Raw genomic sequence first — 56,616 nt, 5'->3', positions numbered from 1 at the left:
GAACAGATCATCGACGCCCAGCCGATACTGACCGGCATCCCCGTCCTGGCCAACATCGACGTCGGCCATACCAACCCCTTGGCCACTTTTCCGGTCGGCGGCCAGGCCCAGCTCACCGTCGCCGATGGCCAGACAAACCTGACGCTCCTACGCCACTGACCGGGGGCTGGTCGCCCTCGACGGGGTTCAGTTCGGGCGCGTAGGCGGGTAACTGGACGATGCGCGTGCTCGGCGGCGAAAACCCCCGGCGCCGGCGACATCGTGCACTTCAACAACGCCGGCTGCGGCCTGCTGGCCACGCCCGTGCTGGCCGCGATGGGTCGACCACCTGCGGCTGGAAGCGCACCTCGGCGGCTACGAGGCCTCGGCCGCCCGCGCCGAGCAGGTGCGCGAGTTCTACACCGAGACCGCCGCCCTGATCAACTGCACTCCCGAGAACATCGCCTTCGCCGGTAGCGCAACCCATGCGTTCTCCACCGCCTTGTCGGCGATCCCGTTCAAGGCCGACGATGTCATCCTGACCACCCGCAACGACTTCATCTCCAACCAAGGTCGGGCGCCTGCCAGTCGGTCGGCCAGTACCCGGTCGACGTGGCCGAGATCGGCTGCGGCCGGGGACCCGCCGGTCCGCGAGCTGATCGCTGAGCCTGGCCCCGCGTTCATGCTCACCGCCACCTGCCGCAAGTTCCTGCGTGGACCTCGCGGTTCGGGCTTCCTGTACGTCTCCGACCGCGTGCTGCGCGCCGGCTATGAGCCGCTCTTCATCGACATGTACGGCGCGCGCTGGGTGGAGCCCGGCCGTTACGAACCCGTCGAGACGGCAGCCAGGTTCGAGGACTGGGAGTTCCCCTACGCCCTCGTGCTCGGCTGCGCGGCCGCCGCACGCTACGCCCGCGAGGTCGGCATGGACGCCACGCCCGCCGTACCCCCGCACTGGCCGCCAGCCTGCGCGACAGGCTCGCCGACCTGCCCGGAGTCCGCGTTCGACCACGGCCGGCAGCTGGGCGCCCTGGTCACCTTCGCCATCGACGGCTGGCAGCCGGGTACGTGGCCCCGCGACGGCGATACTGACCGCAGGGGCCGCGCTGGGCGGGCCTGCTCGTGGTGGCGATCACATGACCGCTGTCAGGCGGTGGTCGATGCGATCTGCCGGTTGTACGTATTGACGATGGCGTCCAGGAGACCAGGAAAGCGGTTCTCGAGATCCCCCAAGCGGAGTGTGGTCCAGCGACGGTTGCCGTCCTCGCGCTGGTGGATGATGCCGGCCTCTCGGAGTACCCGGAAGTGGTGCGTGAGCGTGGAGGGCGCGACGTCGACCGGGAAGGTGCCGCATGCTCGCTCGGGATCGACGCGCAGGGTTCGTACGATGGTCATGCGGGTCGGGTCGGCGAGCGCATGCAGCACGTCCAGCACGTCGAACTGGTCGGTGTCCGGGTGGGTCAATGTTGCTCGGCGGCCGTGTGACCGGGGCATCCCGCACCTCCTTTTACAGACATCGTACAAGCATGATACTACTTTCGTCGTACGACGAACGTCGAAATAGGAGCCCGTTATGCGTGCTTTGCTGATGGCCGCACCGTCACAGGGATCGGACCGCACTCAGGTCCAGGAGATCGACGAGCCACGTCCGGGCCCGGGAGAGGTGACCATCGATGTCGCCTACGCCGGGGTGAACTTCATGGACGTGATGGCGCGCCGCGGCGACCCCGGATACGCATCTGCCTGGCCGTACGTGCCCGGCCTGGAAGTTGCCGGGACCGTGCGCGAGGTGGGTGCGGACGTCGGCGACCTCGCCGTGGGGCAGCGGGTGGCCGCGTTCACTTCTGGGGGCGGCCTGGCCGAGGTCGCACGCGCTCGTGCGGCGCTCACTGTTGCAATACCGGACCAGGTCTCGTTGCTCTCGGCGGCGGGCGCTCCGATGGTGTTCACGACCGCCCTGCTCCTGCTGACCGACGCCGCCCGGCTCGGCTCTACCGACAGCGTGCTGGTGCACTCGGCCAGCGGTGGCGTGGGCAGCGCTCTCGCGCAGGTGGCGCCCACGGTAGGGGGCGGACTGCTCATCGGCACCGTCGGCCGCCCTAACAAGGTCGACTCGGCGCGCAAGAGCGGCTATGACATCGCCATCGCCCGTGGGGACGATCTGGTCGAGGCGGTACGTGCGGCCACCGGAGGCAAAGGCGTCGACGTCGTACTGGATCCTCTTGGCACCAGCATGCTCGACGTCGATCTGGCGGTCACGGCGCCCGGCGGGCGGATCGTGCTGTTCGGCAACGCCGGCGGCGCGCAACCCGCCCCGCTCCCGCCCGCAGGCAGGCTCATCGGCGGCAACGTCGCGATCGGTGGGTTCAGCATCACCGGCCTGAGCGCTTCCGCTCCCGAGCGCGTCGCCGCAGCCCTGCGCCGCGTCCTGGACATGCTCGCCACCGGCCGGCTCGACGTTGCCGCCACCGAGGTCGACTCACTCGCCGGCGTACCCGCCGTGCACCAGCTGCTCGCAGACGGGCGCGGCAACGGCAAGTACGTGGCACGAGTGACCGCCGGCGAATAGCACTCCCATGCCAACATCAACATCGATTGCCCCGTCCACGCGGCCTGGACTACAGGATCCTCTCGTGTTTCGCGGTTTTCCTTGATCATTATGCATGCGGGAGGGGGATGTTTCCGCGTGCCTTCGCTGGTCTGCGGGGCGGATATGGAGATATCAGAGGAGCATCGGCGGTGTCTGCAACACCCTGCTAGAAGGTGAATCCGCCGATGCTCTACCCGTTCTTGGCGCCATCCATACTTCTGATCCCAACGCCGACGGCCCCACAACCGCCGTACGTGCTCGAACCGCGTGCCGCGCCCGCTGGGCGAGTGGCACCTTGATCGCCATGACTGCTGTGCCCCGGCCTGGGTCGACGACCTGTTCCCTTTTCCCACGCCGCCCGCGCTCGCCAAACTGGTCGACATCGCCTGGCCGCACGCCTTCATCGACGAGGAGCTGTACGACGACGGACTCCTGACAACGCACTACGACTTCATGTTCGACCTGGAATCCGTTCCCCGCGCTCCCGACGGCTGGGAAGAGGCCTATCCAGGTCCGGCGTGGCGAGGTGACCACGTGCCGTTGTTCGCCACACCGGAGTATCTGCAGTTCGGCCATCTGGGCAACGGCACCTACGTCGGCTGGGTGGTGCCCGCGCCGGAACTGGGCGGAACCGACCACCCTGTCGCCCTCTTCGGCCAGGAACCCGGAGGACGCGTCATCGCCAGGGACACCCGGGCCGGCCTGGAGTGGATGCTCTCGTTCGGCCTCCGCAAGGAGAACCTCAGCGACGACGACCGCTCCCTCATCGCCCGCGTCGCCGCCGAGCTCGACCTCGACCCCGCCTCTGAACGCGCCGTCACCCCGGACGGTTTCGACGTGGTGGTGCCCCTTGAGCTCGCGGTCCCGTCCGGATGGAGACACGAGCCCGGTGCGTACGGAATCGGCCCCGGGGTTCTGGCCCCGGCGGACGCGTTCGCCCCGGACGGCCCCATGGACTCCTACCGGCTGGATGACGTCCTCGCCGACGCCGCCCAACTGCTGGGCGCGGGGTTCCCGGCAACCGCCCTGCACGGAATCATGGACGCGTTCCACCGTGACATCGCCCACTTCACCAGCCTGCTCCCCCTCTGGGTGCGCGCCTACCAGGACCTGGGCCGACCGCAATTCACGACCCGGCTCGATCACATCCTGCCGATGTACGAAGGCCTGCAGCCGCTTTCGTGATTCGCGGTACTTCGCGACAGCCGGATTCATTTTCTGGACAGCACGAGCCCTTGGGGGAAGGTGGTCATGGGCACGAGCAGAACCAACTGCTCCCCCTGACGAACAAGGTGAGCGCCTAATCCCACTAAGTCTTCAAAACTGACAAAATTCCAAGAGAAGCGCATTACGACTACTCTTGACTTCTTCGGGAACTCCACTTTGACCTCCCAGGCTGGCGCGTCCCGATATGTGCGCATATCGTAAGTGGCATGGCAGAACATAATGGTCCTGTTCTGTGGCGGGCAATGCGGCCGGTCATGCCGTAACTGACGAAGAAGGCCCTCGATGACATCGAACAAGCCGGATTTCATTACACTCGTGCTCGTAGGGGCATTCTCCCTCGCCCTGGCCGCCTGCGATGCCCATGGCCAGATGGCCATTCGCGGGAGCACATCCGCATCCCCATCGAAGGCAGCCGTCAACGCACCATCGCCATCCCCGTCCGTTTTTGCCACCGGGCTATCGACGACTGGGGCTACACCAGATCCGAACAACGACTCCCCTGTGCTGAACATGATCCAGGAGCGCGGAGGCGGCAGCCTTGCCGCCCCGAGGGGAGCCATGGCCTACAGCGACAATCCCAGGAATACTACGGTTGTAGTACCCCAACAAGAAGGTTCCGAGTACTGGGGGACGGACTGGTGTCATTACTTCTACCGCCAGGCTCGCTGGTACGGGGATCTTTGCTTGCGACAGGCGCTCGCCGGTAATGGCCAAGCATTGACCAACATATACAATTTTTATCTCTACCAACCTGGCACGCTCGGCCAGTTGGTCCTGCAGGCTGATTTCAACGATCCACGCTGGAGAGTTATCAGCAGCCCGCTATTTCCGATGTCCAATGTGGTTCATTGGTTGGCGTGGCCAACTGCTGGCGAGGCGACGGCAAACACGCTGTGGCTTAACATGACAGACTACCAACAGAACCAGAATATCTGGCTTCCCTACCAGAAAGTGGCTGCTGAGATTCGAGCCGGAAACGGTTCCCGATTCGGCATTCAGGCAAACCAGCCACCACAAGACCTGTCCGCATGGGCTTGGGGGGTCTCCACTTTTACCAGCATGACCAACGCCATCGGCACACAATGGACTGCGCCGCAATGCGCCGCCAGCTATAACGGCTGCGGAACAGGTTGAATTCGTAGAGTGAACGCCACCTGGGCCTTCCATGCGCCTTCTTCCGCCTGCACCTCGACACCTGACAGCATCTGAGCATCGACCGTGAACCCGGCATCGCGCAGCCAGGCTGCCACCTGGGCGGGCTGACGGTGGTGAACGTGGACCTTCATGGGATGGCCGCCATAACCTTGCGTCTTCAATCGTGACCCGTCACGACATGGAAGCCGACCAACACGAGTCCGCCGGGCCGCAGCACCCTCTGGAAGTGGCCGAAGACAGCGGGGATCTCAATATCTGGGACGTGAATCACCGACCAGAAGGCGAGCAGCTCGGCGTCTCAGGCCTCCTGGCCGAACTGACCGGGACCGGGGTGTGCGGCGTCCTCCGCTTCGCGGTCGCCACCGGCGGCCCGGAGTCCTGATCCGGTGACGAGGGCGTCGCCGAGCTCCGAGCGTAGATAGAGGACCGAGCGGCCGTGGCGGGCGCTGGCGAGGAGGCCGGCGGCGCGGAGGGTGCGGAGGTGCTGGTTGACGGCCGATGGGGTGACGCCCAGGCGGCCGGAGAGTTCGGTCGATGAGGCGGGGGTCTCGAGCATGGTGAGCAGCCCTGCCCGGGTGGCGCCCAGAAGGTCGGTGAGCACCCCTGGGGAGTGACGGGGCTCCGGTTGCCACAGCGTGCCGACGCCCCGAGTGCCGTACATGATCAAAGGGGGCTCGGACGGGGAGATGGGGACGGTGGAGGCCCGGGTGAAGAGGGTCGGGACCAGGGTGATGCCCTCGCCGCTGGTGGAGCGCCGGTAGCGGGTGTCGCTGATCAGCCTCATGCGTACGACGCCGTCCTTCAGCTGAACACGCTCGCTGAGGTCGGCGAACATCGTGGCCAGGCCGCGGGCCGAGATGACCTGGCCGCGGTGGACCACGTCGGCCTGCAGGACCGCGCGCATCCTGGGCCACCAGGGCGCGAAGCAGGTACGCCAGTAGTCCCGCAGCGCGTCCAGGATGCGGGACGACGGGTCGCCGCGCAGCGGCTCGGGGAGCCGGGGGTGGATGACGCGCAGGTCATCGAGCACCCGGTCCACCGGGACGCGGGCGACTGTGGCGAGTTCGTCGTCGATGCGGGTAAGCGGGGCGTGGGGGCGGGGCGACAGGTAGTCCGGTGTCCACATGTCGTCGTTGGTGAGCGCTTTCAGCAGGGGCACGTCCAGCGTGGATCGGGCCTGCTCCGTGCGGCGCAGCCAGGGCAGGTGCACGGGATAGCGTCCGGGGTCGCGGAACGTGCGCAACGACAACGTGAGCTCGTTGAGCGGCGAGATGGCGAAGCGGACGTCGGCCACATCCATCCCCGCGAGCTCGTACTCGACCAGCCCGGCCATGAAGCCATACGCTACATCAATTGGCGACAAAGGCCCTATTGCGAGATAAAAGCCCCCGTGATCCAGACCTTCTTCCCTCAGGACCGCGTCGCCCGCTCACTGACCGTCAGCACGATGGCGTTCGCGCTCTCCAGCGGCGTCTTCTACACCGTCAGCACGCTGTACTTCACGCTCGTCATCGGGCTCAGCGCGACGACGGTGGGTCTCGGGCTGGGCATCGCGGGCGGCACCGGGGTGATGGCCTCGTACGCGGGAGGGTGGCTGGCTGACCGGGTCGGCGCGCACCGCGTCCAGACGGTGGCGACGGGGCTCAACGGGGTTGCGCTGCTCGCCTACACGTTCGCCTCCGACGCCGTCGTGTTCGCCCTGATCGCCTGCTTGGCCGTGATCATGCGTTCGGTGTGCTCCTCGTCGAAGCAGGCGATGCTGGCGCGGTGGTACACCGGCCCGGAGCGAGTCGAGGTACGGGCCCGGATGCGCGTGGTCACGAACGTCTTCATCGGCCTGGGCACGGTGGCCGCTGCGGCGGCGCTCCTGATCGGCACCGCTTCGGCGTACCGTGTGGCGATGATCGTCGCCGGCGTCTTGCTGCTGGCGGCCACCGTGCCGCTGGCCGGGCTCGGGCGTCAGGTGCCGGAGCTCGCCGCCAGGATGACCGCCGTCAGGGAGCGCACCGCGTCCACCGGGCCTTCGCCGCTCCGGGACCGTACGTACATCGCGAGCGTGGCGTGCAACGCCGTGGTGGCCACGCACTTCGGCCTGCTGACCGTCGGCATGCCGCTCTGGGTGGCCACCATCGACGCGCCCACCGCCATCGTCTCGGTGCTCCTCGTCCTCAACACCGTGGTCGTGGCCGCACTCCAGGTGCGCGCCTCGCGCGGCACCGACGACGTGCGCAAGGCCGGGCGCACGGTCAGGCGCGCGTCGTGGCTGCTCGCGATGGCATGCGGTCTGTACGCCCTGGCCGGCTACGGAAACATGATCGTCGCCTGCGTCCTGTTCGTCCTGGCCGCGTTCGCCCACACCATGGGTGAGATCCTGGGCGAGGCGGGTGGCTGGGGCATGGCCTTCGAACTGGCCGACCAGCGCAGCGCCGGTGCTTACCAAGGCCTCAGTCAGACCGGCTACGCGATCGCCGCCATGTTCTCCCCGATCCTCGCCACCACCGCCGTCGAACACGGCACCGCGGGCTGGGTCGGCCTGGCCGCCCTCTTCGTCCTGGCCGGCACGGGCGCCGCCGCGGTGGCCCGGCACGCGGCCACGATGATCCCCGCCGCCTAGCGAAGAGACGGAGCTGCGACGAGTCCACGTCCAGATGGTCCCGCTCCCGACCACACCAGGCACACCGTCGAGGCCGCTCACCGCGTGGATGGTATGGCCGGAGAAGCAGTGGAACATCCGAAGATCATTCATGCGCGAGACCGCATCCCCGCTAGTGGGCGGTGTGGCGCGGGAGTGCCGGTACACCGTCCAGGTGTTCAGGTCCCGCTAGTCATGGATCGGAGGGCGTCGGTGACGTGCCCGCGGGCGAGCCTGACGCCGCGCGGATGGTTCCAGCCGATCGCCGCGGTGGGGACGCCGTCCACTTCGGCCAGGGCGGCGAACCGGCCGCTGCCCGGCTCGCCGTCGAGTGGGCGCAGGCGGGCGCCGGGTGGGATGTGGCCGTGGATCTGGAGCTTGACGTCGTACTGGTCGGTCCAGAAGTACGGGATCGGGGTGTACGGCGCGCCGTCGCCCATGATGTCGGCGGCTACGGCCATGGCTTGCTGGGTGGCGTTGGTGCGGTTCTCCAGGCGGATGCTCGTACCCAGAAGCTCGTGGTGCCAGCGGGCCACGTCGCCGACGGCGTACACGCCCGGTGCGGCCCGGCAGTGGGAGTCGCACTCGACGCCGTCGGTGAGCGACAGGCCGCTTCCGGCCAGCCAGCCGGTGGCCGGGACGGACCCGACGGCGATCACCACCACGTCGGCGGGGACACTCTCGCCGCTGGTCAACTCGACGGCACCGACCCGCTCGGCCGGACCACCCCCGCCCAGACGATCCGCACCCGGGCCGTCCCTGCCCGAACCATCCCCGGCAGCCGCTCCTGTCAGGCCGGCCACGCCCACCCCGGTGCGTACCCGGACTCCATGGCTTTCGTGGAGTGCCCCCACCAGGCTGCCGAGCTCGTCGCCCAGCTGGCGGACCATCACGGTCGGCAGGGGGTCGACGAGCGTGACCTCGGCGCCCAGGGTGCGGGAGGTGGCGGCGATCTCGCAGCCGAGTACGCCCGCACCGATGACCGCGACCCGCCGCGCCCCGCGCAGCCGCTCGCGCAGGGCCAGGGCATCGTCGAGAGTGCGCAACGTATGCACCCCGCCGAGGTCATCAGCGCCCAACGTGTGCGCGCCGGCAAGGTCCCGCAGGAACGGCGGTCGGCGCGGGCTCAGCCCGGTGGCGATGACGAGCGTGTCATAGGACAGCGTCCGCCCGTCGTCGAGATCCACCGTACGGGCGGTGGTGTCGAGCCGTTCGGCGCGGCGGCCGAGGATGAACTCGGCGCCGAGCGCGTCGAGCCGCGCGGGGTCGCGCAGGAAGACGCGTTCGGCGGGCCAGGCTCCGGCCAGCACCTCCTTCGACAGCGGTGGCCGGTCATAGGGCAGATGCGGCTCCTGCCCGACCAGCCGGATCTGCCCGGCGTACCCCTTGGCCCGCAACATCTCCGCCACGGTGAGCCCCCCGGCCGAGGCGCCGACGATGAGCACGCCGCTCACGGCTCCTCCGTCAAAGCGATGGCCGTGGCCGGGCACAGCAGCGCGGCCTCGCGGACGGCCGCGTGGAGTTCGGGCGGCGGCGCGGGGTCGAGCAGGACCACTACGCCGTCGTCGGGGTGCTGGTCGAAGACTTCAGGAGCGCTGAGCACGCACATGCCCGCGGCGCAGCAGCGTTCCGGGTCCACGTCGATGCGCATCACACCACGTCCCAGGTGACCGGGAGCCGGTGCACGCCGTAGATCATCATGTCGGTGCGCAGCGGCACCTCCTCCGCCGGTACGTCCAGGCGCAGCGTCGGGAACCGCTCGAACAGCGCGGGCAGGCCGACCTGCAGCTCGACGCGGGCCAGCTGCTGGCCCAGGCACTGGTGGACGCCATGGCCGAAGGCCACGTGCCCGGTGGCCGGGCTGCCCAGGTCGAGTACGTCGGGGTCGGCGAACTGGTGCGGGTCGTGGTTGGCCGCCGGGATCGACACGGTGACGGTCTGACCGGCCTTGATCAGCTGCCCGCCGAGCTCGATGTCCTCCAATGCGGCCCGGTGCAGGCCGGGGACGATGCTCAGGCGACGCAGCAGTTCCTCGACGGCCCTGCCGGCGTCGGCGCGCAGGAGCGCGAGCTGGTCGGGGTGGCTCATCAGGACGAAGGCGCTCAGGGCGAGCATGTTCGCGGTGGTGTCGAACCCGGCGCCCATGAGGATGCCGCCGATGACGGACAGCTCGTCGTCGGTCAGGTCGCTGTCGTTGGCCAGGCCGCTGAACAGGTCGTCGGTGGGCTGGACGCGCTTGGCCGCCGCCAGGTCGCGCATGAACCCCTGCACCGCGGCGAAGGCGGCGACCTTGTCCTCCGGAGATATGCCCATGCCCCCGAGCACGGCCATGTGGTGCTGGAACTCGGCCCGGTCGGCGGTCGGCACGCCCAGCAGTTCGCAGATCATCAGGGCCGGGAGCGGCAGCGCGAACGCCTCCACCAGGTCCACCGGCGGGCCGTGCCGCTCCATCGCGTCCAGGTGTTCGGCGGTGATCTGCTCGATCCGGCCCGTGAGCTGACGCATCCGGCGGACGGTGAACTGGCCGGTGAGCAGCTGGCGGTAGCGGGTGTGCTCGGGCGGGTCCATCGAGGGAAAGGCGCCGGGCGGCGCGGGCCGGGGCTTCGCGCTGAGAGTCGCCCCGGGGAACGGGCTGTGGGTGAGCTCGGCCCGGTGGCTGAATCGCTTGTCGGCCAGGACCGCGCGGACCAGGTCGTGCCTGGTCACCAGCCAGCCGATATGGCCGTCGGGATAGGCCATCGGGGCCACGGGATGTTCGGAGCGCAGGTGCCCGAGCTCTTCGGGCGGGTCGAAGGGACAGCCTGGGCGACGCGTCATCGGAATCGGGATCGGGCTCGGGTACGAGGGTGCGGACATCTCATTCCTCTCTGGTCTGGAGGTGACGCGGCTCCACCTAACACCACTAAGAGCAAAAATACAACTAGTGTAAAAACAGTCGTGATGTAAGCTCGTCCCCGTGGAGGAGACACGGCGTGAGCGCAAGAAGCGCCAGACCAAGCAGCTGCTCGTCAGCACCGCGTACCGGCTGTTCAGCGAGCAGGGCTACGAGCGGACCACCGTCGCGCAGATCACCTCCGAAGCGGATGTGGCCACGAAGACGTTCTTCAACTACTTCCCGAGCAAGGAGGACGTGCTGTTCTCCGACGCCGAGCACTACTACGAGGCGGCGCTGGAGGTCCTCGCCGAGCGGGCACCGGATGAAGGGGTCCCGGAGCTGCTGCTGCGGACCTACGACCGGGTCATCGCCCGCTATCTCGCCGACGGTCCGCTGGCCGGCGACCGCGAGCGGATGGAGGTCTACGGCAACCTGATCATGACCGTCCCGGCCGTACAGGCGAAGGCCCTGCACGTGCTGTTCGACCTGCAGAGCAGGATCGCGGGCGCGTTCGTGAAGGCCTTCCCGGACGAGCTGGACCCGATCAGCGCGGCGGCCGCGCTCGGCTCCCTGCTGGGCGCCGTCCAGGCGGCCACGCGCGCCTGCGGGGAACTGCACGGCCATTCGGAGGAGGAGTACTTGAAGGCGGGCCGCCGAGCCGTCGAGATCGCCATGCGCGGACTGGGGACATTGTGACCGGGCTCTTCTCGTACGAAATGCCGATGAACCCCGCCATGCCTAGTCCGCGACCATGAACGCTGGTCCATCACCGCCCCAAACCCCAGGAACCCGACCCCTCCCTTTCAGAGGCATGAGCCACGCAGCGCCGCTCATGAAACACGTCCTACATACCGTCTCCCACAAGGCCAGTTAACCGGCGCCTTCAGACGCCACCAACGTCGCCAGAGCATCGAGGATCGGCGACGAGGTGATAGCAACATGATATCATCCAGCTATCAGGCAGCACTGAGGCTCGTTGACTGCTGGACTCATCATGAGCGCGAACACGGGCAAGGACATGTCCGCACGTCGAATCGGTCGACGGCGGCGGTCGCAGGCGTCAATCGCACGGCGGCCGAGCGTGAGATCTTCGGCCCGCGCGGCGAACGGTCCTCGCCGACCGGATCCGTCGAGCGGCGTCGAGCCGGCCGCCACCTCTTCCGGCTGGTCCTGCGCTACGGCGATCGCGAACGCCCTACCGATACGACCGGTGGTGATCACGACCGATGGTTGACGGCGTGGATGTGACGAGGTCGCCGGCGGGTTCCCGATCGTGGGCGGTGCCGTGGCCGGTGTGGCTGGTGGCCGGGCTGATGGTCGCCGGGTTGCTCAGCCTTTCGGGGGCGTACGGCTTCCATGGTGACGAGATGTACTTCGCGGTGGCGGGGCGGCATCCGGCGTTCGGGTACGTGGATCAGCCACCGCTGACGCCGTTGCTGTCGGCGGCCTCGGTCGCGATCCTGGGGGCCTCGCCGACGGCGGTGCGGATCCTGCCGGCGCTGGAGATGGCCTCGGTCGTGATGATCGTGGGGTTCATCGCCCGCGATCTGGGTGGCTCGCGCCGGGCGCAGATACTGGCCGCGGTGACGGCCGGCCTCTCCGGGTATCTCGGCGCGGGGCATCTGGACACCACCACCGAGCTGGACCTGCTGGTCTGGGCGGTGGTGATGTGGTTACTGGTGCGGCTGCTCGCCGGCGGGGATCGGCGGCTGTGGGTGGCGGTGGGGCTGAGCGCGGGCATCGGGCTGGAGAACAAGGACACGCTGCTGTTCCTCGCCGCGGGGCTCGCCATCGGGGTGCTGCTGTGCCGGCGCTGGGAAGTCGTCCGCTCACCGTGGGCGGGGGCTGCGGCCGTGATCGCGGCCATGATGTGGGCCCCGAACCTGGCATGGCAGGCCGTGAACGGCTGGCCGCAGCTGACGATGGCCTCGCAGATCGCCGGGTACGCGGCGACGAACCGCGCCCAGGCCCTGCCGTTGCTGTGGCTGTTCACCGGTCCCTTGCTGTTCCCGGTCTGCGTCATGGGCCTGGTCTGGGTGCTGGGGTCGCGGACGGCCGCGCCTTGGCGACCGCTGGGGGTCGCCGCCCTCGTGGCCATGGTCTTGGCCCTGCTCAGCGGCGGCAAGGCGTACTACGCGATCGGCAACGCCGCGCTGTTCATGGCGGCCGGCGGGATCGTCCTGGACAAGTGGATCGCCCGGGGCCATCGACGGCTCAAGATCGCGGGGTTCGGCGCGGCGGGCGTCGCCTCCGGTGGGCTGATCGCGCTGCTGACCCTGCCGGTCCTGCCGGTCGGTGCTTACGCCAAGACCACCCTGCCGGCCACGGTGCCCGACGTGGCCAACCAGATCGGCTGGCCACAGTTCGTTGGGACCGTGGAACAGGTCGTGGCCGGGCTGCCCCCGGCGCAACGCGCCCACGCGGTGATCCTGGCCAACAGCTACAGCGAGGCCAGCCCTCTCATCCTCCTCGGCAAGAGCCTGCCGCCGATCCACTCTGGCCACAATTCCTACTGGACCTGGGGACCCCCGCCCGCCGAGCGCACCGTCGTCGTCCACGTCGGGGACTGGCGACCGGCCAACTGGGCCCAGTACTTCACCGGCTGCCGGGACGCGGCCCGTATCGACAATCGGCTCGGGATCGACAACGGCGAACAGGGCAAGCCGGTCACGGTGTGCACCGGCATCCGCGCCCCGTGGACAACGATATGGCCCGCCCTCCGCACCATCAGCTGACCCAGCAAGCCCGCCTTGACCAGCAGCGCCGCAGCCCACGTCGCCGCCGTGAACCTCGGTATCCCGACATTCCGCGACATCGCCAGCGAACGATCATCGGGAACGAACGCTCAGGGCATTGACCCGGCTCAGCCGGGTTCCGGTGGGGTCTGCTCAGGACACCGATCGCGTGTCACGCGTACGGCCGCCCCGTGAGCCGCCTCTTAGCTTGACGTTTAACCTGCGATCTACACATTTGCCGTGATGGGTCGCATGGGTGACGTCTGCTGCTGTAACGGATTGTGGCGATCTGGGTACGGGCAGGCGCTATGCGTAGGGCGGCCATCGCCTCATCGTCGAGTTGAGAAGACCACGGGGAGAGGCGGTGGCCGTGACCTCCATTTTGGCGTGCGCGACGGCGAGCGTCCCAGCACCGGTCGGGGAAGGCTCGCGTACCCAGGCGCTGGATGACCTGTCGGAGTTCCGAGCCGAACTCTACGACCCCGCGTGTTCGGCCGGCCACCAGCAGTCCTTGCGCTCGATCCCGGACAGCAGCCCGGACAGATGGGCGCGGGCGGTACGGCGCGGTTCCACCCGGCAGAACCGGTCCGCGACCCGGCCCATCAGTTCCTCGAAGGTGACCGGCCAGTCTTCAGGCCCTACGCTGTCGCCCGCGGCCACGTCACGAGCGTCTCGAGTTCGAGCAGGCGCTCGAACTCACTGATGATCACGCGGTGGCCGTACTCATGTGGCCTCAACAGCGAGATCGCGAAGTGTCGCTGGGGCCCTCCCCTGGAGTGCTAGGAGACAGCGCATGCCCACGAAGCCGTCCCTGCCCGAGGTGGTCGCAGCGCTGCTACGCCGGGACCCGGTCGTGCTGTGTACCCGACTGGCGCTCACACACGAAGGAGTTGCCCGGCTGCCGATCCCGGGGCGCCGGAAGTTTTGGGTAGTGAGCGATCCCGACTGCCTTCATCGAATCCTGGTCACCGACGCGACACAGTTCGACAAGGGCGGGCCCATCTATCGGATCATCGCCGATGCCCTGGGCGAGGATGGACTATTCACGGTGAACGATGAGGCGACCTGGCGCCTGCTGCGCCAGATCATGAATCCCGCCTTTCGCCGAGCCGAACTGCGCACCGTAATGGAGTTGACGGCCGATGCTTGGCGGAGCCGAATGGACGCATGGGATCTGCGCGGTCCGATAGACATCTTCAGCGAGCTGAAGCTGCTGAGTGTCGAGGTGTTGATGCGGCATGCGCTGGGGAACGCAGTCGATACGGCCGAGCTCACGCAGCTCGCCCTGCCGGTCTTCGACGGCATGGCGGGGCGAATCTTCCTCCCGCACTGGGCACCTGGGGCGAGCGGCTATCGAAAGGCCATCGCGGCGCTGGATGACAGAGTTAGGTCAATCATCTCCTCGCGCCGGGATCAGGGCACCGAGGCCGGGGACCTGCTCGGGCAGCTGATGACCGCCACCGATCCGCAGACCGGTCACCGCCTAAGCGACCGGCAGGTACGAGACCAGGTCTTCACGCTGTTGATGGCGGGATTCGACTCCACGGCAACCGTGCTGTCGTGGGCGTGCGTCCTGATGGCCGAGCGAGGGGATCAGCTGGACCGGCTACGGACCGAGGTGGTCAATGTCTGCGCGGACCGCACCCCTACACTGGAGGACCTTCCGCGGCTCGTCACCGTGCAGGCTCTGCTGCAGGAGTCGCTGCGCCTGCATCCCGCGTTCCCCATGTTTTTCCGCAACGTCAAGGCGGAGACTCAACTTGGTAAGCACCGGCTCGCCGTGGGCGACCAGATCATCATCGCCCCCTATGCGACGCACCGCGATCCAGCCCGATGGCCCGGCCCGGCGGGCTTCGACTCCGGCCGATTCGCCGGCAGGCTCGACCACGAGCAACGGGCGGCTTATCTGCCGTTCGGCGAGGGAAAGCGGAAATGTATCGGTGAGGACATGGCCACCATGACCGGGCTCCTCATCCTGGCTATGTTGGCGCAGCGGTTTACCGCTTTTCGCCGCCCGGATGGCCATAGCGGCCAGGCGGCTCGATACGCGATGACCCGTCCATCAAGGGACAACGCCCGCTTGATCCTCACGCCGATCGGTGAGTAGGCCGACCTGGTGCGGCAGCCTCCATTTGTTTAAGCTGAGCTGCTTGTATGCGGTGGCCAGGCAGATTTGTTGGTGGAACCAGCGGGCGCGGGCTTGGTGCTGGCGTCGCCAGGCTGACCAATGGGCGGTGTGTTCCAATTCGTCGCGGGCGGAAATTTCGGCAAGATATGCGCGCACTACCATGTCGGCGGTCGCGTTAGCTTTTGGCAGGGCAGTGTTTCAGCGCGTTTGGTGGTCTTGCCAACGTCGTGGTGATGGGCAGGAGCCCGGTTCTTCGAGCCCGGGGTCTGCCGGGGCCGGGCCGGGTAGGTTTCGGTGCGCCGGCAGGTAGAGGCAGGCGCGGGGCGCAGGTGCCGAAACCCTCGGCGGACGCGAGCGGGGGTTAGTCGTTCAGGTGGAGCGGGACGTTCCCACGGGCGGCGCAGGTCGGGTGCAAGCAGGCGGGCGAGCCGGAGCTGGGCGTAGACGATGATGATCAGCCAGGTCCAGCGATCGGCGGCGTGCGGGTCGCGGATCTTCGGGGCGGTCCAGCCCAGGGTCTGCTTCCACATGCGGAAGGTGTGCTCAAGCAACGTCAAGCTAAGAGCAACTAACAAAATGACCCATCGGACGGCTGCCGATCGAGAGCATGACGGAGTGTGTAGTCCGCAGTGGCGTAGACGCCGCCCTGAAGCGGGTCACCGGTGAAGTACTGGGTCGCTCCAGGGATCCGGTCCGCATAGACCTCCGCGTCATCTTGAGGGCGATACCCGAGTTGGTCGTCGAGCTCCCAGAACCGGCGGGTATTGGCCGATACCGCGTACGCGGCGGTGAAGGTGATGTCGGGCCGGGTCAGGGCGGACCAGATGAACCCGGCGCAGTCGCGCGGGCTCAGCCAGGTGGCCAGGTGCCGGGGCTCGCTCGGCTCGTGTTCGAGGCTCCCGATGCGCAGGCACACTACCTCCATGCCGAACTTGTCGGCGTACAGCCGCCCCAAAGCTTCCACGGCGACCTTGCTGACGCCGTACAGGCCGTCGGGGCGAGGCGGCAGGTGCGGCGAGACCGTTTGCGCGGCCGGGTAGCAGCCGGTCAGGCGGTTGCTGCTGGCCAGTACCACGCGCTTGGTCCCCGTCCGCCGCGCCGCCTCCAGAACATGGTGGGTGCCCAGGACGTTGCCCTCCAGGACGTCGGCGAGCGGCGCTTCATCTGGCACTCCGGCCAGGTGCACGACCGCATCGGCACCCCTGATGACCGACATCACGTCCTCGATGCCGGTCAACGAAGTTTGGCGGACTTCCTCGTTCGGCCCTTGAACGGTCAACGGCGCCCGGTCGACGGAGATCAGCCGGCTGAGTCGCCGCCGCAGCGGCTCACGCAACACACTTCCGACCCGTCCAGCGGCACCAGTAAGAACAACCGTCTCCATCGTCATGAACGGCAGTATGTCAACGCCGTCCGACGCTCCTGATCGCAGGAGGTCCCGCATTGATCTTCTCGCGACCGATATCCATGGGTGGGGCGCAGCGGGGATCGTTTTGTTTCGGCTACGTCGCAGCACCCCAGCACCTTCAGGCGAAGAGCAGGGTCAGGCCGCCGATCGTGTAGCAGATCATCAGGACGAACAGCGGGATCTGCCCCGCCACCGCCCTGTCGGGCCGCAGCAGGCGGACGGATCGGTCATGCGCGGCGACCACGCCCACCACGTGCCCGATCACGATGGCCAGCACCTGGACCGTGGCGATCGTGGCCGGGCTGACCACGTTCTGGTCCACCGAGGTGTCGAGGCCGAGTGACAGGATGATCGCGCGCTGGCCCTCGATGACCAGCAGTGAGAAATAGTGCGCGATCAGGTAACCGATCGCGATCGGCACCAGCGAATGGGCGAAGCGGGGCGCCAGTCCCCTGGTCCCGCCGATCAGTCCGGCCAGCCCGAGGCAGGCGCCGTACAGCACCGCCACCCCGGCGATGGCCGCCAGCAGGCCGAGCGTGCCGAGCCCGGCTCTGCCCAGGGAGCCGGACTGCAGGGCGTTCACCCAGGCGGGCGACGAGGAGAAGCCGTCGTAGCCGGTGCCGCCGAGCAGTACGCAGACGGTGGCCACCAGGCCGGGGGCCGGTTCGAGGGCGTCGAGGCCGTCGAACGGATTCCGCAGCACCGGCTTGCCGTCGGCCCGCCTGCCGAAGGGTGACAGATGGCCGATCAGGGTCGAGTACACCTCGAACGGGTCGCCCCTGGACAGCCACGCGTGGCCGTACACCAAGGTCCCGGCCAGCTGCGCCGTGCTGTACAGGCCGCAGAAGACCAGCAGCGTCGCGGGCGTGGCGGGCTCGGGCGCGACCAGCTCCATCCAGGTGTACGCCAGCAGGCCGACGGCGGCGGGCCAGTAGCCGAGCCGCGGTGGCAGTGGCGCGCGCGGCCGGTCGGGCAGCAGCCGGAACGGGTTCAGCACCCGCCACACCGGCCCGAACACCAGCGAAGCGGGCACGAGTCCCACCCAGAAGAGCACATACACCAGGTACGGGCCGGCGTTGCCGTCAGCGGGGCCGACCACGAGCCAGCCCAGCGTGTACGCGACCGCCAGGAGGGTGAGCACCCGCAACGGCCGGGCAGGTGGGCGCAACGGGAGCACCCATCCCGCCCGATCGCCGCGGAAGCGGGAGTCCGCCCAGAGCAGCCCGAGCGCCAGGAAAGACACCACGAGCGCGGCGAATGCCCCGGCATAGGCGTAGAAAAGCGGAATCGGCAGATCGCTGCGACTACCAATCCCATGCGCCAGCACGCCAGTCACCTATCCGCCCACCGTCTCGACCGCGCGCCCGCTACTTGGGCGCCCGCCATCTCGACCGCGCCCGTCATCGAACCGCCACCTGGGTGAGTACGAGCTTGCTCCGGTGTGTCTCCACCTGGAACACGCCGGTCAGGTCCGCGGTGAACCGCAGCGTCACCGGCTCGCCGGGGCGCAGCTCGGCCTTGAGGTCGTAGCCGTGCACGTGCACCTCGTCCGCGACGTCGCTGGTCACCGTGATGCTGACCGGCTGCCCCTTGGCCACCTCCAGCCACCCCGACGGCGGACTCACCTTGCCCCCGGCGATGGTGATCGCCGTGTTCGGCCGCGCGCTGGGCTGTCCCGTGGAGACCTCGTGGCTGTTGCCGGGATTGTGGTGGGTCTGCGACAGCGGCCCGCACCCCGTCACCAGCCCACACGCCAACGCACACACCGGGGCACACACCAGGGCGACGACGGCTCTCCTCACGTGAGCACTCACCCGAGCACTCACGCCGGCACCCCGGCCTCGGCCGACGCCGTCTCCGCCGTACCGCCGCGCCGCCTGGGCGCCAGGACGACCACCGCGCAGAGCACCCAGAACCCGGTGAGCAGCCCGCGAACCCAGCCAGGCCCCAGCGGAATCACCGGGATCAGATAGACCACCCGGTCGAACGCGTCCAAAGCCGCCAGCACCCCCAGCACGATCGTGAACCAGCCGAACACCGGCCGCCCCCGCCGCAGCGCCGTGCCCAGGCAGAGCCACCAGCCCGCCATGAGCAGCAGCGCGAGCGCCGCCACCAGCGTGCCGCCCGTGGCGGCGGCCACCACGTCGAACGCCAGACCCAGGAACCCGCACAGGCTCCCGGCCACGACCAGCCGGTGCCGGTACTCGCTGCGCGCGGCCATCGCCGGGGGCACCCCGTTGGCCGCCGGATCGCCCTTGCGCCGCCGTACGGCCTGGCCGGTCCGTCGCCAGAACAGGGCCGCGAGCAGCGCGAGCACGGCCGAGCCGCCCAACGCGAGCTGGGCCTCCACCTTGCCGAGGCCCGCGGCGCCGAACCAGTCGCAGCCTGCGGGCAGCCGCGCCTGCGCGGCGCTGAAGTCGGCGCACAGGTAGAGCTTGATGAGCTTCACCGGCTCGGCCAGCCAGCGGCTGGAGCCACCGGACAACGCGGGCGCCTCGGCCGCGCAGACCGGCAGCACCGCGGGCGAGGCCCGGCCCACGTCGGCCTGCCAGCAGTTGCCGGTCCCCTGGCCGTCCCACCAGACGTCCAGAGCGTTGGGGCGCCGCTCGCCGGTGGGGCTCACGCCGAAGACGTTGCCCTCGTAGCGGTTGAAGTTGGAGGTGTCGGCCTGCTTGGCGAGGTCGTTCTCGCCCCTGATGAACGCGGGGACGCCGAAGAGCCCGAAGGCCGCGCGGTTGTGGCCCCAGATCTGGTTGTTCTTGAAGACGTTGTAGTTGCCGCCCGCGACCAGCACGCCGGTGCCCGGCGGGGCGCCCGTCTGCGAGCAGACCACGCCCTGCTCGTAGCCGCGCTGGGCGGGCGGCTTGGCGCAGGTGCCGTTGCGCGTGTACTCGTAGTAGTCCTTGTTGTTGTCGTGGATCTTGTTGTTCTCGAACTTGGCGTGGTTCTGCGGCAGGCCGGGGTGGCTGGGCCAGAGGCTGTCCATCGTGGCGCCGACCATGTTGTCGTAGAACTCGTTGTCGTGGACCCACATGGAGTCGCCCGCAGTGCCCGAGTAGCCGAGCGCGTTGTCGTGGCTCTTGCAGCGGCGAATCTCGATGGCGTAGCGCGGGACCTCGTGGCCGCGGCCGTTGTTGATGTTGGAGGCGCTGCCGGGGTAGAGGCCGCCGTCGCCGTTGCCGTACGCCTCGCAGTCGGTGTAGAGGCCGTGGTCGCTGGCGAAGGTCAGGAAGCCGTACTCGTCGTTCCAGCGGGTGAGCACCTGGTCGATGACGAAGCCGTCGGTCTCCAGGATGTACAGGGAGTTGAACGTCGTGCGCTGGGCGGTGAGGTTCCTGAAGTAGACGCCGTCGGTACGGTCGGCGCGGATGGCGTTCAGCTTGCGGTACTGGGCGTCGACGATCACGTCGAGGGGGGACGCGCCGGTGCCCTCGATCTGGAGGTCCTTCTTGCCGAGGATGGCGACGAGGTTCTGGTTGTGCGGGCAGCGCTGCTGCTGTTCGAAGGAGAGGATCTGGTAGCCCCAGGTGGACCAGCGGGCCGGGAGGTGGGCGCAGTCGCCGGTCGGGGCGGCCTGGCTGGGTTCTTCCTGGTACAGGCCGGGGAGTACGGCGATGGTCATGCCCGGCCGGTCGACCTTGTCGACGGCCTCCTGCAGATCCCTCACCCCCTTTTCCCGACATTTCGCGAAAAGGTGGAGGTTGCGTTGTTTGATGGGTTCCGGGAAGGTCGCGATTCTTCGGGCGAAGTCGTCCGCGTCTGTTTTACAGACCAGCAGATCGGGCTCCGCCCCGCGTAAGCCGGGTCGTAAGACGGGTAAGGTGCCCGAACCGTCGGGCAGCGTGACCGGGCGCTCTTCGTGGGCCAGCGCCGGGGCGGCGAGCATGAGCAGCAGGGACGAGCTCAGGGCGACGACGGTGGCGACGGTGGCGAACCTGCGCATGGGGGGCATGGCCGCGAGGCTAGAACAGGACTCATGTTCTGCCTAGAGCCAAGATCAAAACGGCCGGGAGAATCTCCCGGCCGTCCGAACCTCAATCCTGAGAGCTGATCTCAGCTCTGGGGACCGATCCCCGCTATGACCGCGTCGACGATCCGCTCGGGCAGGTCGGCGGGCAGGTCGCCGGCGGGCGCCCACTTGGTGTGGTGCATCATGGTCCCGGACAGCATGGCCATGGCGAGGTCGATGTCGAGGTCCGGCCTCAGCTCACCCGAGGCGACGCCACGCTCCAGCGTGCCGCGCATGGCCCGCTTGCGCGGCTCGATGGCGCGCTTCATGAAGCGCTCCATCAGCCGCGGGTAGCGATCCGCCTCGCTCATCGCGATGTTCATCACGCACCGGCCCCGGGACTCGCCCGCTTCCTTGCGGATCAGTTCCAGCAGGACGATCAGGTCATCGCGCACCGACTCTTGGAGTAGCGGCGGCAGCGGTGCCCTGAGCGTGGCGAGCGCGTCGACCACCAGGTCTTCCTTGTTGGACCAGCGCCGGTAGATGGTCGTCTTGCCGACGCCCGCCCTCGACGCGATCGCCTCGATGGTCAGCTCCGACACGCCCATGCCCTCGGCGATCAGATCGAGGGTCGCCTCGATGATCGCCTTCTCGGCCTTTTCGCTGCGCGGACGGCCCGCCGGACGGGCCGTCGTGGATTCCTGGATCGTCATCGCGGCCTCACACTACCGCTGGTTCTTTCTTTTCCACCTGCTGGACCGGGCGCGCCTTGCCCGGCATCCACTTCAGCACCACCAGCACGCCCAGCAGCGCGATGACCGCGGAGACCAGGGCCGTGGTGTGCATCCCGTGGAGGAAGGCGTTGAAGGCGGGCTGGATGAGCGCCTGCCCGTGCTGGCCGAGGGCGTGCGCGGCGCCGACCGTCGCCATGATCGACTCACCGGCGGCGTGCTGGGCGTCGGCCGGGAGGCCGAGGCCGGACAGGGCGGGCGCGATCTCGCCCCGGTAGCTGGAGGACAGCACCGAGCCGAGCACGGCCACGCCGAGCGCGCCGGAGATCTGGCGGACGGTGTTGCTCATGGCCGAGCCGACACCGGCCTTCTCCCTGGGCAGCGCCTCCATGATGGCGGTGGTCGCCGGGGGCATGATGTTGGCCATCGCGGCGCCCTGCACGAAGAAGATGATCTCGATGATCACGATCGGCGTGCTCTGGTCGAGGAACGCGTAGCTGGTGAGCGCCGCGGTGACCACCAGCATGCTGACCACGGAGGAGAGCTTGGCTCCGAAGCGCTGGTTAACCCGCTGGCTGAGCGGCGCGAAGATGAGCTGCGCCGCGGCGAACGGGATCATCAGCGCGCCCGCCTGCACCGGGGTGAAGCCCAGCACGATCTGCATGTAGAAGGTCAGGAAGAACATCCCGCCCATCATCGCGAAGAAGACGATGCCCATCATGCCGATGGCGGAGGAGAACCGGACGTTGCCGAAGTTGCGCACGTCGAAGGCGGGGTGGTCGGTACGCCGCTCCCACCAGACGAACGCCGCCAGCACCGCCACACCGATCAGCGTCGGGGTGAGCACCTCGGCGGAGGCCACGGTGGCCAACTCGCCGCCGCGGATGATGCCGTAGACGATGGCGACCAGGCCGATGATGGACAGCACCACGCCGATCGGGTCGAGCTTCGACGGCTTGGGGTCACGCGACTCCGGCACGATCGTGCCGATGAGGATCATGCTGATGATCACAATCGGCACGTTGACCAGGAAGACCGAGCCCCACCAGAAGTGCTCGATGAGCACGCCGCCGGTGATCGGGCCGATCGCCACCGCCAAGCCGACGCCACCGGCCCAGACGCCGATGGCCTTGCCGCGCTCGCTCGGCGGGAAGACGTTGGAGATGATGGCCAGGGTCGCGGGCATGATGGCCGCGCCGCCGATGCCCATCGCCGCCCGGGCCAGGATCAGCTGCATCGGATCTTGTGCGTAGGCACTGGCCAGCGAGGCCAGGCCGAACATCAACATGCCGATGAACAGCATCCGCTTGCGTCCGGTGCGGTCACCGATCACCCCGAAGGTGAACAGCAATCCGGCGAACACCAGCGTGTAGGAGTTGATCGCCCACTCCAGCTCGCTCTGGGTCGCGCCCAGACCGACGTTGGGGTCCGCGATGGTCTTCATCGCCACGTTGAGGATCGTGTTGTCGAGCACGACCGCCAGCAGGCTGAACACCAGCACGCCGAGGATGGGCCAGCGGCGTGGATGTCCTGTGTTCGCATCCATGGAAAGCACCTTAATTTCGATACGCTTGAGTTTCGCAACGCTACCGTATCGCAAGGATATTCCGATACGCAACGGACTCGTTTCGTAAGGGTTAACTTGTGGCGACGACTGGCTCGGCCGGCTCCGTGACCACGGTCGGCGGCGCCTCGACCGGCTGGGGCCGCCGCCGCCAGAACGGCAGCGCGACCAGCACCATCGCCACCCCGGTGAGCCCGGCCACCACGAACGCCCAGGCAGGACCGTGCGCGTCGATGATCGCCCCGGCGACCGGCGCGGAGAGCGCGCCGCCGATCAGCAGGGCGGTGCCGTGGAAGCCCATCGCCTCTCCCCTGGCGCCCGCGGGCACCCAGCGGCTGACGGTGTCGACCGTGGAGGACAGCGAGGGGGCGCAGAGCACACCGGCGGGCAGCAGGGCCAGCATGAGCCACCACCAGTCGCCACCGGCCAGCGAGGCCAGAACGGTCAGCAGGCCCATGCCCGCGATGAGGGCCAAGGGCGAGACGCCGCGCGACAGCCCACCGTACACGAAGCCGCCCGTGAGTGAGTAAAGGCACCAGATCGCGACCGCGAGCCCGATCCACGGGGTCTGACCGGCGTGCTCCATGGTGCCGACCAGGGCGAGCTCCGTCGCGGTGAGCACGAACGTGGCCGCGGCCACCGTGCCCAGCAGCGCGACGAAGGCAGGTGTGAGCCACTGCCGCCGGGGCACCTTCATCGCGGGCGCCTTCAGCTCCTCGGCCGACCGGGTCGGCGGGTTGAGCGCGATCAACGCCACGCCCGAGCCGGTCAGCCCGACCGCGATGGCCGCCAGCGTCGGCCCGCTGCCGAGGGTGGTCATCCCGGCCACGGCCAGCGCCGGGCCGACCATGTAGGCGAGCTCGACCAGCATCGAGTCGAGCGAGAAGCCGGCCCTGCGGTGCTCGACCGGCACCATGGCCGCCAGGCACTGCCTGATCACGCTGAACACCGGCTGCCCCAGCAGCCCCGCCACCGCCGCCGCCACGACCAGCCCCGCGTACGGCAGCGCCCACGCGCCCGCCCAGAAGGCCGCCTGCGCGACGGTGGTGACGGTGAGGATCGGCCGCAGCCCGTATTTGTCGACGAACCTGCCCGTCAGCGGCGACCCGACGGCCATGCCGACCGTGCTGGCCATGGTGACCAGCCCCGCCTGCCCGAAGCCGAGCCCCAGGCCGTTGACGACATAGAGCGTCAACGCCATGCCCGTCGCGGTGGTGGGGATGCGGGCGATCAGGCCCACCAGGAGTAACGTACGCACGCCGGGCAGCCGGAACAGCCGCTTGTAAGGGTCGAGAGCCATGTTGATTGCTTACCTCCAGGTCCATTGTGGCAAGCGGCACCGACAATTCCGCCACTGGTTATCGCCGTGCGCCGTCAGCCCCGTGCCATCATCGGAAGGGTCCGGGTACGCCACAGGGGCGCCTCGAGACTTCACCGGAGGGTTGTCATGTCCTCTTCCACCACGCTGAACGGTTCCACCACGCTCTACGGCGGCGCCACGGGCCGCCGCGTCACCGTCCGGGACCTCATCGCGGCCAAGGAGCGCGGAGAGAGGTGGCCCATGGTCACCTCCTACGACGCGATGACGGCCCGCGTGTTCGACCAGGCGGGCATCCCCGTCCTGCTGGTCGGCGACTCGGCGGCCATGGTCGTCTACGGCTACGACTCCACGCTGCCCGTCACGGTCGACGACCTGCTGCCGCTGACGGCCGCCGTCGTCCGCGGCTCCGCGCGCGCCCTCGTGGTCGCCGACCTGCCGTTCGGCTCGTACCAGGGTTCGGCCCAGCAGGCGCTGGAGACGGCGGCGCGTTTCATGAAGGAGGCCGGCGCGCACGCGGTCAAGCTGGAAGGCGGCCGGCGTGTCCTGCCGCAGGTCGAGCTGCTGGTCTCGGCGGGCATCCCGGTCATGGGGCACCTCGGCCTGACCCCGCAGTCGGTCAACGTCCTCGGCGGCTACCGCGTCCAGGGGCGCGGGCAGTCGGGCGACGAGCTCATGTCGGACGCCAAGGACCTCGAACGGGCGGGCGCCTTCTCCGTGGTGCTCGAATGCGTGCCCACCGAGCTGGCCGAACGGGTCACCGCCTCGATCGCCATCCCGACGATCGGCATCGGCGCGGGACCGGCCACGGACGCGCAGGTGCTGGTGTGGCAGGACCTCATGGGGCTCACCCCGCGCCCGGCCAAGTTCGTCAAGCAGTACTCGGGGCTGGCCACGGAGATGGACCGCGCCGTACGCGCCTTCGCGGCCGACGTGACCTCGGGCGCCTTCCCGGAGCCCGGCCACTCGTACGAGTGACGCGAGTGACCGGCCACGGCCATCCCCCTGGACACATCCCGACAAATGGGAAAAAGTTTATTGACAGCTTATAGTCCGGCCGGTTGGGGTGCGCGTCATGCCTTTCGTGGGACGAGAGCACGAACTCCGCCGGCTGGCCGACGCCCTGAGCCGTCCCCCGCTCGTCCTCCTGATCGAGGGCGAGGCGGGGGTCGGCAAGACCCGGCTGCTGCATGAGCTCACCGGCCAGCCGATGCTCGTCGGGAGCTGCCACCCCATGCGGTTCCCGTACGGGCCGGTCGTGGAGGCGTTGCGCGAGGTCCGCCCGCTGCGCGACCTCAACCCGATCACCGGGGCGTTACGCCCGTTCCTCCCGGAGTGCGGCCATCTGCTGCCGCCCGCTCCGCCCCCGATCCAGGACGCGATGGTGGAGCGGCATCGGCTGTTCAGGGCGGTGCTGTCGCTGCTGGGCTCGCTGCGGCCGATCACGCTGGTGGTCGAGGACGTGCACTGGGTCGATCCGGGGACCAGGGAGCTGCTGGCGTTCCTGGCCCGCTGCCTGCCCGACGGGGTCAACCTGGTGGTCACGTACCGCACGGAGGACCTGAGCCATCCCGTGACCGAGCTGCTCGCGCATCTGCCGCCGCGGATCGACCACGCCGAGATCGCGCTCGCCCCGCTCGCCACCGCCGAGACCGCGCTCCTGGTCAAGCATCTGCTGCCGGGCGCGGCCGACCTGTGGCCGCTCACCGGCGGCGTACCCCGCGCCATCGAGGAGCTGACCCGCATGCTGGCCGACGGCCAGGAGCCGGGCACGCCGCCCGCGCTGCGCGACGCCGTGCTGGTGAAGCTGGCCGCGCTGCCGCGCGCGGCGCGCCACATCGTGCAGGCGGCCTCCCAGGTCGAGCATCCGGTGTGCGAGGACGTGCTGACGGGCGTCGCGGGCGTGCCGCCGGAACAGGGCGAGCGCGGCCTCACCGAGGCGGTACGGTGCGGCCTGCTGCGCGAGTGGGCACCCGGCAGGTACGGCCTGCGCCAGCCGCTGGTCAGGCAGGCCGTCTCGGAGACGATCACCCCGGCGGCCGGCAGGCGGCTCCGGCGCAGGCTCGCCGGCCCGGCCGAACCTCTGGGCACGCTGTCGCCGCGTGAGGAGGAGGTGGCCAGGCTAGCCGCCGACGGTCTCACCAACAAGGAGATCGCCGAGAGCCTGTTCCTGTCGCCGCGCACGGTGGAGGTGCACATCGCCAACGCGCTGCGCAAGCTCGGCCTCACCTCACGCAAGCAGCTCAACGTCGGCACGACGTGAAACGCACTAAGTAGTCGCAATACGTGTCTTCCACGTATGGCCGCGAGCGCGCTTCTGACTCATGTTTTCAGTGATCCCCGTCCAATACCCCAGGAAGGGTTCACACCTGTCATGCGACCACGCACCCTGATGCTCGCATCGCTCGTCGGCGCGCTGGCTCTGTCCGCGGCGCCGCTCCCCGCCTCGGCCGCCGCGCCGGAGACCAGCACGTACATCGTCCAGCTCAACCCCAACGTCCGCGCCGGCACGCAGGCCGCCGCCCAGGACCAGGTCAGCAGGTACGGCGGGCACCTGATCGGCGTCTACGAGGACGCCTTCAAGGGTTACACCGCCACCTTGACCGCGGAGGCCGCCGAGAAGCTCCGGCAGACCCCTAACGTGCTCACCGTCGAGAAGGACGCCGTCGTCACGGCGTTCGCGCAGACGGTCCCGACGGGCGTCCGGCGGATCTTCGCCCCGTCCAACCCGAACCTGGACATCGACGGCGTCGACGACGTCCAGATCAACACGGACGTGGCCGTCGTGGACACCGGGGTGGACTACACCCATCCCGACCTGAACGTGGTGGCGCGGACCAACTGCGTGACCGGCGTCTGCGTGAACAACACGGGCACCGACGACAACGGCCACGGCTCGCACGTCGCGGGCATCATCGGCGCGCGCGACAACACCATCGGCTCCGTCGGCGTGGCCCCGGCCGCCCGCATCCACGCGGTGAAGGTGCTCAACGCGGCCGGCTCGGGCACCCTGTCGGCCATCGCCGCCGGGCTCAACTGGGTCGTGGCCCGCGCCTCCGCCATCGAGGTCATCAACCTGAGCCTCGGCTGCAACGGATGCACGAGCAGCGCCATCAGCACCGCGATCACGAACGCCACCAACGCCGGCATCGTGGTCGTCGTCGCGGCGGGCAACAACCACGCGAACGCCTCGTCGTTCTTCCCGGCCAACCACCCCGACGTGGTCACCGTCTCGGCGCTGACCGACAACGACGGGCTGGCGGGCGGCCTCGGCGGCAGCACGCTGTCGTGCCGCAGCGAGACCGACCAGGACGACACCTCGGCGTTCTACTCGAACTTCGGCGCCACGATCGAGATCACCGCGCCCGGTACCTGCATCTACTCCACGTGGATGAACGGCGGCTACAACACGATCAGCGGCACCTCGATGGCCAGTCCGCACGTCGCGGGCGCGGCCGGCATCCTCACCTCGGGCGCCCGCAAGCCCACCAACCGGGCAGGGGCGCTGGCCGTGCGGAGCAAGCTGATCTCCACCGGCAACTCCAACTGGACCGACGACTCGGGCGACGGCGTCAAGGAGCCGCTGCTCGACGTACACGACGCGACACAGTACTGACCCCTCCCCTTCACTGACCGCTCCCCCTCCAGGTGCCCGGCACGCCGGGCGCCTGGAACGTCAGGCGAGCGTGGCGGGGTCGGTGTTCGAGCCGCACACCACGACCGCGACCCGCTCGCCGTCAGCGGGCACGTACGCCCCGGACAGCAGCGCGGCGTACGCGGCCGCTCCCGCGTGTTCGGTGGCCAGCCGGTGCTCCTCCCAGAGGGCATGGCGGGCGGCCACGATCGCGTCGTCGGACACGAGCACGCTCTGGACACTCGCCCGGGAGAGGACGTCGTAGGCCACGCCGCCGACCTGGCTCGCGCCCAGCGCGTCCGCTCCCACACCGCTGACCTGCACCGGCACCGGATGGCCCGCCCGGAGCGCCTCGTGCAGAGTCGGGCACAGCACCGGCTCGACGGCGACGATCCGCGGCCCGCTCCCGCCACCAGAGGCACCGACACCGACCGTGATGCCCGCGGCGAACCCGCCGCCTCCCACGGCCACCACCACCGTGTCCACCCCGCCCGTCTGCGCCATCAACTCCAGACCCGTGGTCCCCTGCCCCGCCACGACCTCCGCCTGGTCGTAGGCGTGCACCGAGAGCGCCCCGGTCTCCGCCGCCCGCTTGGCCGCCGCCTCCGCGGCCTCCGAGTAGATGGCCCCGATCTGGTTGATCTCCGCGCCCAGCCGCCGCAGCCCGGCCACCTTCACCGGGCTGGTCACCTCCGGTACGAAGATCTCCGCCCGGACGCCCAGCGCCCTGGCGGCGTAGGCGACGGCGAGGCCGTGGTTGCCGCCGCTGGCCGCGATCACCCCGCTCGGCGGCAGCTCGCCGGCCGACAGGATGCGGTTGAACGCCCCCCGCACCTTGAACGATCCCGAATGCTGCAGCTGCTCCAGCTTGAAGAAGAGCCCGGGAGAGATCTCGAGCACCGGTGTACGCAGCACATGCCCGCCGATCCGCTCGGCCGCGCTCGTCACGTCCTCGTACGTCACCTCATCGAGATCTCCCTCCGAAGCATTTAGGCATTTTCCTAATTCCCTAAGCGTTATGTCAACGCCTGGGAGATGTCCGCCCACAGATCCTCGGGGTGCTCGATGCCCACGGCGATGCGTACGGTGCCCTCGCCGATCCCGTGCCTGGCCAGCTCCTCGGCGCTGAGCCCGAGGTGCGACGTGGTCGCCGGGTGCATGACGAGCGTCTCGACACCGCCCAGCGAGGGAGCCAGCAGCGCCAGCTTGATCGAGCTCATGAACTTCTCCCCGGCGGCCCGGCCGCCGACGAGGTCGAAGGAGAACACGCCGCCGAAGTCGGGCAGGAGCTTGGCCGCCAGCTCGTACGACGGGTGCGACGGCAGTCCCGGCCAGTGCACGGCGGCGACCGCCGGATGCTCGGCGAGCCGGGTGGCGAGCAGGCGGGTGTTGGCGCAGTGGCGTTCCATGCGCAGCGCCAGCGTCTGGATCCCGCGCAGCGTCAGCCACGCCGCGAACGGGTCCGCCGAGGCACCCAGCTTCGTCGCGAAGCGCCACACCTTCTCGTACAGCTCCTCGTCGGCGAACACCGCGATGCCGCCCACCACGTCCGTGTGCCCGGACAGGTACTTGGTCGTGGAGTGGACGACGATGTCGGCGCCGTGTTCGATGGGACGGCACAGCATGGGCGTGGCGAAGGTGTTGTCCACGACGGACACGATGCCGAGCTCCCGCGCGACGGCGAACATCCCGGGCAGGTCGGCGACCTGGGCGATCGGGTTGGCGATGGTCTCCAGGTAGACGAGCCTGGTCTCGGGGCGCACGGCGGCGCGCAGGGCGGCGGGGTCGTCCTCGGGCACGTAAGTGACCTCGACGCCGAACCTGGCGACCAGGTCGTTGATCATCCCGGCCGTCCCGCCGTACAGGGCCTTCTGGGCGATCAGGTGGTCGCCCGGCTTGAGCAGGCCCAGCAGCACGGTGTTGATCGCGCCCATGCCGGAGCCGGTGGCCATGGCGGCGACTCCGCCCTCCAGGCCGGAGACGGCCAGTTCCAGGGCTCGGACGGTGGGATTGCTGTAGCGCCCATACACGAACGGGCCGTCGGGGCGGCCCATCGCGTCGGCCATGATCGCCGGGTCGTCGAAGACGAAGCCGGAGGTCTGGTAGATGGGCATCGTGATCGGACGGCTGCCCTCGATGGGTGGCTGGGGCAGATGCACGGCTCGGGTCTCGGGGTGCAGTTCGCTCATACAGCGAGAATGTCCCAAGATGTGGCTCTTTGTCAGATCCAATGATAGAGAATTGGTCCATGAATGGGGCCAATCTCGATGACCTCGTCGACCTGCTGGGCCGCTGGGCGTCCGGGCGCGGGCCCCTCTACCTGCTGCTCACCGGCCGCCTGCGGGCGCTCATCGACGACGGCGTACTGCCGCCCGGCGAGCAGCTGCCGCCCGACCGGGCGCTGGCCAGGCGGCTGGCGGTCGGCCGGGGCACCGTCGTGGCCGCCTACGACCTGCTCCAGCAGGAGGGCCGCGTGGTGCGCCGCCAGGGCAGCGGCACCCGCGTCGCGGCCTGCGACCTGCCCTCCACCCGCGCCACGGACAGCGTCGTCGCCAACCCGCTGCTCCTGCACATCCTCCATCCCCCGGACGGCGTACAGCTGCTGACCTGCGCCGCCCCCGACGACCCCCCGCCCGAGCTGATCGAGGCCTACCAGGAGGCGGCCGGCCGCCTCGCCGGTATGCGCGACCTGGGTTACCAGCCCGCCGGGAACCCCGCCCTGCGCGAGGCCGTCGCCGCCTATTACCGCGAACGCGGCGTGCCCACCACCGCCGGGGAGATCCTGGTCACGAACGGCGCGCAGCAGGCGCTGACGCTGCTGTCGGGCCTGCTGGTCGCGCCGGGCGACACTGTGCTGACGGGGTCGCCGACGTACCCGGGCGCGCTGGAGGTGTTCAGGCACGCCGCCGCGGCCGTCCGCCCCGTGACCCTGGACCCGGTCCCCGCCGAGGCGATGCGCGAACGGCCCGCCCTGGTGTACGCCGTGCCGACCGCCAGCAACCCGGCCGGTTCGATCATGGAATCGGCTGACCGGAGGCGCCTGGCCGCCCTCGCCGCCGAGTACGACGTGCCGGTGATCGACGACGAGGTCTGCGCGGAGCTCTGCTTCTCCGGCGAGATCCCGCCGCCGCTGGCCGCGTACGGGACCGGCGAGCAGGTGATCACGATCGCCTCGCTGAGCAAGCTGGTGTGGGGCGGGCTGCGGGTGGGCTGGATCCGGGCGTCCGCGCCGCTGGTCTCGCGGCTGGCCCGGCTGCGGGCCGTACACGATCTGGGGGGCGAGATCCTCGGCCAGCTCGCCGGCGCCACGCTGCTGGGACGGCTGGCGGAGATCAGGCGAGCGCGCGTACGGACGCTGCGGGCGCGCCACGACCACCTCTGCGCCGAGCTGCGCGAACACCTGCCCTCGTGGGAGTTCGAGCCCGCGTGCGGCGGCCAGACGATCTGGGTACGGCTGCCGCGCGGCGAGGCCGACTCGTTCGCGCAGGTGGCGCTCAGGCACGGGGTGGCGGTGCCGCCGGGGCGCTCGTTCGACCCGCTCGGCGGGCACGCCGAGTACACGCGGCTGCACTTCCTGTTCCCCGAGGAGGAGCTGTCGCGGGCGGTCGCCGGCCTGGCGCGGGCCTGGCGCTCCTACGACGGCGCCCACGAGCCCGCCGCCCGCCACACCCTGATCGTCTGATTCGCCATCGTCTAATTCGCCATCGTCTGATCCGCTCTCCGCCGAGTCCGCCGACAGCTGACATCGGCGTGGCCGGATCATCGCGTGCGGGAAAGTAGAAGCATGAACGTGACGTTCGTGCTCGTGCACAGCCCGTCAGTGGGGCCTTCGACCTGGACGCCGGTGGCCGAGGCCCTGGGGCGCAGGGGTTATGCCGCCGTGGTGCCCGACCTGACCGGGGTGGCGCGGAGCGGCTCGCCGTACTGGCCGAAGGTGGTGGAGGCGGTGCGCGCGGCCGCGCCCGAGACGCCGCTCGTGCTGGTCCCGCACAGCAACGCCGGGCTCTTCCTGCCGGTGATCAAGGAGGGGCTGGGCGAGCGGGTGGTGTCGTGCGTGTTCGCCGACGCGCACATCCCGCCCCGTGACGGGCTGGTGCGGGCGGCGCAGGAGGCGTTCCTGCCGTTCCTGCGTGATCTGGCCGACGACGACGGCGTGCTGCCGCGCTGGACCGACTGGTGGAGCGACGACGACGTGGCCGCCATGCTGCCCGATCCGCGCGTCCGCGCCACGGTGGTCGAGGAGCAGCCGCGCCTGCCGCTCGGTTACTACACCGAGCCCATTCCCGTCCCCGCCGGGTGGGACGCGGTCAGGTGCGCCTGCCTCTGGTACGGCCCGCCCTACGACAAGGTGGCCGAGGAGGCGCACGGGCGGGGCTGGCCCGTGCTGCGGACGCCCGGCGAGCACCTGCAGCAGGTCGTCGATCCCGAGGGGGTGACCGACGCGCTGCTCAAGCTCTCACGGAAGTCGTGAATTCTTCACGGGCGCCGACCCGCACCTCCCGAAATAGTCGTACATATGACAGCGATTCATGTGGAAGAGGTCAGGAAGCGCTACGGGGACTTCGCGGCGGTCAAAGGCATCTCGTTCGAGGTCGCCGAGGGGGAGATCTTCGCCCTCCTGGGCCGCAACGGCGCGGGCAAGACCACGGTGATCGAGCTGCTGGCCGGGTTCCAGCAGCCGGATGCGGGCGCCTGCCGGGTGCTCGGCCTCGACCCCGCACGGGACCGGGCGGCCGTCAGGCGGCGCACCGGCATCATGCTGCAGGACGCCGGGTTCTTCCCGGATCTGACCGTCGCCCAGACCGTCGACATCTGGCGTGACCTCACCGTCGCGCCGAGGCCCCGCGAGGAGGCGCTGGAGCTGGCGGGCCTGCTGCCGAAGGCGGGCACCCGGGTGCGCCAGCTCTCCGGCGGCGAGAAGCGGCGGCTCGACCTGGCGCTGGCTCTGCTGGGCCGGCCCGAGGTCCTGTTCCTGGACGAGCCGACCACCGGCATGGATCCCGAGGCGCGCCGGAACACCTGGGAGGTCATCCGTGACCTGGCCGGGCAGGGCACCACGGTCCTGCTGACCACTCACTACCTGGACGAGGCGCAGCGACTGGCCACCTCGATGGCCATCATGGACGGGGGCGAGATCGTCGCGTCCGGCGGGATGGCGGAGACGCTCGCCGCGCGGAGCGGGCGGGTGGCGTTCCGGCTGCCCCCGGGGACGGCACCGGACGACCTGCCGCTCCCGGTGACCCTGGAGGGCGAGACGGCCGTGTGCCGGGCGGCCGATCCCGATCTGGCCGCGCAGACGCTGCTGAGCTGGGCGGCCGAACGCGGCCTGCGGCTGGCGGGCCTGGAGGTCCGCACGGCCACCCTCGAAGACCTCTTCCTCGACCTGTCCAGGAGCGCCCGATGAGCTACGCAGCGACCTACCGGCTCGGCACCAGGTTGTTCTGGCAGGACCGGGCCATGCTGTTCGCCTCGGTGATCACGCCCGTGGGGCTGAGCGTCGGCCTGCCGGTGCTCATGCGGCACGTGACGGCCGACGGCGTGGCCAACGCCACCCATCTCTCCCAGGGCATGACCTCGATCCTGCTGTCGCTCACCGCGTTCATGAACGTCGCCGTGGCGCTGACCACGCGCCGCGACCAGCTGGTGCTCAAGCGGCTGCGCGCCACCGGGCTGACCGACGGGCAGATCCTCTCCGGCCAGATCGCCAGCACCGCCACGCAGACCGTGGTCGTGGCCGCGCTGTGCGCCGTGGCGGTGCGCCTGCTCGCCGACGTGCCGGTCCCCGCGAACCCGCTGGTGTACGCCGGGGCGGTCGTCGTGGGCGCGGTCGTCATGGCCACACTCGGCGTCGCCTACACCGTGGTGATCCCGCGCGCCGAACTGGCCGCCGCCACCACGATGCCCATCTTCCTGGTGTCCGGGATCGCCTCCGGCGCGATGGGCCCGATCCGCGACGCCCTGCCCGCCTGGGTGGGATCCGTACTCGACCTGCTGCCCACCTCCGCCGTCGTGCACGCCCTCAGGACCGGCGAGGTGGCGCTGCCCGCGCTGAACCTGGCCGTGTGGGCGGTCATCGGCGTCGTCGCGATCCGGCTCTGGTTCCGGTGGGAGCCCCGGCGGTCATAATAAGTCCGGACATGAACTCCTCCTCTGCGCAGCGGCTCGCCCGCGTCCTGATCACGGCCGTATCTGTCGCGTACTCGTTCATCGGGCTGCTCTACTTCGCCAGCGGCCCGCGCAACGGATTCGTGGCGAGCGCGGCCGTGATCGGCGTCGTCGTGACCCATTACCTGAACATGCGGGCGGGGCTGCGCGGCGAGCGGCCGCCGCTCTTCCCGCTGACGCTGGTGCTGCAGGTGCTCGCCACGTACGTGCCCGACTACCTGCTGCCCTCGGGCTGGTCGGCCGTGTCGGCGCCGATGCTGGCCGGGAGCCTGCTGGTCTTCCTGCCGCTGCGCTGGAGCGGTCCGCTGGTCGGCGCGATGACGCTGTGGGACGGCGGCTCGATCTTCGCCTGGTCCGCCAACCCGGTTTTAGCCCTCTTCTACGGTCTCTCTGTGTCCACCACCGGCGCGATGATCTACGCCCTGGTCAGGTTCGTCCGCATGACCGTCGACCTCGAACACGCCAGGGCGGAGCTCGCCGAGGCCGCCGTACTCAAGGAACGGCTGCGCATCTCTCGTGACCTGCATGACGGGCTCGGCCGCAGCCTGACGGCGATCGCCCTCAAGGGCGACCTCGCCGCCCGCCTGATGGACCGCGACCCCACCGCGGCGCGCGGCGAGGTGGGCGAGCTGGTGCAGGTGGCGAGGGAGGCGGCGCAGGATGTACGGCAGGTGGCGCGGGGATATCGGGAGCTGTCACTGGTGAGCGAGGTGGATCGGGCGGTGGCGCTCCTGGAGTCGTCGGGGGTCGGTTGCCAGGTGCATCTGGTGGACGCCGCGCTGCCGGAGCGGTCGGAGGCGGCGCTGGCGTGGGGCGTGCGGGAGGCCGTCACCAACGTCCTGCGCCACAGCCGCGCCACCACCTGCACGATCAGCACGTCCCTGACGGAGGACCGGCTGCGGCTCGAAGTGGTCAACGACGGCGCCCCTGACGCCGATGGCCGTGAGTCCGGCGGAGGGCTGACGGGACTGGCGGAGCGGGCCGCCCAGGCGGGCGGGACGGCCGGCGCCGCCGCGACGGGCACCGGCGGATTCCGCCTGACCATGGAGGTACCCGCGTGATCCGGGTACTGCTGGCCGAGGACATGCACATGATCAGAGCCGCCCTCACAGCCCTGCTCCGCCTGGAGCCGGATATCGAGGTGGCGGCGGAGGTGACCCGGGGCGACGAGATCGTACCCGCCGCCCTGAAGACCCGGCCCGACGTGGCGATCGTGGACATCGACCTGCCGGTGATCGACGGCATCACCGCCGCCGCCGAGCTCCGCGAACGGCTGCCGTCGTGCCGCATCCTGGTGCTCACCGCGATGGGCCAGCCCGGCCAGGTGCGCCGCGCGCTCGGGGCGGGCATCGAGGCGTTCCTGGTCAAGGACGCCCCCGGCCACCGCCTGGCCGACGCCATCAGGCGCACCGCCGCCGGGCTCCGCGTACTCGACGCCGAGCTGGTGGCATCGGCGATGGAGTACGGCGAGAGCCCCCTCACCCCACGGGAGACCACCGTGCTGCGGGAGGCCGCCCGTGGCGCGTCGGCGGAGGAGATCGCCGCCCGCCTCCACCTGTCGGCGGGGACGGTGCGCAACCACCTCACGGGAGCGATCACGAAGACGGGCGCCCGCAACAAGATCGACGCCATCCGCATCGCGGAGGACGCCGGCTGGCTCCCTTAGAAGGTCGTCACACGTCGGTGACGCGTACTCCGGCGTGGGCCTTGTAGCGGCGGTTGATGGAGATCAGGTTCGCCGTCATGGCCTCGACCTGGAAGGCGTTGCGAAGCCGCCCGCCGTAGATGCCCCGCACGCCCGGAATGACCGACGCGAGCGCCTGCACCGTGTCGGTCGCCTCGCGGTCGTCACCGAGCACCAGCACGTCCAGATCGACCTTCTCCACGGCCGGATCCATCAGCACCACCGCCGACACGTGGTGGAAGGCCGCCACCACGCGGCTGTCCGGCAGCACCGCGGCGGCCTGCTGGGCGGCGCTCCCCTCCTCGACGGGCAGCGCGTAGGCGCCCTGCTTGTCGAAGCCCAGCGGATTGACGCAGTCGACCACGATCTTCCCGGCCAGCTCGGTGCGCAGCGACTCCAGCAGCGCCTTGTGCCCGTCGTAGGGCACCGCCACGATCACCAGGTCGGCCTCGGTGGCGACCACCGCGTTCTCGGCCCCCCGGGCGCCGGAGCCGATGGACTCGGCCGCCTCCTGGGCTCGCTCCGCGTTCCGCGACCCGATCAGCACGGGGTGCCCGGCCAGCGCGAACCGCCGCGCCAGCCCCTTCCCCTGGTCTCCGGTCCCGCCCAGAATCCCGATCGAAATGCCGTTCACAGTCATTCCGCATTCCTATCAGCCCGCATCACCTCCGAGCACGCCGGGCCCCAAGGGCGCAAGGCATGGTCCCTCATGAGGGCGCGCTTCGCGCGTGGTGATTTCGGGGCTGTTCTTCCCAGGGACCTGCCGGCCCCTTCGACCCCGGCCCTTGACCGTCTGGATGATCATCATTAGGCAACGGTGGCGCATGGAGAGCTGAGGGCGCAGCGATTCCGTAATAGGCGACCAGTCCAGCTGTCCCGGTCTCCTCAGCGAAGAAGAAACAAGCCCACAGCGACCTAAGGACTCGCACGTGGCCAGGGCCTACTAGGTTGTCCCGTTCTTCAACGACCGCTTTCCCCACGTTGTCCGGCCGGTTAGTTTCGATCATTAGATCTGGCATCTGATCGGACCTGCTCACGGGCGCGATTCATCCCGCCCGCGGCGCAGTCCACGCAGCGGAGGAACCCCCTGATGCGAGTTGCCCAACTATTAACCGCGACGGTCGCCGTCCTGGCCGGCCTGACCGGGTTGACCACCCCGGCCACGGCGCAGACCACACCCGCCGACACCGCCCAAACGCGGCCCATCGAGGTCCGCCGCAACCACCCGGACACGCGAGTGCCCGTAGTCGTGCGGAAGTCCGGCGAGGCCCTCATCGACCTGAACGCGTCCGCGCCAGGCACGGACTGGGCGAAGGCAGGCGCCGAATCGGCCGTCGTGTCCATCTCGGTCGACAACCGATATGTCGCCGACCTCGTGGTCTCCGGCGCCCAGCCCCTTCACCGCCAGCTCGCGCTGGGCCGACTCACCACAGGGGTACACCAGCTGCGCCTGCACTTCGCCGCCGAGCGCTCCGCCGCGACGAGCAGATCCATCGTGCTGGACACGCTGCGAGTCTCGACCTACGCCAAGGGCAGTCCCGAATACCTCGTGCTGCGGTACGCGCCCGTCGTCTATGGCCGCAACATCGCCGCCCTCGGCAACCCGTACCAGAACGCGACGACCGACACCCCGCTCATCGCCTGGCACGACTCGGCACCGGCCACCACCCCCGGTCACACGAAGCTCACGTACTCGGTGGTGTGGAGCAACGAGGACGGCGGCACGAACACCCCCGCGCTGATGGCCCGCTGGGGCCGCACGACCGACATCGAGTGGATCTACAGCGTCGAAGTCGACCAGAACGGCGACCGGGTCGCGGGCAGCGACACCTACCAGGCCCCCGACCACCAGACACTGCACTTCACCGGCCGGTACGAGAACAACCACGCCCTCCTGCAGACCTGTACGTCGAACAACAACATGTGCGACACCGTGGACGACCCGATGCGGTTCTTTCTGTCGTACCTGCCGACGCTGCCGGCCGACCAGGCCCGCGAGTACCTCATGGACGCCAACCCCTGGACCTACGAGATCATGGCCAAGGAAATGCTCCGCGAGGGCAAGATCGAGGCCCCCTCAGCCACCACACCGGCCACGCCCGAGGTGAGCGACCAGCGCAACTATCTGTACGCGGTGCTCAAGAAGACCACGCAGCCGGCCAACGCGGGCTCGTCATGGGTCGGCGTCTCGCTCGGCGTACGCCTCGTGACCGGCGAGACCGTCTATCTGTCAAACCACGTGGACCCGACCTGGTCCCTCCAGCGCGACGACCCGGCGGCGACCACAGTGGAGCTGCCCGCGGGCACGACGGCTGAGGACATCGCCGAGGTGACCGCCCACCGCGTCGTGGTCGGCACCGACACCGGCGCCACCGTGCACGTCACCGAGATCAAGCGCGGCTTCCTCCTCGGCCAGAACTACCTGCCCCAGGAGTCGTTCCTGACCTGGAACGGCGACGTCACCCTCAACAGCACCACCACCTCAGCCGTCCTCTGGCACCGCTGATCCCACTTGCGTGGCGGGCGCCGGACGGCGCCCGCCACGTCAGTAATGGGCGGTCGATGGGCTCCACGCCTCACCTCTTCAGTGGAGTAGCCCGAGCAGCAAGGCGTTCCACCGCGCATCCGCCTGCTTGGCAGGCCATCGATCGCTTTCGTCGACGATCCGCTTCTCCGGCCCGTTTCGGGTGCGGCGGATGAACCGCTGCCCGCCCGCCTGGCACAGTTCGTAGAAGGGGCTGCCGCACTCGCACGTCCACGTGACGACACACACTTCACGGCCGTGGTCACGTGGCACGTTCCACACCAGCTGCTCAGCATGCGACTGCGCCGGGCACGGATGCGGGCTGATGCAGTGCGGAGGAAACCACGCTGGATCATCCATCCAGGACACTCCAAAGCACCTCACTTTGTGCCCTCACCTCCTTACCGCACAGGCGGACGTACCGCTTTTCGTGGACATCGCCGCCCACACCACCCGCCGCTGGTAGCCCTCATCGCGTACGCCCCATCTCACCGCGACCGCTTCCACCAGCCACAGCCCTCGCCCACCACACTCCTCGGCGTCGGCCTTGTGCACCTCGGGAACGGTCACCGCCGACCCGTCGTCGATCACCTCGATGTAGGCCGTCACGGCGTTCAAGGAGGAGACCTCCACCGTGACGAACCCGCCGGGCTCGCCGGACGCGCTGTGTGACGTGGCATTCGTCACCAGCTCACTGACCACCAGCAGTACGTCGTCCACGTCCTCGTGCCCAGCCACCGCCAGGACCTCTCCCACACACCGGCGAGCCACCGACACCGAACGCTTCACCCCCGGCAACACGATCTCGGCCAGGAACAACCCGCTCATTGCGCAAGCTCCCAGATTCGATCGGACACGTTCACGTCGAGCGCGCCCACCTCTCCGCGTCGGCCTCGGCCGCTCGAAATGGCGATGAACAGCTCCCCGCCGTGCAGTAAACGAACCAGGGCGGGGACCCCCTTTTGACGCATAACACAGGCCGACCCCTCCAAGCAGAGGAATTCGTCTCGATCCCGAATGGGTCGAGTCCGGTTATGCCTCATCGCTCCAACCGCCCTTCACCCGCAGGAACCGCTAGGGGCATTCGCGCCGTATGCGCACAATGCCCGAGTCTGTGAAATTGCACCTTTCGTACTGCACCTGCCGGCACTCGCCCAACAGGCTTAAACACTCTGGCCCATAGCCGTCCAGACGCGTCACGATGTCGTACGACCAGTTCAGGGGTTTGCCTCGCCGCAGCTCTACCGCCATGTGATCGCCCATGGCCAGGAGGAACGACCCGCATGAAGGAAGGAACCGCCCCCACCTATGGCGTAACGCCACATTAATCAAGTACGAATAGAACTGTGCCGATTGCACCATTTCACACATCCGCCCTTCCGCACGCAGTCATCATGACGCCGCTCTGCGCTACCCGTCAATGCACTGTGCATCTTCTAAGCAATTGGAGCAACTGATGGGCTCGCCCATCGCCTACCTGGCACACTGGCCTCCATGCCATCGACCTATAGTCCGACAGTGAGATTGCGGCGACTTTCGCGTGAATTGCGCAGAATGCGAGAAGAAAAAGGATTGACCCCCGATGCCGCCGCCGCCCAACTCGGCTGGAGCCGAAGCAAGGTAAGCCGCATCGAAACCGGCCGTACCATGGCAAGTCGTTCCGACGTTGCCGCCGTCTGCGATCTGTACGGAGCCAATTCGTCAGAGCGCGCCGGCCTGATACAGCTCGCAAGCGAGGTACGCCAGCGTGGATGGTGGACCGCTTATGCCGACGTGTTCACCGGCTCCTACATCGGACTCGAAGACGAGGCGGCTCTGATCCGTCAGTGGGAAGTCCAGCTCATCCCAGGCCTCCTGCAAACGGAAGACTACGCTCGAACCGTCATCTCTATGCATCGCCCCGAGGGCGACGCACAGCGCCGCGTCATGGCGCGTATGGCGCGACGTACGCTGCTCAGTCAACCGAACGCGCCGAGCCTCAACGCCATCCTGGATGAAGCTGTCCTCCGTCGCCCGATCGGCGGCCGTCGAGTGATGCACGAACAACTGGAAGCGTTGCTGATAGCGGCAAGGCGGACCAACGTAACCATCCAGGTAATTCCCTACCAAGCAGGCGAACACGCCGGGCTGGAGGGAGCCTTCACCATCCTCAGCTTCTCCGACGAGAACGACCCCAACGTCGCCTATGTGGAGAGCACGGCCGGCGATATCTACATCGAAAGCACGGAGCAAGTCGAGCGTTGTACGCTCATATTCGAGCGGATCCGCGGTGCGGCCCTGTCCCCGGAGGACTCCCTGCGGCTCATCTCTCGAACCAAGGAGGACCTATCTCATGATTGATCTCTCACAGGCCGATTGGCACAAGAGCAGCCACAGTGGCAGCGGCAACAACTGCGTCGAGGTGGCTCACAACCTTCCGAACGTTGTCGCGGTTCGGGACAGCAAGGACCGCAGCGGACCGGCGCTGATCTTCACTCCCAGTGAGTGGCACGCCTTTCTGGCAGGCGCCAAGGACGGGGAGTTCGACCTGGCCTGAACCCGGCATGGGTTCAGGGAGCTCTGAGGTGATCGTCTGCGTCATGGGTAAGACGCGTTCGTAGCCGAGGATGAAGCCTTGATCATTGCGCCTGCTTTGTCTTGCATGAGGTGAGCGGAATGGGCACCATCGAGGCACTTCAGCCCGCATGGTCACCTGACCACAACGTGACCCGCCGCTTCGCAGCACTCCTCAGCCATGCCGCGCTGCGCCGCATCCGCCTCCACGATTTACGGCACTCGATGGAAGGTGGGGTATGGCTGAGGCGTGGACGGGCTCCGCAATGCCGCGTCGCCAGTTCGCCCCTAACCTACGCAACCTACGTAACGGCTCGTACCTGACGGCCAGGGTGGCGGCGTTGAGCCTGGAAGGTTGGATCCTGACGAGTCGATTACCTTTATTGATTCTCTCGAAAAATCGGAGGAAAGCGCCCGATGACGGTTTCCCGAGAGCCACGTGTCGCGTGGCGCAAGAGTAGCCACAGCACCAATGGCGGAGATTGCGTCGAAGTGACTTCGATCGCTCATGGCTCAGACGCCTCCCCCGGCATTACAGTTCTGATGCGCGACTCCAAAGACCCTGCTGGACCTAGGCTCGAATTTACTGATGCCGGGTTCCAGACTTTCGTGCAGGCAGTAAAAGACGGAGAGTTCGACGGTCTGATCTAGCCGCTGAGAGCCGTCTCACCACATCCTTGCATCCGCTGCCTGATTGGCCGGGAAGCAGACGGAACCTGAACAGGGACGATCAACCACCCGGCCACGCGACCTGACGATGGGCGGGAGTGCGCATTCCGGGTGGCAAAAATATCACTGCAGTTCCACGCCGAGCCTGGCGAGATCATCGAGTTCGCCAGGGCCTGGGCCGAAGGTATGAAACTGCAAGTCGCCGGCGAAAGGATTGGCGCGGAGTAGGTGAACCGATCGCAGCCAAAAACCTGCGTCCGGATTCACCGGCGGTCACTGGAGTCAACCTCCTCTATCTTGCTCCGGCCACAGCCGTTCTGGAGGCGTCCACATCGGAGGCCTTCCATCGTCACAGCCCCGGTGCGCTGATGATTAACATCGGGAGGCGTTCGGCAGATGCGCTGCGCGAGTCCTTTTTTGGAGTGATAACCGAAAAGGATGCCGAGCTCGCTCTGTGGAGAAAGATTCGGCGTCAAGCCGTTGGTTCCATGCGCAAGGGAGCATGAGTGGTCAATCCGCTCTCCAATGCCCGGCACGAATACAAGTACCACTACTACACCGAGGGGGCGATGCGCTTGGCGAGCCACGGCGTGCGGATGTTGGCGTGTGCGGGATGGAACGAGTACGAGTTCTCGTCGCAGTAGATCACTTTTCGCAGCAGCAGGCCTAGCCCGATGAGCGAGAGGAATCTTGCCGTTCTTCCGCCGCATCTTCGCTTACCTCGCCGATGGGTAGTGGACGGCCCTGAGCCTTGCCGGAGCATCCCCGGTAGGGCTTCCCAGCAAGCCCCATCAAAAGACTTTATAGCACTTACGCAAACGGGCCGGATACCCCCTCCCAAACAAATTCTTTTAGACCCGAAACGAACATGTATAGGAACTCCCCAAAAGAGGGAGCTATTATGGCGGGCCCGCTTGTCGATCCTAGAGGAGGGTAATAGCAGCCGTTACGGATTTCCCCCGGCTTGAGTAGGTATACCGGCGCTCCGACTGGAACAGGAACAGCGTATAGCGACCCACCACCGTCTGAACCGAGAGCCATGATCTCACTCATACCGGCTTCGAGCATCACAGCGCCCGGCTCTCTACTGCCGTGAACTGACACGATCCATGTGGGAGGGCCGATAAAGTAGCCATTCCGGAAGTCGGGTAGTGCAATGCGGGCGATCGCATAGAAGAATCTGCTTATCTCGAACGGAACTTTGAGCCAAACTCAGTCGCGAGGATTACAGCGTTTTCGCGAGTCGAGGCGGCCTCTATGACGTTCTCACCTGGAGGATATCCATATGTTTCCTCGAAGGTTGAGAGGTGCTCACGCGCTAGGGCCTTGAGCCTCTCCCGGAGTTCTATCGCTTCCACTGTTATTTTCTCCACCAATGTCCATAGAATGTCTTATCTAGTGGCAGGCCTACCATGCGCACCCAGATTGAGCAACTGAGAGAGGTCTCCCACCTACCGAACATCACTCTACGAGTGATCGCTTTCAACATCGGGGCACATCCAGGCATGTACGGAAGCTTCGCGATCCTCCGCTTCCGAGAGGCTCGGGATGTCGCCTACATAGAGTCCGGGCCAAGTGACCTCTTCCTCGAAAGCCAGGAAGATATCGGAGGGTATAACGTAATGTTGGGGCACATCGTGATGAGGGCCGCCGATGCAGACACCACGGAAATGGTCTTGGCGCGTGCCCTCGAACAAGCGTGAGAGGAGGGATGGCATGGAAGACAAGGACCTGCTTGGTGCCAGTTGGCGGACGAGCAGTCTCAGTGGTGGCAACGGTCAGTGCGTAGAGGTTGCCTTTATCGGCCAGCATGTAGCCGTGCGAGATAGCAAGAACCCTGATGCGGCCGTGCTGATCTTCACCCCCGGCGAGTGGCGAGCCTTCACCGGCGGCGTCCACCTGAACGAATTTGAATTCCCTACCGACTGAGCAGCCGGACCACGACTGATCTCCTCACGGAGAACAATCCCTTCCCGGGACCTTCGAGAGCCCTCACCATTCCTGGTGAGGGCTCAAATGTGCGTTCGCCTGCAGCCTGGCGAACGCGTGGGGAACTGCCACTGCAAAGGGCCATATGTCGGGCTCAAGGAGCTGGCCCACGCGCCCGCTGCTGGTGCTGTCAACCGCTGATCGCAAGCGGCTCCTGCGCACCATCATCGAGGCCGTCACTGTCCATGGCGAATCCGGGCAGGTCACCTGGGCAGACAGACACACCACCACCGATGGCTTCGTCCGGTCGGCCCAAGACACGGCCCGAGCGCCACCCAGCTCAGCTAACGAATGGCGACTGCCGTATTACGCTAGTGATCATGAATCGCCTGAACTTCGATTTCGAGTACGCCAACGGCATCACCCATGCCCGGCTGATCGCCGAGTTCGGGCAGGACGTTATCGAACGCCACTGGGCTGGCCTCTACGAACTCGACTATCCCGACGACCCGCAATACAACCCCTTGCTCCGCTACGGCGTTAACAACAACAACCGGGAGGAAGTTGCGGTCTATCTCGGTCTGGCCTGGGCGTTCACAGCCGGACAACATCGGTTCGCTGTCCCGACCTGGGCACGCGACGAGGCGATCCGTTACCTGGGGCGGCACGACTACGGCTTCATAACCTGGGAATATGAGATCGATGCCGAGCGGGCGGACTGGCCGACCCGCGACCATGGATTCGTCGTCCCCCGCGTCATGCTGCCCACTCGACCGGCTCCCACCGACTGGCAACGTGCACATCGACACGAGGCCGGACTTTTCGCTGCCCGCGACCTGCGTGAACTGACGGCCCTTACCACCAGCACGCTGATGGACGTCGACGGCAACGTGAACCTTTTCGGCCTCGCTGACGCTGACCGCAAGAACGGGCTGCTTGAGTCACTGCGCGGACAGTCGCAACCCGAACTGGCGACCCTGCTCGCACCAGGTGACGTCTTCGTCGACATCACCATCGGCTGCGACCTGGGAACCTACGACTCCCTCCTCGTCGTTGCCACCGGCGACCATCGGCATACCTGGCAAGCGATCATCGACGAGTACCGACGTCGCATCCACGCCTACGAGAAGGCCATCGACTCCTTGCATACCTTTAACGACCTCTGCTTGGCGTTAGCCGCGCTGCAGAGCTCAGTCAACGACAACACCGAATAGCACCCAAGCAATCTCCGCTGAACTACGTCGCTGGGGTGATCCGCCGGCATCGCAAGACGATCGGGTCGGCCTGGCGGCTGCTCAACGCGGGTCAGCAGGCATTGCTGGTGCTGGTCTACCTGCGCAAGGGCGAGACGTTCACCGAGCGCGGAGCCGGTTTTGGGCTGTCGACCGCGACCGCGTGGCGGTATGTGGAGGAGACGATCGCGCTGCTGTCGGCCCGGTCGCCCAAGCTCGGCCAGGCGCTGCGCAAGGCCAAGCGGGACGGGCTGCACTACCTGGTGCTGGACGGCACGCTGATCCACACTGACCGGATCAAGGCCGACCGGCCGTACTTCTCCGGCAAGCACCGCGTGCATGGCATGAACGTGCAGGTCCTCGCCTCACCGAACGGGACGATCCTGTGGACCTCCGGAGCGTTACCGGGCAAGGCCCACGACCTGAGCGCCGCCCGCATCTGGGGCATCCTGCGCGCCCTCGAGGAAGCGGGCTTGGCCACCCGCTCACGCAGCGCGCAATACACCCCGCGCATGACGTGATCTCGCGTATACCTTCTCGTCTCGCTCACCGCGCCCGACCCATCCGGTAGTACTGAACCGGCGCTACTTTGTCGAGGCTACTCCCACCCTCCTTGGTGATCCCCGGGTCAGGCTGCCTCCAGCTTTACCCCGCCGCTACGACGGCGAAGAAACGGATGGTCTTCCACCTCCATCCGGAAATAACCGCGCCTCGTGGCGCACTTGTACTCGTCACACAGTCTTGATCACGAGCGGCTGCTCTCGTTGTTCCCGCTTCCGGTCACAAGATCGCATCGGCCTATCGCGCATTCATGCTGGTCACGCCGTGAATAGCGACTGCCGTATTAGCGGGGCTCACCTATCCGTACAGCTTCTCAGCGCCCAGGATCAGGTCAGGACCTCAAGCGAAACCGTTGCGATTGCAGCGATCACGTCGAACTGTACCGGTCCCTCTACCCTAAGCCAGAGCAACGGCGGCAAGGAAGTTGAGCGTACGAGGTCAAGAGAGATACCGTCGGGCCAAGGCGCATTCTCAGGTCCCAGCACCGTTGCCATCACCTGATCCAGCGGCCCGGCTCCGGGCCCGGGAGTCCTACCAATGGAGAAGAAATACAAATCTCGAAAGGCGAGCATAATATCCGGCTTCTCGGGCCCCCAGCGGAGACCGATCTCAAGAGCATCAACGTCATCGACTTGCGCCAAAGAGAGTCGATCCACGACGTACCCCTCGCAGCGCGGCGCAACCTTGAGGAACTGATCAAATGCGCTCATCGTACTACGAACTCCCCCGTTGAATGCCCAGTTGCGACCTTTCCGTCCGGGCCGTATCTGACACTGTAGTTCTTTTGGTTCGGACCAGGATCAATCTTCGGTCCGATCCTTTGAACTTCTCCGTTCGGCCGGATCCAAAGCACACTCCCGTCTGAATGGTCGTACCTCCGGTATCCACCCTTGGTCTCCGACTTAAAGGTAAAGCCACGGCTGTAGATCTCCTGCTCGGCTTCAGCGAGAGATTTCCCGTGAAGGTTTGGCAGGGTTGCAACGCTACAGGGCCCATTGCTGTTGTGGACGAGGACCGGGGTGGCAGCTGCGAGCACATAGTACGCGTGGATGTCGTCGATTGTCAGGTTGTACATGTACTGCGCGCCGGCGAAGGCTCGCACCTTGACGATTGTGACGCGGCCACCACGGGGTGTCCGGAGGGTATCCGCGGGATGCAAGTCAGCGGCATCGACCCAGGTCTTTTTGGTGGCGTTCCAGAAGGGGTGGTGCTGGGTCGTGTGGATGGTGGCGTGGCCATCGGCGGTCGGGATGGTGATGTCGGCCAGGTCGGTGTCGCGGTTGCGGTGGAGTGCTGTGACCTTCTTGGCGCCGCTTTTGCCCGTCTCGGGGTCGTCGGCGAGCACTTTGTCGCCGACCTTGATCTCTTCTATTCGTTTTTTGGTGCCGTTGGCCATGAGGACGTAGGTGCCAGCCGCGAAGCTATCGAGACACTTGCGAAGTGCCTTGACGCCCTTAGTGCCGACCGCGACTTCAGCCTCTTTAACGGCTGTCTTTGCTCCAGCGCGCGCTGCGGCACGAACCAACGCCGCGCCGATGCCTTTAACGACTCCGCCTATGCCGGATACAGCCCCGATGATGTTCGATACGTCATCGTTTTCTTCGACCCGACCCTCGTCGCATTTGTTGTGACCCTTGCATGGAACCTGCGACTTCATGGCGTCGTCTTCCCGCTGCTGCCGAATCTTGTCTGCAGCCAGAGCGTCGCGGGTTCGATTGCGCTCGTTTGCGGTTGCCTGCTTGTGCAGCCGCTTTCTTTCTTTCCTTTCGAGCTTGATCTCCCATGTCTTCTTTTTCTGGCCGCTGGGCTTGTGTGTTTTGGAGAAGGTTTTGTCGGATTTGGCGTTTCCGGTGTCGACGCGGCGACCGTCGGGGTCGGATTGGGTGATGGGGTCGTTGGCGGCGTAGCTGTAGGGGTTGGCCCATTCGGGGGTGCGTAGGTCGAGTTCGGGGTCGGTGGAGATGAATTTGGCGATGGCGGGGTCGTAGTAGCGGGCGCCGAGGTAGTCCAGGCCGGTGGCGGCGTCTTCGATCTTGCCGAGGAAGCCTCGGTCGGTGAAGGGCAGGTCGTCGCCGCCGCGGCGCTGGCCGTACGGCAGGTAGCGTTCGCGGTTGATGGTGCCGGTGGTGGCGTTGATGGCCAGTTGGGTGCTGCCGTGCTGGCCGGCCAGGAGCCAGGTGACGCCGGTGGCGTCGCGCATGGCGATCGGGGAGCCGTCGCTGGCGCTGTAGTAGCGCTTGCCCGCGACTAGGCCGCCAGACAGGCGCAGTTCCATCGGGCCGAGGTAGAGGGTGGTGCTGCCGTCGGGGTCGCGGCGGATCAGCCGCTGCCCAGCGGCGTCGTAGACCATCGAGGTCTGCTTGCCGTCGACGGTTGCCTGTGCCAGCTGGCCGAGTTGGTCGAAGTCGAAGGTGGCCTGCTTGCCGGCCACGGTGCGAGCTGACAACTGCCCGGCGTTGTCGTAGGCGTAGGTGTCGGTGCCGGTGGGACGGGTGATGGAGGTGACGGCGTTGGGCCGGACCGCGTTGGCGCCGGGGGCGGGATAGGTGTAGGTGGCGGTCTGGCCGTTGTCGGTCAGGCTGGTGAGGTTGCCGACCTTGTCGTAGGAATACGCCTGGCTGTAGGGGTCCAAGCCCTTGGCGTCGCCTGTCCCGGTGCACGAGGAAGCGGTGGTGGTGTAGGCGGTCTTCAGCCGGAGTAGGCCGTCGTAGGTGAAGCATTCGGACTGACCGTCGGTGGTACCGGGGATGGCCGAGGCGGCGTCCAGGACGCGGGTGATGGTGCCGGCGACGTTGTAGCTGTAGCGGTCGTCCTGGACGGTGTCGGGGGTGCTGGTGTCGGCCTTGGTCTGGGTGGAGACCCGCGACAGCCAGTCGGTGGTGGTGTCGCGTTCGAGGGTGCGCTTGACCTGACCGGCGGCGCCCAGCGAGCGGGTGGCGAGTTTGCCAGTGGGGGTGAAGGCCGTGTCCTTGACGTAGGTGAAACCACCCAAGTCGGAGGTCAGTCCCTTGGCGAAGCCGAGGTCGGTGTAGGCGTAGGTGAGCTTCTCGGCGGCTAACCCACCCGCGTCAGGCAGGCTCTGCTCACGCAGGTTGCCTGCGGCGTCGTAGGCCGAGGTGAAGGTGTAGTCGCGGCCCAGGTTGCCTTCGCTGGCCGGGATGGTGAGTTTGGTGGCGGTCGGCCGATAGTCACTGTCGTAGGCGGTGACGGTCTGGGTGTAGGCCTGGCCAGCGGTGTAGCGGGTGGCGGCGCCGGGCTGGCCCTTGGCGACGGTGTCGTAGCTGAACTCAGCAAGCTTGGTGCCGGTGGACACTTCCCCGGCCCATTGGATGGTGCGCCGGCCCAGGTCGTCGTAGCTGTTGGAGATCTTCTGGTTCTTGCCGTCGATGCTGAAGGCCAGCCGACCCGCCAGGTCGTAGCCGTAGCTGGAGGCACCCGCGTCCGGGTCGGTGGCGGCGGTGCGCCGGTTCAGCCAGTCGAAGGTGTAGGTGCGGACGTTGCCGTTGGCGTCCGTCATCTTCGTGAGGTTGTCGTGCAGGTCGTAGCTGTAGCTGGTGTCCTGGTGGGTGGTGGCGTCGGCCCACTCCTCGACCTTGACGGCACGGTCGAAGGCGTCGGTGACGGTGGCGGTCTTGCCGCCGACGGGCGGGGTGACCTCGGTGCGGTCGGCGCCGGGATAGGCGGTGCTGGTGCGGCGCAGCTCAGTGTCGAGGTGGTAGGCGATCGAGGCGACCGGGCGTTCCTGATCGTCGTAGACGGTCTTGGTCCACTGCGGCAGGCTGGCCGTCGCGGGGTTGAGCAGACCGCTGCCCGGCTGGCCGGTGTTGTGCACCGGCTCGGAGATCGCGCTGGTCAGGCCGCGCGGGTCGTAGGTGGTGGCGGTCACGATCCGGCCACCGGACGGCGAGGCGGTCTGCGCCTCGCGGGCCCGGCCTAACCCGTCCTCGTAGCTGATGGCACTGGTGTACGTCGTGCCGGTCAGCAGTTGCTTGACGGTGGTTTTGATCGGCGCGGTCGGCTGGCCCAGCCAGCCGTTCCAGGCGATGTCGTAAGCCACCGTCGTGCTGGGAGTGCCGCCACTGCGCGGCTGGCCCGGCTTCCACAACGCGGTGGTACGGCCAAGCGCGTCGTAGTCCATCTCGGTGGTCTTGCCGTTGGCATCGGTGACCGCGACCGCCTCACCCAGGCGATGCGACAGCCGGGCAGTGACGGTATGGCCGAGCGGGTTGGTCGTCGTGACGCCGGTGGCGGGCCAGCCGACGGGCGGGGTGTAGGTGGTCGAGGTGGTCTTGCCCAGCGGGTCCACGCTGGTCAGCTGCCGGCCGTACTCGTCGAAGGTCGCCTTGGTCGTGGAGATCGTGGACGCGTTGGCGTAGGTGCGGACCTCGGTGGGGTTGCCGTCGCTCGGCTTGTTGGTGGCCGGGTCGGTGCCCAGGTCGTACAGGCTGACCGTCTTGCCGATCAACGCCCCGGCGGCGCAGTCGTCGCCCGAGCGCTCCTCCACTACCGACGGGAAGTCCAGCAGCCACTGACCGGCGTCGGCGTTGCGCGCATACGTGGTCGTGGTGCACGTGTTGTCAGTGGTGACGCCGTCCTGGCCGTAGTCGTTGACCTTGTTCGGCAGACCGTCGGCGTTGTAGCCGGTCTTGGAGTCGGTATAACGCCAAGCGCCGCCGGTTATCTTGTCCCGGGAGCGTTCACGCGTCTGCAGGACCAGGGCGGGATCCATGGTGCCGGGCCCGTTGCCGGTGGTCTGGATCGTGTACTCCCACCGGGTGGAATCCACCTCGGTATAGGCGCGCGGGCTGAGCGCGGTCATCTTCCACGACTGCTCCTGCAGCACATTGCCCTGCAGAATGGGCTTGTCCACCACGGTGCCGCCGTCGAAGTCGGTGAGCGTCTCGCCGGTGCCGCCCAGGAAGGTGCGGGTGGTGACCGTGTAGGCCGACGGGTCAGTACCGGAGCCGTCGATGGTGCGGACCTGGCTGTAGCCGCGCCAGTCCGAGGTCGGCGGCGCCTGGCCGGGCTCAGCGAACTGCACCGGCTTGGTCCAGCGAGGTTTGCCGAGGAATTCGTACTGATGCACCATGTCCGGCGAGGCGCCGACCATGTCCCGTTCGACGACCTTGACCGCGAGCTGCTTGAAGAAGCGCGACCAGCTCTCATACCCGGAGTCCGGGTCGCTGCCCATGTCGACGTCGTAGCAATCGCCGCTCTTGTCGGTGAAGTAATTGGAGCCGTCACGACCCTTGCCGCCACCGCACGCATCGGCCTGCCCGTAGGTGACCTCGGTGCGGCCGCCCATCCCGTTGCCGATCGCGGCGATGCGCGGCACCATCCGCCATGACAGCAGGTCGGTCCAGTCCGACATGGAGTCGTAGTCCATCTTGCCGGCCAGCATCACCGCGTCGAAGTCCAGCGGCGGCAACGCCACCTCCTGGGCGGCGGCCAGCCCGACGTGCTGCACGGTGTCCAGCCACAGCGCCGGGTCGTCGGCCGGCCCGAAGTCGGTGCGCTGGTAGATCCAGGTCTGTGCCAGGTCCAGGCGGTCCACCGGATCCCACCCGTTCGAGGTGGGGTTGAGCGACTCGGTCAGGACCGAGGTGAGTTTGCGGGTGGAGAAGAAGCCGATCGCGCTGTTGGCGCAGCCGGCGGCCTGCGCGCACTGCAGGTCGGTCGGCACGTCCACGCCGCCGCGATCGGCGGTGGTGAAGGTGGTACGCGCGGTCGGCACGCTGCCGGGCACCTGGGTGTTGTGGCCCCACTGCACCTTGGCCAGCGTGCCGCCCCGGTCATAGGGCAGCACCCGGTACAGCTCGTGCGTGCACGAGGGCAGGCAGAAGTAGTTGGTCTCCCGGTTGTAGGAGTAGTCGATCACGTTCTCGTTGGAGTCGAGCTCCTGGTCCAGGTTCCATCGCCACACGCCGGTGCAGGTCGGCGGAATGTCGTTGTTGAGGTAGCGGTCGTAGCACGGCTCGCCCGAGTCGTTGCCCACGTACGGCACCTGCCACTGGGCGTCCTTGGTGTAGCCGAACCGCCACACCGTGCCGTCCTGGCTGGTGACCTTCCAGTACGGCTGGCTGTCGGCTCCCCCGGCGACCTGCTCGATCTTCCAGCCGAAATCCGGAACCGTCTTCCAGCCCCCGCCCGCATTGCGATCCTTGACGATCTGCGCCGACCGGCCACCCGCCGACAGCACCAACTCCGACTGCGACCTGTCATTGGTGGAGCTGTCTTCGTCGGTGTCATCCGGCGATTCCCAGCACAACGCCTCCCCGCCGATCCCGAGCTCCTTGGCTTCCCAAATGAGCTCTGCGGTGTTTTCGTCGTAGGCGTTGTCGACGTAGCAGCGGCGATAGCGCCGCTCGATGAATCCGGCGCTCAGATCCCAGCCCGCACCCACCACGCTGGACTGGTTGTTGGACCACTGCCCCTGCCCGTCGACCGACGACGCGTCGTACTGCAGCGACAGATCCGGCCCGTCACCGCCCACCGACGGCGCCTCCGGCAACGGCACGTCATAGTCGAACCCGCCACCCGACGTGCCCGCCTGCCATGTCCCCGACGGCTTCAGATCGGTCGCGCCCCAGTTGCCGTTTGGCCCCGTCATGCCGACCTGCAGGAGATACACCGACCCGGCGGCCAGCTGCGCCGCCTGCCGATCGCGCGTCACCTGGGCCGCCCACGCCTTACGATCCTTGCCCGCAGGTGTCGGCTTGACCGCCGCCGCCTTCGCGCCGGCCGGCGTTGCCTCGACCTCCGCGGTCAGCATCCCGGCCTTCGCGTTGTTGGTGGACGGCACCACCACGGGGCGCACCACGCACGTCTTCGGTCGCGGCACCTCCACCGCACACGCCGGCACCCGCACCAGCCGCAACCGGCTGACGAAGTTCCCACCGAACGCGTCCCGGAAGCCCGCGTACGAAAACTCCGCCCGCACCTTGCCCGGCGCCGCCCCGTCATCGGCCCGCACCATTCGAGCGGCGATCCCCACCCCGCCCAGAGCGCGGACAACCGCCGGCGACAAGGTCTCCACCTTGACCTTGTCCAGCCCGCCGCCCTTGACCTGGCCCACCTTGACCGGCAACGTCCCGGCCTCGGCCACCTTGCCGACGGCCGGCACCTCCACCTCGGCCGTGCCCGCCTTCGGCCACACCGGCTTACGCCGCTCCACCTTCGGCGCCGACTCCTCCGCGCCCTTGGGGACCTCGCGTTTCGGCACGGGGCGGCCGTCCACCGACTGTTCAGGGTCCGGCGCGGCAGCGGCAGCCCGCTCCACCAGCTGATCCGGCACCCCGACACTCGAAATCAGCACCATCGCGCACAGCCCGACGATCAACGCCGCCAACCACATCCGTACACGCCGAGCCCGCATACCGCATCCCTTCAAGGCACGCTGACGCAGACCCCGGGAAACGGGGCCTTGGCGCACCTAAGGCAGACATAAGAACGATCACTCGGAATGTGATCGACAAACCAAGATCGGTCAACAACGGGAGGGTCACTTACCCGACACCAACCGTCAGGACGCGTCAGCCACGCACTTCATGTTCACTGGTCAACCGACATGTCAGGGAAGGCGCTTTCCTGAAGAAAAATGCACATGTGATCTACATCACAGTGATGACGGTACGGCCACGAGACCGTGGGTGCCGGGTTGCCGCCTGCCCAGCTCTTGCCGCTGACCGCTGTGATCTGATGCGAGCTCCATGTCAACCGGTTCGACACGCGCGGGGAATGGTGATCACCACGGTCTGCCAGTCAAACCTTTCGGTCTCATTGAACACAAAACGGATATCGAACCGCCATTCCCTTGCTTTCCAGCCAAAAACCGCATCGAGCGAATGCACTCCACCGCAATCACTGAATCTAGGGATCCCCCTCGTATGCCGCCCCGATGCACAGTCGGAGCAAGCATCCAGCCGAGGATGAATCCTTTCTCATGGAGGTAGACATGAAGAATTCAGTGCGACTGCCAATGATGCTGGCAGCCTCTGCCATCATCGCCAGTGGCGTGTTCGCCGTCTCGAGCGCGACTGCGGAGACCAACTCCGCTGCCCTGTCCGCCAATCGGGCTGCCCCGGGAATCCTCTGGGCCAAAGTCAGCTCAAACGGAACCCTGCTCGCCGCGTCGGGCATCAGGAACGTCAACAAGTTCGGCGGGGGGCGTTACAACCTGACGACGGACTCCGACATCAGCAGATGCGCGCTGACCGGAACGGTCAACACGTCGGGTGGCAGTGACCCCGGGCCGGGCAGTGCGTCGATCCTGGTCGGCGCGGTCAATGGAACGACACTTTTCGTTCGCACAGCCACGCCATCGGCTCAGAACCCGAGGACCGTCGACGACGATCGACCGTTCTCCCTGGTGATCTCCTGCTGAGGTCCGCCGGCTTCTGAGCTGAGCAGACCAAACGCAAAACATCTTCGTACCCACGCCGGAAACGGCAACCCATCGAGAAAAGGAGTTTGTCGTGAGTTACCGAATCCGCCTGCTTGCCGGCGTGGCCGCCGCGACCAGTCTGCTGCTGGGAGCCGGCAGCCCTGCGATGGCCGCCATCGAAAGGACCGCCGTCAAGGCCCAGACCGTCCTCGGCCCTTATGCCAGCTTCGAAGTCTGCGCGGTATCCGGGCTGCAGGGCCAGCAGGCCGGTCAATGGGTTTCGTGGTTCTGCTCGCAGAACGGCACCACCCAATGGTGGTTGTTCACCACTCCATGACATACCCCATAGCTCGATAACTCGGCCTTGGCCATCTCCACGATCTTGGGGATGGTCAAGGCCCGGTTCAGTTGGGCAACTCGTCCAGAGCCAGCCCCAATGCTGCCGCCAGGTCGATCGTTCTGCGCGGTGTCGGGCACTGCCTGGCCAGACTGGTCTGGTCGAGGCGGCCGTTACGGGCTTGGAAGAGAATCTTCGCAGCAGGATGTCGGCGCAGTCCCTCCTCGGTGAGCTCGTCGGCGACTCGATGCGCCGTGGCGACCAACGTGGGGAATGCCGACTGCAGATCCGCGGCCCACTCTTGGAGCGCCTCCAACCACCCCCGTGTAGCGGTGTCAGATGCCGAGGTGAATCGCTCTGTCGCCTGAGCCAACTCGAGCCAGGTGGAGTCATGCCAAGGCTTCGACTTCAGGACGGGCAATTGCCAGTGACGCTTGGTGATCGCCCAATGATCCGCGTGCGCCTTTACCGAGTGGGCCGTGAATCCTGGAAGACACAGTGCGGTGAGATTCCAGCCGTGGCAGGCACCGGTGTCGAGGCCGAAGATCCGGCCGTCGAGGATCATCGGTTCCCGGCCGGTCACGTGATGGCCGAACACCACCGGCTTGGCATCGGTGTAGTGGTCGTACCAGTGGCCGTCCGGGAACAGCGCCGCGAGCTCTCGTTCGCCTCTCGTCGAGCCACAGAGGATTTCCTCCCTCTGGTCAGCTAGCGGCATTCCGGACAGCATCGCGGCGTGGACGACACGGACGTGCTCGTTCTCGAAGTAGTACGGCAGTGTCCGCATCCAGTCGACCGTTTCGGCGTAGTGGTCGCCGAGCTGCAAGCGCGTGATCTCTTGTGCGTAGGAGAAGATCCCGCGTACGTGCTTCCGCTCGTGGTTGCCCATGACCGCGACCGAGTTCGGGCGCTCGCGGAAAAGCCTGACAACGTCACCGGGCACTGGACCGCGATCGACCAGATCACCGACGCTGACCAGCAGGTCGTCCGGTCGGATCTCGACTTTCTCCAGCAGTTCGAGCAGCTCGTCGAAGCAGCCGTGGATGTCGCCGATGATGATCGTGCGCCGCATTCGGGAGATCGTAGGGAGGCGTCGGTACGGCGGACAAAGGATTTTGCGCGATCTCCGGTGCTGGAGACATCTACGATGCCGCGTGTGAATCGTGATCAAATTCTCCTGACTCATCCCGGTACCTCCAAGCCCAAGTACTTGGAACTCCGGGTCGACGGGGTTGAGCTGCACCGGAGTTGGTGGGCCGGTACCGGGAAACCTCAGGGGCGCACGAAGGCGTTCGACGACGGGCCCGCGGCACGCGAGGCCCTGGAGAAGGTCGTCACCGAGAAGATGCGTGACGGGTACGCCCTGCTCCGCGACGCCGCCGCGACCGAGCCGGGTGACGTCGTCGTCCAGTGCGCCACGCGGGCAGAGAACGGCGCCGTGGAGATCGCCATGCACCCGGACGGCCACACCGTCGCGGTCGCCCGCGGCATCCCCGACCGGGTCGGCAGTGCCGGCTCCGATGTGCAGACAATCGACCTACGGACCGGCGTCCGGCAGGTGATTTACACCGATGCGTACCAGTACTCACTGATCCACACCATGGCCTTCGAACCGGACGGATCGCACCTGACGTTCACCATCCGCGACAGGATCACCATGGTGGAGGTGAGCTACACGGTGGCGCTCGCCACCGGTCATGTCCAGCGCCTGCCCCACACCCGACCGGAGTGGGACGCGGCCCGCCAGCGGATGCTGGTCGTCGGCAACGATCACGCGGTGCGAGTGCTGGGCCCGGACGGCGATTCGTGCCTCGATTTTCCGCCGGGCAAGCGCTTCCAGACCACCGCCACACTGTCGCCGTCAGGCCGGCTCCTCGCCCTCACCCATGACCCGGACAACCGCGATACGGAGTACGACCTCGAGATCTGGGATGTTGACGCTGGTCAGCGAGTGCTCGCCGCCCCGTTCCCCTTCCCGGCGGGATTCCAGGGGTTCGGCCGCCGGTTCGACAAGCTGGCGTTCGATGGGACCGAGCAAATCCTCGTCGCGAGCGGCAAGACGTCAGGATGCTTCGGCCTCTCGGTGGCATCCGGCGACCTGTGCTGGGCGATCGAGGGCGAACGGGACGGGTACGAGCGGTTCGCCGACTTCGCAATGTCACCCGACGGCACCCTGCTCGCCGGCGCCCCCTCTCGTGGCCCGGTCATTGTCTACGACGTGGCGACCGGACAGCCGCTGGAGCCGCGCTTCGCCGTTCCCGGCGAGTGGCCGAACTGGTACCAGGGGGTTGGTTTCTCCGCTGACGGCCGGCTTCTGGCGGTCGGCGACTACCCCGGCCGCGTTACGGTGTTCCGGGTCGACGGCGTGGAGTTCACCAAGCCCGGCGAGTGACGTCCGGCACCGGGTCGGCAAGGCTTTCCGGTCTTGCGTGGGAAGGTCCTGCCGGAGGGCGATCACCGGCTCGAGCCTCTTGGCACTTCACGTTCGGCGTCGACACGGACCACCTGGATGACCTGGGCGAGAGCGTGATGGGAGAGTAGCGTGAGGCAATGGATCGCCGCATCTTCGGGCTGGAGAACGAGTACGGCGTGACCTGCACGTTCAGGGGACAGCGCAGGCTGTCCCCCGACGAGGTCGCGCGCTACCTGTTCCG

51 protein-coding genes and 1 pseudogene (1 of these 52 only partly in view) are annotated in these 56,616 nt (G+C 67.7%); 29 read left to right on the top strand and 23 right to left on the bottom strand.

Annotated elements, in window-relative coordinates; translation table 11 throughout:
* Window positions 1-159: the end of a S66 peptidase family protein gene (locus AB0B64_RS58180; RefSeq protein ID WP_357944743.1), read on the top strand. The gene continues 834 nt to the left of window position 1, outside the view; 159 of the gene's 993 nt are visible here — the last part of the coding sequence; the start codon falls outside the window, past its left edge; its stop codon occupies window positions 157-159.
* A 237-nt stretch (window positions 160-396) separates the two neighbouring features.
* Here the strand turns inward: AB0B64_RS58180 and AB0B64_RS58175 are convergent, their stop codons facing one another.
* Both AB0B64_RS58175 and AB0B64_RS58170 read right to left on the bottom strand, forming a co-directional pair.
* A complete protein-coding gene (locus AB0B64_RS58175; RefSeq protein ID WP_358205146.1) occupies window positions 397-669 on the bottom strand; it encodes a hypothetical protein in 273 nt (90 codons plus the stop codon).
* A 456-nt stretch (window positions 670-1,125) separates the two neighbouring features.
* On the bottom strand, window positions 1,126-1,473 hold the full coding sequence (locus AB0B64_RS58170) for a metalloregulator ArsR/SmtB family transcription factor (RefSeq protein WP_357944737.1): 348 nt from the start codon (window positions 1,471-1,473) through the stop codon (window positions 1,126-1,128).
* 79 nt (window positions 1,474-1,552) lie between these two features.
* On the opposite strand from AB0B64_RS58170, the gene AB0B64_RS58165 reads away from it, so the two are divergent.
* The 3 genes from AB0B64_RS58165 (at window position 1,553) to AB0B64_RS58155 (ending at window position 4,930) form a co-directional block, all read left to right on the top strand.
* Window positions 1,553-2,548 carry a zinc-binding dehydrogenase gene (locus AB0B64_RS58165; RefSeq protein WP_357944734.1) on the top strand — a complete coding sequence of 332 codons (996 nt, stop codon included), beginning with the start codon at window positions 1,553-1,555 and terminating at the stop codon, window positions 2,546-2,548.
* A 288-nt stretch (window positions 2,549-2,836) separates the two neighbouring features.
* Entirely contained in the window at window positions 2,837-3,754 is a 918-nt protein-coding gene (locus AB0B64_RS58160; RefSeq protein ID WP_358205136.1) for a hypothetical protein, read from the top strand.
* Window positions 3,755-4,078: 324 nt separating this feature from the next.
* On the top strand, window positions 4,079-4,930 hold the full coding sequence (locus AB0B64_RS58155) for a hypothetical protein (protein ID WP_357944728.1): 852 nt from the start codon (window positions 4,079-4,081) through the stop codon (window positions 4,928-4,930).
* Here AB0B64_RS58155 and AB0B64_RS58150 read toward each other — a convergent pair.
* Window positions 4,906-5,082 carry a hypothetical protein gene (locus AB0B64_RS58150; RefSeq protein ID WP_358205130.1) on the bottom strand — a complete coding sequence of 59 codons (177 nt, stop codon included), beginning with the start codon at window positions 5,080-5,082 and terminating at the stop codon, window positions 4,906-4,908. The genes AB0B64_RS58155 and AB0B64_RS58150 overlap by 25 nt on opposite strands.
* Window positions 5,083-5,249: 167 nt before the next feature.
* Entirely contained in the window at window positions 5,250-6,284 is a 1,035-nt protein-coding gene (locus tag AB0B64_RS58145; RefSeq protein ID WP_357944723.1) for a DUF5937 family protein, read from the bottom strand.
* 57 nt (window positions 6,285-6,341) lie between these two features.
* Here AB0B64_RS58145 and AB0B64_RS58140 point away from each other — a divergent pair, with 57 nt between their 5' ends.
* Window positions 6,342-7,565, top strand: a complete 1,224-nt coding sequence (locus AB0B64_RS58140) for an MFS transporter (protein ID WP_357944721.1) — start codon at window positions 6,342-6,344, stop codon at window positions 7,563-7,565.
* A 197-nt stretch (window positions 7,566-7,762) separates the two neighbouring features.
* Here the strand turns inward: AB0B64_RS58140 and AB0B64_RS58135 are convergent, their stop codons facing one another.
* Genes AB0B64_RS58135 through AB0B64_RS58125 form a run of 3 tightly spaced genes read right to left on the bottom strand, consistent with a single transcriptional unit; the run spans window position 7,763 to window position 10,400 of the window.
* Window positions 7,763-9,037: an FAD-dependent oxidoreductase gene (locus AB0B64_RS58135; RefSeq protein WP_358205121.1), complete on the bottom strand. Its 1,275-nt coding sequence runs from the start codon at window positions 9,035-9,037 to the stop codon at window positions 7,763-7,765.
* Entirely contained in the window at window positions 9,034-9,234 is a 201-nt protein-coding gene (locus AB0B64_RS58130) for a ferredoxin (protein WP_357944715.1), read from the bottom strand. Before AB0B64_RS58130 ends, AB0B64_RS58135 begins: the two co-directional genes overlap by 4 nt.
* On the bottom strand, window positions 9,234-10,400 hold the full coding sequence (locus tag AB0B64_RS58125; RefSeq protein ID WP_358205112.1) for a cytochrome P450: 1,167 nt from the start codon (window positions 10,398-10,400) through the stop codon (window positions 9,234-9,236). The genes AB0B64_RS58130 and AB0B64_RS58125 overlap by 1 nt, the downstream gene beginning before the upstream one ends.
* A 139-nt stretch (window positions 10,401-10,539) precedes the next feature.
* Here AB0B64_RS58125 and AB0B64_RS58120 point away from each other — a divergent pair, with 139 nt between their 5' ends.
* The 3 genes from AB0B64_RS58120 to AB0B64_RS58110 all read left to right on the top strand — a co-directional run bounded on the left by AB0B64_RS58120 (window position 10,540) and on the right by AB0B64_RS58110 (window position 13,193).
* The gene (locus AB0B64_RS58120; RefSeq protein WP_357944710.1) at window positions 10,540-11,154 is read left to right on the top strand and encodes a TetR family transcriptional regulator; all 615 of its coding nucleotides are present in this window, start codon (window positions 10,540-10,542) and stop codon (window positions 11,152-11,154) included.
* Between the two features lie 243 nt (window positions 11,155-11,397).
* On the top strand, window positions 11,398-11,706 hold the full coding sequence (locus tag AB0B64_RS58115; RefSeq protein ID WP_358205106.1) for a hypothetical protein: 309 nt from the start codon (window positions 11,398-11,400) through the stop codon (window positions 11,704-11,706).
* Window positions 11,697-13,193, top strand: a complete 1,497-nt coding sequence (locus AB0B64_RS58110) for a glycosyltransferase family 39 protein (RefSeq protein WP_358205101.1) — start codon at window positions 11,697-11,699, stop codon at window positions 13,191-13,193. Before AB0B64_RS58115 ends, AB0B64_RS58110 begins: the two co-directional genes overlap by 10 nt.
* 474 nt (window positions 13,194-13,667) lie before the next feature.
* Here AB0B64_RS58110 and AB0B64_RS58105 read toward each other — a convergent pair whose 3' ends face one another.
* Window positions 13,668-13,853, bottom strand: a complete 186-nt coding sequence (locus AB0B64_RS58105) for a hypothetical protein (protein WP_357944698.1) — start codon at window positions 13,851-13,853, stop codon at window positions 13,668-13,670.
* A 133-nt stretch (window positions 13,854-13,986) separates the two neighbouring features.
* On the opposite strand from AB0B64_RS58105, the gene AB0B64_RS58100 reads away from it, so the two are divergent.
* The gene (locus AB0B64_RS58100; protein WP_357944695.1) at window positions 13,987-15,300 is read left to right on the top strand and encodes a cytochrome P450; all 1,314 of its coding nucleotides are present in this window, start codon (window positions 13,987-13,989) and stop codon (window positions 15,298-15,300) included.
* A gap of 589 nt (window positions 15,301-15,889) precedes the next feature.
* Here the strand turns inward: AB0B64_RS58100 and AB0B64_RS58095 are convergent.
* From AB0B64_RS58095 to AB0B64_RS58065, 7 genes are all read right to left on the bottom strand, one after another.
* Window positions 15,890-16,711: an NAD(P)-dependent oxidoreductase gene (locus tag AB0B64_RS58095; RefSeq protein WP_358205091.1), complete on the bottom strand. Its 822-nt coding sequence runs from the start codon at window positions 16,709-16,711 to the stop codon at window positions 15,890-15,892.
* Between the two features lie 136 nt (window positions 16,712-16,847).
* Window positions 16,848-18,056 carry a hypothetical protein gene (locus AB0B64_RS58090; protein WP_358205084.1) on the bottom strand — a complete coding sequence of 403 codons (1,209 nt, stop codon included), beginning with the start codon at window positions 18,054-18,056 and terminating at the stop codon, window positions 16,848-16,850.
* Window positions 18,057-18,129: 73 nt separating this feature from the next.
* Window positions 18,130-18,531: a hypothetical protein gene (locus AB0B64_RS58085; RefSeq protein WP_357944687.1), complete on the bottom strand. Its 402-nt coding sequence runs from the start codon at window positions 18,529-18,531 to the stop codon at window positions 18,130-18,132.
* A gap of 20 nt (window positions 18,532-18,551) precedes the next feature.
* Complete coding sequence (locus tag AB0B64_RS58080) at window positions 18,552-20,681, bottom strand: right-handed parallel beta-helix repeat-containing protein (RefSeq protein ID WP_358205077.1); 2,130 nt, start codon at window positions 20,679-20,681, stop codon at window positions 18,552-18,554.
* Window positions 20,682-20,782: 101 nt separating this feature from the next.
* Window positions 20,783-21,391, bottom strand: a complete 609-nt coding sequence (locus tag AB0B64_RS58075; RefSeq protein ID WP_357944681.1) for a TetR/AcrR family transcriptional regulator — start codon at window positions 21,389-21,391, stop codon at window positions 20,783-20,785.
* Window positions 21,392-21,398: 7 nt separating this feature from the next.
* Window positions 21,399-22,955 carry an MFS transporter gene (locus AB0B64_RS58070; protein ID WP_357944678.1) on the bottom strand — a complete coding sequence of 519 codons (1,557 nt, stop codon included), beginning with the start codon at window positions 22,953-22,955 and terminating at the stop codon, window positions 21,399-21,401.
* A gap of 91 nt (window positions 22,956-23,046) precedes the next feature.
* Window positions 23,047-24,273 carry an MFS transporter gene (locus AB0B64_RS58065; protein ID WP_357944676.1) on the bottom strand — a complete coding sequence of 409 codons (1,227 nt, stop codon included), beginning with the start codon at window positions 24,271-24,273 and terminating at the stop codon, window positions 23,047-23,049.
* A gap of 147 nt (window positions 24,274-24,420) precedes the next feature.
* Between AB0B64_RS58065 and panB the strand changes: the two genes are divergently transcribed.
* From panB to AB0B64_RS58050, 3 genes are all read left to right on the top strand, one after another.
* Complete coding sequence (panB, locus tag AB0B64_RS58060; protein ID WP_358205066.1) at window positions 24,421-25,269, top strand: 3-methyl-2-oxobutanoate hydroxymethyltransferase; 849 nt, start codon at window positions 24,421-24,423, stop codon at window positions 25,267-25,269.
* A 97-nt stretch (window positions 25,270-25,366) separates the two neighbouring features.
* Window positions 25,367-26,554 carry an AAA family ATPase gene (locus AB0B64_RS58055; RefSeq protein WP_358205060.1) on the top strand — a complete coding sequence of 396 codons (1,188 nt, stop codon included), beginning with the start codon at window positions 25,367-25,369 and terminating at the stop codon, window positions 26,552-26,554.
* Window positions 26,555-26,665: 111 nt separating this feature from the next.
* Entirely contained in the window at window positions 26,666-27,907 is a 1,242-nt protein-coding gene (locus AB0B64_RS58050) for a S8 family peptidase (protein WP_358205051.1), read from the top strand.
* A gap of 60 nt (window positions 27,908-27,967) precedes the next feature.
* Here the strand turns inward: AB0B64_RS58050 and AB0B64_RS58045 are convergent, their stop codons facing one another.
* Window positions 27,968-28,888 (bottom strand): serine/threonine dehydratase, encoded by a 921-nt coding sequence (locus AB0B64_RS58045; RefSeq protein ID WP_358205046.1) that lies wholly within the window; start codon window positions 28,886-28,888, stop codon window positions 27,968-27,970.
* Between the two features lie 53 nt (window positions 28,889-28,941).
* Window positions 28,942-30,114 (bottom strand): aminotransferase class I/II-fold pyridoxal phosphate-dependent enzyme, encoded by a 1,173-nt coding sequence (locus AB0B64_RS58040; protein ID WP_357944665.1) that lies wholly within the window; start codon window positions 30,112-30,114, stop codon window positions 28,942-28,944.
* Window positions 30,115-30,173: 59 nt separating this feature from the next.
* On the opposite strand from AB0B64_RS58040, the gene AB0B64_RS58035 reads away from it, so the two are divergent.
* The 6 genes from AB0B64_RS58035 (at window position 30,174) to AB0B64_RS58010 (ending at window position 35,756) form a co-directional block, all read left to right on the top strand.
* Complete coding sequence (locus AB0B64_RS58035; protein ID WP_358205032.1) at window positions 30,174-31,607, top strand: PLP-dependent aminotransferase family protein; 1,434 nt, start codon at window positions 30,174-30,176, stop codon at window positions 31,605-31,607.
* A 102-nt stretch (window positions 31,608-31,709) separates the two neighbouring features.
* Window positions 31,710-32,396, top strand: a complete 687-nt coding sequence (locus tag AB0B64_RS58030; protein WP_357944659.1) for an alpha/beta hydrolase — start codon at window positions 31,710-31,712, stop codon at window positions 32,394-32,396.
* Between the two features lie 45 nt (window positions 32,397-32,441).
* Complete coding sequence (locus tag AB0B64_RS58025) at window positions 32,442-33,329, top strand: ABC transporter ATP-binding protein (protein ID WP_358205024.1); 888 nt, start codon at window positions 32,442-32,444, stop codon at window positions 33,327-33,329.
* Window positions 33,326-34,051, top strand: a complete 726-nt coding sequence (locus AB0B64_RS58020) for an ABC transporter permease (protein WP_357944654.1) — start codon at window positions 33,326-33,328, stop codon at window positions 34,049-34,051. Before AB0B64_RS58025 ends, AB0B64_RS58020 begins: the two co-directional genes overlap by 4 nt.
* Before the next feature lie 11 nt (window positions 34,052-34,062).
* Entirely contained in the window at window positions 34,063-35,151 is a 1,089-nt protein-coding gene (locus AB0B64_RS58015) for a histidine kinase (RefSeq protein ID WP_358205016.1), read from the top strand.
* Window positions 35,148-35,756: a response regulator transcription factor gene (locus AB0B64_RS58010; RefSeq protein WP_358205012.1), complete on the top strand. Its 609-nt coding sequence runs from the start codon at window positions 35,148-35,150 to the stop codon at window positions 35,754-35,756. The genes AB0B64_RS58015 and AB0B64_RS58010 overlap by 4 nt, the downstream gene beginning before the upstream one ends.
* Window positions 35,757-35,763: 7 nt before the next feature.
* On the opposite strand, the gene npdG is transcribed toward AB0B64_RS58010, so the two are convergent.
* Complete coding sequence (gene npdG, locus AB0B64_RS58005) at window positions 35,764-36,414, bottom strand: NADPH-dependent F420 reductase (protein ID WP_358205006.1); 651 nt, start codon at window positions 36,412-36,414, stop codon at window positions 35,764-35,766.
* Window positions 36,415-36,864: 450 nt separating this feature from the next.
* Here npdG and AB0B64_RS58000 point away from each other — a divergent pair, with 450 nt between their 5' ends.
* The gene (locus AB0B64_RS58000; protein WP_358204999.1) at window positions 36,865-38,280 is read left to right on the top strand and encodes a hypothetical protein; all 1,416 of its coding nucleotides are present in this window, start codon (window positions 36,865-36,867) and stop codon (window positions 38,278-38,280) included.
* A gap of 78 nt (window positions 38,281-38,358) precedes the next feature.
* Here the strand turns inward: AB0B64_RS58000 and AB0B64_RS57995 are convergent, their stop codons facing one another.
* Window positions 38,359-38,658: a hypothetical protein gene (locus tag AB0B64_RS57995; protein WP_358204990.1), complete on the bottom strand. Its 300-nt coding sequence runs from the start codon at window positions 38,656-38,658 to the stop codon at window positions 38,359-38,361.
* A gap of 33 nt (window positions 38,659-38,691) precedes the next feature.
* Entirely contained in the window at window positions 38,692-39,126 is a 435-nt protein-coding gene (locus AB0B64_RS57990) for an ATP-binding protein (RefSeq protein WP_358204983.1), read from the bottom strand.
* A 690-nt stretch (window positions 39,127-39,816) separates the two neighbouring features.
* On the opposite strand from AB0B64_RS57990, the gene AB0B64_RS57985 reads away from it, so the two are divergent.
* The 7 genes and pseudogenes from AB0B64_RS57985 to AB0B64_RS57955 all read left to right on the top strand — a co-directional run.
* Window positions 39,817-40,638 (top strand): helix-turn-helix transcriptional regulator, encoded by an 822-nt coding sequence (locus AB0B64_RS57985; protein ID WP_358204975.1) that lies wholly within the window; start codon window positions 39,817-39,819, stop codon window positions 40,636-40,638.
* Window positions 40,631-40,834 (top strand): DUF397 domain-containing protein, encoded by a 204-nt coding sequence (locus AB0B64_RS57980; protein WP_358204969.1) that lies wholly within the window; start codon window positions 40,631-40,633, stop codon window positions 40,832-40,834. The genes AB0B64_RS57985 and AB0B64_RS57980 overlap by 8 nt, the downstream gene beginning before the upstream one ends.
* 434 nt (window positions 40,835-41,268) lie before the next feature.
* Complete coding sequence (locus AB0B64_RS57975) at window positions 41,269-41,502, top strand: DUF397 domain-containing protein (RefSeq protein ID WP_358204965.1); 234 nt, start codon at window positions 41,269-41,271, stop codon at window positions 41,500-41,502.
* Window positions 41,503-42,932: 1,430 nt separating this feature from the next.
* Window positions 42,933-43,223, top strand: a complete 291-nt coding sequence (locus AB0B64_RS57970) for a Scr1 family TA system antitoxin-like transcriptional regulator (protein WP_358204960.1) — start codon at window positions 42,933-42,935, stop codon at window positions 43,221-43,223.
* 13 nt (window positions 43,224-43,236) lie between these two features.
* A complete protein-coding gene (locus AB0B64_RS57965) occupies window positions 43,237-43,449 on the top strand; it encodes a DUF397 domain-containing protein (RefSeq protein ID WP_358204945.1) in 213 nt (70 codons plus the stop codon).
* Between the two features lie 380 nt (window positions 43,450-43,829).
* A complete protein-coding gene (locus AB0B64_RS57960) occupies window positions 43,830-44,663 on the top strand; it encodes a hypothetical protein (RefSeq protein WP_358204934.1) in 834 nt (277 codons plus the stop codon).
* Window positions 44,660-45,157 (top strand): annotated as a pseudogene (locus AB0B64_RS57955) (transposase family protein); the annotation flags it as partial. The gene AB0B64_RS57960 and the pseudogene AB0B64_RS57955, both read left to right, overlap by 4 nt.
* Before the next feature lie 411 nt (window positions 45,158-45,568).
* Here AB0B64_RS57955 and AB0B64_RS57950 read toward each other — a convergent pair.
* Both AB0B64_RS57950 and AB0B64_RS57945 read right to left on the bottom strand, forming a co-directional pair.
* Window positions 45,569-45,952: a hypothetical protein gene (locus tag AB0B64_RS57950; RefSeq protein ID WP_357961394.1), complete on the bottom strand. Its 384-nt coding sequence runs from the start codon at window positions 45,950-45,952 to the stop codon at window positions 45,569-45,571.
* Window positions 45,949-52,617 (bottom strand): polymorphic toxin-type HINT domain-containing protein, encoded by a 6,669-nt coding sequence (locus tag AB0B64_RS57945; RefSeq protein ID WP_358204926.1) that lies wholly within the window; start codon window positions 52,615-52,617, stop codon window positions 45,949-45,951. Before AB0B64_RS57945 ends, AB0B64_RS57950 begins: the two co-directional genes overlap by 4 nt.
* 579 nt (window positions 52,618-53,196) lie before the next feature.
* On the opposite strand from AB0B64_RS57945, the gene AB0B64_RS57940 reads away from it, so the two are divergent.
* Both AB0B64_RS57940 and AB0B64_RS57935 read left to right on the top strand, forming a co-directional pair.
* Complete coding sequence (locus AB0B64_RS57940; protein WP_358204921.1) at window positions 53,197-53,625, top strand: hypothetical protein; 429 nt, start codon at window positions 53,197-53,199, stop codon at window positions 53,623-53,625.
* Window positions 53,626-53,716: 91 nt separating this feature from the next.
* Window positions 53,717-53,962, top strand: coding sequence for a hypothetical protein (locus AB0B64_RS57935; RefSeq protein WP_358204916.1), 246 nt, complete (start codon window positions 53,717-53,719; stop codon window positions 53,960-53,962).
* A 67-nt stretch (window positions 53,963-54,029) separates the two neighbouring features.
* Here AB0B64_RS57935 and AB0B64_RS57930 read toward each other — a convergent pair whose 3' ends face one another.
* Entirely contained in the window at window positions 54,030-55,148 is a 1,119-nt protein-coding gene (locus AB0B64_RS57930; protein WP_358204908.1) for a metallophosphoesterase, read from the bottom strand.
* Here AB0B64_RS57930 and AB0B64_RS57925 point away from each other — a divergent pair.
* Window positions 55,119-56,354: a hypothetical protein gene (locus AB0B64_RS57925; protein WP_358204903.1), complete on the top strand. Its 1,236-nt coding sequence runs from the start codon at window positions 55,119-55,121 to the stop codon at window positions 56,352-56,354. The two genes, AB0B64_RS57930 and AB0B64_RS57925, sit on opposite strands and share 30 nt — an antisense overlap.
* Window positions 56,355-56,616 lie beyond the last annotated feature (262 nt).

Origin of the sequence: Nonomuraea sp. NPDC049129 (assembly GCF_040648495.1) — a bacterium.
In the GTDB taxonomy this organism is placed as follows: Bacteria; Actinomycetota; Actinomycetes; order Streptosporangiales; family Streptosporangiaceae; genus Nonomuraea.
Note: the sequence above shows the minus strand (reverse complement) of the source record. Positions and strands in the feature narration are given on the sequence as shown.

What these genes read in the sequence shown, in the direction of transcription:
- AB0B64_RS58170 (WP_357944737.1), bottom strand. Translation starts at nt 1,473, where the DNA reads ATGCCCCGGTCACACGGCCGCCGAGCAACATTGACCCACCCGGACACC.
- AB0B64_RS58165 (WP_357944734.1), top strand. Translation starts at nt 1,553, where the DNA reads ATGCGTGCTTTGCTGATGGCCGCACCGTCACAGGGATCGGACCGCACT.
- AB0B64_RS58155 (WP_357944728.1), top strand. Translation starts at nt 4,079, where the DNA reads ATGACATCGAACAAGCCGGATTTCATTACACTCGTGCTCGTAGGGGCA.
- AB0B64_RS58150 (WP_358205130.1), bottom strand. Translation starts at nt 5,082, where the DNA reads ATGAAGGTCCACGTTCACCACCGTCAGCCCGCCCAGGTGGCAGCCTGG.
- AB0B64_RS58145 (WP_357944723.1), bottom strand. Translation starts at nt 6,284, where the DNA reads ATGGCCGGGCTGGTCGAGTACGAGCTCGCGGGGATGGATGTGGCCGAC.
- AB0B64_RS58130 (WP_357944715.1), bottom strand. Translation starts at nt 9,234, where the DNA reads ATGCGCATCGACGTGGACCCGGAACGCTGCTGCGCCGCGGGCATGTGC.
- AB0B64_RS58125 (WP_358205112.1), bottom strand. Translation starts at nt 10,400, where the DNA reads ATGACGCGTCGCCCAGGCTGTCCCTTCGACCCGCCCGAAGAGCTCGGG.
- AB0B64_RS58115 (WP_358205106.1), top strand. Translation starts at nt 11,398, where the DNA reads ATGATATCATCCAGCTATCAGGCAGCACTGAGGCTCGTTGACTGCTGG.
- AB0B64_RS58100 (WP_357944695.1), top strand. Translation starts at nt 13,987, where the DNA reads ATGCCCACGAAGCCGTCCCTGCCCGAGGTGGTCGCAGCGCTGCTACGC.
- AB0B64_RS58095 (WP_358205091.1), bottom strand. Translation starts at nt 16,711, where the DNA reads ATGACGATGGAGACGGTTGTTCTTACTGGTGCCGCTGGACGGGTCGGA.
- AB0B64_RS58080 (WP_358205077.1), bottom strand. Translation starts at nt 20,681, where the DNA reads ATGCCCCCCATGCGCAGGTTCGCCACCGTCGCCACCGTCGTCGCCCTG.
- AB0B64_RS58075 (WP_357944681.1), bottom strand. Translation starts at nt 21,391, where the DNA reads ATGACGATCCAGGAATCCACGACGGCCCGTCCGGCGGGCCGTCCGCGC.
- AB0B64_RS58070 (WP_357944678.1), bottom strand. Translation starts at nt 22,955, where the DNA reads ATGGATGCGAACACAGGACATCCACGCCGCTGGCCCATCCTCGGCGTG.
- AB0B64_RS58065 (WP_357944676.1), bottom strand. Translation starts at nt 24,273, where the DNA reads ATGGCTCTCGACCCTTACAAGCGGCTGTTCCGGCTGCCCGGCGTGCGT.
- panB (WP_358205066.1), top strand. Translation starts at nt 24,421, where the DNA reads ATGTCCTCTTCCACCACGCTGAACGGTTCCACCACGCTCTACGGCGGC.
- AB0B64_RS58055 (WP_358205060.1), top strand. Translation starts at nt 25,367, where the DNA reads ATGCCTTTCGTGGGACGAGAGCACGAACTCCGCCGGCTGGCCGACGCC.
- AB0B64_RS58050 (WP_358205051.1), top strand. Translation starts at nt 26,666, where the DNA reads ATGCGACCACGCACCCTGATGCTCGCATCGCTCGTCGGCGCGCTGGCT.
- AB0B64_RS58040 (WP_357944665.1), bottom strand. Translation starts at nt 30,114, where the DNA reads ATGAGCGAACTGCACCCCGAGACCCGAGCCGTGCATCTGCCCCAGCCA.
- AB0B64_RS58035 (WP_358205032.1), top strand. Translation starts at nt 30,174, where the DNA reads ATGAATGGGGCCAATCTCGATGACCTCGTCGACCTGCTGGGCCGCTGG.
- AB0B64_RS58030 (WP_357944659.1), top strand. Translation starts at nt 31,710, where the DNA reads ATGAACGTGACGTTCGTGCTCGTGCACAGCCCGTCAGTGGGGCCTTCG.
- AB0B64_RS58025 (WP_358205024.1), top strand. Translation starts at nt 32,442, where the DNA reads ATGACAGCGATTCATGTGGAAGAGGTCAGGAAGCGCTACGGGGACTTC.
- AB0B64_RS58020 (WP_357944654.1), top strand. Translation starts at nt 33,326, where the DNA reads ATGAGCTACGCAGCGACCTACCGGCTCGGCACCAGGTTGTTCTGGCAG.
- AB0B64_RS58015 (WP_358205016.1), top strand. Translation starts at nt 34,063, where the DNA reads ATGAACTCCTCCTCTGCGCAGCGGCTCGCCCGCGTCCTGATCACGGCC.
- npdG (WP_358205006.1), bottom strand. Translation starts at nt 36,414, where the DNA reads ATGACTGTGAACGGCATTTCGATCGGGATTCTGGGCGGGACCGGAGAC.
- AB0B64_RS58000 (WP_358204999.1), top strand. Translation starts at nt 36,865, where the DNA reads ATGCGAGTTGCCCAACTATTAACCGCGACGGTCGCCGTCCTGGCCGGC.
- AB0B64_RS57995 (WP_358204990.1), bottom strand. Translation starts at nt 38,658, where the DNA reads ATGGATGATCCAGCGTGGTTTCCTCCGCACTGCATCAGCCCGCATCCG.
- AB0B64_RS57990 (WP_358204983.1), bottom strand. Translation starts at nt 39,126, where the DNA reads ATGAGCGGGTTGTTCCTGGCCGAGATCGTGTTGCCGGGGGTGAAGCGT.
- AB0B64_RS57980 (WP_358204969.1), top strand. Translation starts at nt 40,631, where the DNA reads ATGATTGATCTCTCACAGGCCGATTGGCACAAGAGCAGCCACAGTGGC.
- AB0B64_RS57975 (WP_358204965.1), top strand. Translation starts at nt 41,269, where the DNA reads ATGACGGTTTCCCGAGAGCCACGTGTCGCGTGGCGCAAGAGTAGCCAC.
- AB0B64_RS57970 (WP_358204960.1), top strand. Translation starts at nt 42,933, where the DNA reads ATGCGCACCCAGATTGAGCAACTGAGAGAGGTCTCCCACCTACCGAAC.
- AB0B64_RS57965 (WP_358204945.1), top strand. Translation starts at nt 43,237, where the DNA reads ATGGAAGACAAGGACCTGCTTGGTGCCAGTTGGCGGACGAGCAGTCTC.
- AB0B64_RS57960 (WP_358204934.1), top strand. Translation starts at nt 43,830, where the DNA reads ATGAATCGCCTGAACTTCGATTTCGAGTACGCCAACGGCATCACCCAT.
- AB0B64_RS57950 (WP_357961394.1), bottom strand. Translation starts at nt 45,952, where the DNA reads ATGAGCGCATTTGATCAGTTCCTCAAGGTTGCGCCGCGCTGCGAGGGG.
- AB0B64_RS57945 (WP_358204926.1), bottom strand. Translation starts at nt 52,617, where the DNA reads ATGCGGGCTCGGCGTGTACGGATGTGGTTGGCGGCGTTGATCGTCGGG.
- AB0B64_RS57940 (WP_358204921.1), top strand. Translation starts at nt 53,197, where the DNA reads ATGAAGAATTCAGTGCGACTGCCAATGATGCTGGCAGCCTCTGCCATC.
- AB0B64_RS57930 (WP_358204908.1), bottom strand. Translation starts at nt 55,148, where the DNA reads ATGAGTCAGGAGAATTTGATCACGATTCACACGCGGCATCGTAGATGT.